37 protein-coding genes (1 of these 37 only partly in view) are annotated in these 45,679 nt (G+C 54.7%); 28 read left to right on the plus strand and 9 right to left on the minus strand.

Annotation, left to right across the window (positions count from 1 at the left end; translation table 11 throughout):
- Together uvrC and uvrB are read right to left on the minus strand one after the other, a co-directional pair.
- Nucleotides 1-1,073, minus strand: partial view of an excinuclease ABC subunit UvrC gene (gene uvrC, locus VFO10_RS21440; RefSeq protein ID WP_325144025.1) — the 5' portion only. Its footprint begins 802 nt before the window's first position; only the first 1,073 of its 1,875 coding nucleotides appear in the window; its start codon is at nucleotides 1,071-1,073; its stop codon lies beyond the left edge, outside the window.
- Nucleotides 1,070-3,103 (minus strand): excinuclease ABC subunit UvrB, encoded by a 2,034-nt coding sequence (gene uvrB, locus VFO10_RS21445; protein ID WP_325144026.1) that lies wholly within the window; start codon nucleotides 3,101-3,103, stop codon nucleotides 1,070-1,072. The genes uvrC and uvrB overlap by 4 nt, the downstream gene beginning before the upstream one ends.
- A gap of 499 nt (nucleotides 3,104-3,602) precedes the next feature.
- Between uvrB and VFO10_RS21450 the strand changes: the two genes are divergently transcribed.
- The 7 genes from VFO10_RS21450 to VFO10_RS21480 all read left to right on the plus strand — a co-directional run bounded on the left by VFO10_RS21450 (nucleotide 3,603) and on the right by VFO10_RS21480 (nucleotide 11,666).
- A complete protein-coding gene (locus VFO10_RS21450; RefSeq protein ID WP_325144027.1) occupies nucleotides 3,603-4,103 on the plus strand; it encodes a cytochrome c3 family protein in 501 nt (166 codons plus the stop codon).
- Nucleotides 4,104-4,164: 61 nt separating this feature from the next.
- A complete protein-coding gene (locus VFO10_RS21455) occupies nucleotides 4,165-7,407 on the plus strand; it encodes a 4Fe-4S dicluster domain-containing protein (RefSeq protein WP_325144028.1) in 3,243 nt (1,080 codons plus the stop codon).
- Nucleotides 7,408-7,439: 32 nt separating this feature from the next.
- Nucleotides 7,440-8,777 (plus strand): NrfD/PsrC family molybdoenzyme membrane anchor subunit, encoded by a 1,338-nt coding sequence (gene nrfD, locus VFO10_RS21460; protein ID WP_325144029.1) that lies wholly within the window; start codon nucleotides 7,440-7,442, stop codon nucleotides 8,775-8,777.
- A gap of 15 nt (nucleotides 8,778-8,792) precedes the next feature.
- Nucleotides 8,793-9,314 carry a DUF3341 domain-containing protein gene (locus tag VFO10_RS21465; protein WP_325144030.1) on the plus strand — a complete coding sequence of 174 codons (522 nt, stop codon included), beginning with the start codon at nucleotides 8,793-8,795 and terminating at the stop codon, nucleotides 9,312-9,314.
- Between the two features lie 13 nt (nucleotides 9,315-9,327).
- Nucleotides 9,328-9,861 carry a c-type cytochrome gene (locus tag VFO10_RS21470; protein ID WP_325144031.1) on the plus strand — a complete coding sequence of 178 codons (534 nt, stop codon included), beginning with the start codon at nucleotides 9,328-9,330 and terminating at the stop codon, nucleotides 9,859-9,861.
- Nucleotides 9,862-9,875: 14 nt separating this feature from the next.
- Nucleotides 9,876-11,135 (plus strand): hypothetical protein, encoded by a 1,260-nt coding sequence (locus VFO10_RS21475; protein ID WP_325144032.1) that lies wholly within the window; start codon nucleotides 9,876-9,878, stop codon nucleotides 11,133-11,135.
- A gap of 288 nt (nucleotides 11,136-11,423) precedes the next feature.
- A complete protein-coding gene (locus VFO10_RS21480) occupies nucleotides 11,424-11,666 on the plus strand; it encodes a hypothetical protein (RefSeq protein WP_141735774.1) in 243 nt (80 codons plus the stop codon).
- A gap of 9 nt (nucleotides 11,667-11,675) precedes the next feature.
- Here VFO10_RS21480 and VFO10_RS21485 read toward each other — a convergent pair whose 3' ends face one another.
- Nucleotides 11,676-12,701 carry an HDOD domain-containing protein gene (locus VFO10_RS21485; protein ID WP_325144033.1) on the minus strand — a complete coding sequence of 342 codons (1,026 nt, stop codon included), beginning with the start codon at nucleotides 12,699-12,701 and terminating at the stop codon, nucleotides 11,676-11,678.
- A gap of 176 nt (nucleotides 12,702-12,877) precedes the next feature.
- Between VFO10_RS21485 and VFO10_RS21490 the strand changes: the two genes are divergently transcribed.
- The 8 genes from VFO10_RS21490 (at nucleotide 12,878) to VFO10_RS21525 (ending at nucleotide 28,540) form a co-directional block, all read left to right on the plus strand.
- Nucleotides 12,878-13,468 (plus strand): tRNA-(ms[2]io[6]A)-hydroxylase, encoded by a 591-nt coding sequence (locus VFO10_RS21490; RefSeq protein ID WP_325144034.1) that lies wholly within the window; start codon nucleotides 12,878-12,880, stop codon nucleotides 13,466-13,468.
- A 17-nt stretch (nucleotides 13,469-13,485) separates the two neighbouring features.
- A complete protein-coding gene (gene pepQ / locus VFO10_RS21495) occupies nucleotides 13,486-14,796 on the plus strand; it encodes a Xaa-Pro dipeptidase (RefSeq protein WP_325144035.1) in 1,311 nt (436 codons plus the stop codon).
- A gap of 570 nt (nucleotides 14,797-15,366) precedes the next feature.
- Nucleotides 15,367-17,667, plus strand: coding sequence for a poly-gamma-glutamate biosynthesis protein PgsC/CapC (locus tag VFO10_RS21500; RefSeq protein ID WP_325144036.1), 2,301 nt, complete (start codon nucleotides 15,367-15,369; stop codon nucleotides 17,665-17,667).
- Nucleotides 17,664-19,928, plus strand: a complete 2,265-nt coding sequence (locus tag VFO10_RS21505; RefSeq protein ID WP_325144037.1) for a hypothetical protein — start codon at nucleotides 17,664-17,666, stop codon at nucleotides 19,926-19,928. The genes VFO10_RS21500 and VFO10_RS21505 overlap by 4 nt, the downstream gene beginning before the upstream one ends.
- Nucleotides 19,925-20,758, plus strand: coding sequence for a hypothetical protein (locus VFO10_RS21510; RefSeq protein ID WP_325144038.1), 834 nt, complete (start codon nucleotides 19,925-19,927; stop codon nucleotides 20,756-20,758). The genes VFO10_RS21505 and VFO10_RS21510 overlap by 4 nt, the downstream gene beginning before the upstream one ends.
- 31 nt (nucleotides 20,759-20,789) lie before the next feature.
- Entirely contained in the window at nucleotides 20,790-25,049 is a 4,260-nt protein-coding gene (locus VFO10_RS21515; protein WP_325144039.1) for a hypothetical protein, read from the plus strand.
- A gap of 12 nt (nucleotides 25,050-25,061) precedes the next feature.
- Nucleotides 25,062-26,666, plus strand: coding sequence for a hypothetical protein (locus VFO10_RS21520; protein ID WP_325144040.1), 1,605 nt, complete (start codon nucleotides 25,062-25,064; stop codon nucleotides 26,664-26,666).
- Nucleotides 26,663-28,540 carry a hypothetical protein gene (locus VFO10_RS21525; RefSeq protein WP_325144041.1) on the plus strand — a complete coding sequence of 626 codons (1,878 nt, stop codon included), beginning with the start codon at nucleotides 26,663-26,665 and terminating at the stop codon, nucleotides 28,538-28,540. The genes VFO10_RS21520 and VFO10_RS21525 overlap by 4 nt, the downstream gene beginning before the upstream one ends.
- A 47-nt stretch (nucleotides 28,541-28,587) precedes the next feature.
- Here VFO10_RS21525 and VFO10_RS21530 read toward each other — a convergent pair whose 3' ends face one another.
- Nucleotides 28,588-29,142: a hypothetical protein gene (locus VFO10_RS21530; protein WP_325144042.1), complete on the minus strand. Its 555-nt coding sequence runs from the start codon at nucleotides 29,140-29,142 to the stop codon at nucleotides 28,588-28,590.
- Nucleotides 29,143-29,463: 321 nt separating this feature from the next.
- On the opposite strand from VFO10_RS21530, the gene VFO10_RS21535 reads away from it, so the two are divergent.
- On the plus strand, nucleotides 29,464-30,192 hold the full coding sequence (locus tag VFO10_RS21535) for a hypothetical protein (protein ID WP_325144043.1): 729 nt from the start codon (nucleotides 29,464-29,466) through the stop codon (nucleotides 30,190-30,192).
- 21 nt (nucleotides 30,193-30,213) lie between these two features.
- Here the strand turns inward: VFO10_RS21535 and VFO10_RS21540 are convergent, their stop codons facing one another.
- Complete coding sequence (locus tag VFO10_RS21540; RefSeq protein ID WP_325144044.1) at nucleotides 30,214-30,972, minus strand: hypothetical protein; 759 nt, start codon at nucleotides 30,970-30,972, stop codon at nucleotides 30,214-30,216.
- 212 nt (nucleotides 30,973-31,184) lie between these two features.
- Here VFO10_RS21540 and VFO10_RS21545 point away from each other — a divergent pair, with 212 nt between their 5' ends.
- From VFO10_RS21545 to VFO10_RS21575, 7 genes are all read left to right on the plus strand, one after another.
- Nucleotides 31,185-31,448 carry a hypothetical protein gene (locus VFO10_RS21545; RefSeq protein ID WP_325144045.1) on the plus strand — a complete coding sequence of 88 codons (264 nt, stop codon included), beginning with the start codon at nucleotides 31,185-31,187 and terminating at the stop codon, nucleotides 31,446-31,448.
- A gap of 14 nt (nucleotides 31,449-31,462) precedes the next feature.
- Nucleotides 31,463-33,550, plus strand: a complete 2,088-nt coding sequence (locus VFO10_RS21550) for a hypothetical protein (RefSeq protein ID WP_325144046.1) — start codon at nucleotides 31,463-31,465, stop codon at nucleotides 33,548-33,550.
- Between the two features lie 122 nt (nucleotides 33,551-33,672).
- Complete coding sequence (locus VFO10_RS21555) at nucleotides 33,673-34,050, plus strand: hypothetical protein (protein ID WP_325144047.1); 378 nt, start codon at nucleotides 33,673-33,675, stop codon at nucleotides 34,048-34,050.
- A 2-nt stretch (nucleotides 34,051-34,052) separates the two neighbouring features.
- Entirely contained in the window at nucleotides 34,053-34,997 is a 945-nt protein-coding gene (locus tag VFO10_RS21560; protein WP_325144048.1) for a sulfite exporter TauE/SafE family protein, read from the plus strand.
- A 90-nt stretch (nucleotides 34,998-35,087) separates the two neighbouring features.
- Nucleotides 35,088-36,314: a hypothetical protein gene (locus VFO10_RS21565; protein WP_325144049.1), complete on the plus strand. Its 1,227-nt coding sequence runs from the start codon at nucleotides 35,088-35,090 to the stop codon at nucleotides 36,312-36,314.
- Nucleotides 36,315-36,317: 3 nt separating this feature from the next.
- The gene (locus VFO10_RS21570; RefSeq protein WP_325144050.1) at nucleotides 36,318-37,097 is read left to right on the plus strand and encodes a hypothetical protein; all 780 of its coding nucleotides are present in this window, start codon (nucleotides 36,318-36,320) and stop codon (nucleotides 37,095-37,097) included.
- A 77-nt stretch (nucleotides 37,098-37,174) separates the two neighbouring features.
- Complete coding sequence (locus tag VFO10_RS21575) at nucleotides 37,175-39,100, plus strand: methionine--tRNA ligase (RefSeq protein ID WP_325144051.1); 1,926 nt, start codon at nucleotides 37,175-37,177, stop codon at nucleotides 39,098-39,100.
- A gap of 13 nt (nucleotides 39,101-39,113) precedes the next feature.
- On the opposite strand, the gene VFO10_RS21580 is transcribed toward VFO10_RS21575, so the two are convergent.
- Nucleotides 39,114-39,653, minus strand: a complete 540-nt coding sequence (locus tag VFO10_RS21580; protein WP_325144052.1) for a hypothetical protein — start codon at nucleotides 39,651-39,653, stop codon at nucleotides 39,114-39,116.
- 145 nt (nucleotides 39,654-39,798) lie between these two features.
- Between VFO10_RS21580 and VFO10_RS21585 the strand changes: the two genes are divergently transcribed.
- The 3 genes from VFO10_RS21585 to VFO10_RS21595 all read left to right on the plus strand — a co-directional run bounded on the left by VFO10_RS21585 (nucleotide 39,799) and on the right by VFO10_RS21595 (nucleotide 41,655).
- On the plus strand, nucleotides 39,799-40,284 hold the full coding sequence (locus VFO10_RS21585) for a GreA/GreB family elongation factor (protein ID WP_325144053.1): 486 nt from the start codon (nucleotides 39,799-39,801) through the stop codon (nucleotides 40,282-40,284).
- 147 nt (nucleotides 40,285-40,431) lie between these two features.
- Entirely contained in the window at nucleotides 40,432-40,857 is a 426-nt protein-coding gene (locus VFO10_RS21590; RefSeq protein ID WP_325144054.1) for a hypothetical protein, read from the plus strand.
- A 9-nt stretch (nucleotides 40,858-40,866) separates the two neighbouring features.
- Nucleotides 40,867-41,655 carry an RES family NAD+ phosphorylase gene (locus VFO10_RS21595; RefSeq protein ID WP_325144055.1) on the plus strand — a complete coding sequence of 263 codons (789 nt, stop codon included), beginning with the start codon at nucleotides 40,867-40,869 and terminating at the stop codon, nucleotides 41,653-41,655.
- Between the two features lie 9 nt (nucleotides 41,656-41,664).
- On the opposite strand, the gene VFO10_RS21600 is transcribed toward VFO10_RS21595, so the two are convergent.
- Together VFO10_RS21600 and VFO10_RS21605 are read right to left on the minus strand one after the other, a co-directional pair.
- A complete protein-coding gene (locus tag VFO10_RS21600) occupies nucleotides 41,665-41,958 on the minus strand; it encodes a DUF1543 domain-containing protein (protein ID WP_325144056.1) in 294 nt (97 codons plus the stop codon).
- 14 nt (nucleotides 41,959-41,972) lie between these two features.
- Complete coding sequence (locus VFO10_RS21605) at nucleotides 41,973-43,136, minus strand: DUF1615 family protein (RefSeq protein ID WP_325144057.1); 1,164 nt, start codon at nucleotides 43,134-43,136, stop codon at nucleotides 41,973-41,975.
- A 183-nt stretch (nucleotides 43,137-43,319) separates the two neighbouring features.
- On the opposite strand from VFO10_RS21605, the gene VFO10_RS21610 reads away from it, so the two are divergent.
- Both VFO10_RS21610 and VFO10_RS21615 read left to right on the plus strand, forming a co-directional pair.
- Nucleotides 43,320-43,997, plus strand: coding sequence for a hypothetical protein (locus VFO10_RS21610; RefSeq protein WP_325144058.1), 678 nt, complete (start codon nucleotides 43,320-43,322; stop codon nucleotides 43,995-43,997).
- Nucleotides 43,998-44,159: 162 nt separating this feature from the next.
- Nucleotides 44,160-45,065: a hypothetical protein gene (locus tag VFO10_RS21615; protein ID WP_325144059.1), complete on the plus strand. Its 906-nt coding sequence runs from the start codon at nucleotides 44,160-44,162 to the stop codon at nucleotides 45,063-45,065.
- A 48-nt stretch (nucleotides 45,066-45,113) separates the two neighbouring features.
- Here VFO10_RS21615 and VFO10_RS21620 read toward each other — a convergent pair.
- The coding region (locus VFO10_RS21620; RefSeq protein ID WP_325144060.1) for a DUF6209 family protein at nucleotides 45,114-45,679 on the minus strand (566 nt) is incomplete at its 5' end.

Raw genomic sequence — 45,679 nt, forward strand, 5'->3', positions numbered from 1 at the left:
TGGCGGGCGTTTTTTTCGGTCAGCTCCAGGATGTCCTTTTCCTCTTTGCTTTTCGCGCGGCGGATCAGGGTTTTCGTTTCCTGGTTCTGGGTCAAAACGCTGGCCAGTTCGTCACTGAATCCATCGACGTCACGCACCAGAATGAGGGGCGGCACCTGACGATTGCTGTAATACTGCAGAATAAAGGATTCCAGGGCTTCCTGAAGACTGCCTGCGGAATCCTTCGTAATAAAGGAATCGCCCCCCAGAAGGGCCCGATTGCGAATCGTGCTGACCTGAAAGGACAGAAAGCCCGGCGCTTCCACGACGCCCACGACATCCGCATCGACCGTCTGATCAAGGATGGCGACCTGGGCCTGGGTGATGGATTCGATGGCTTTGATCTGATCGCGGAACTGGGCGGCCTGCTCATATTTTTCCGACAGGGCGGCCTCTTTCATCCGCTCTTCGAGCTGCTTTTTAAGCTGCTTGACGTTCCCTTCCAGCAGCGAAACCGCGCCCTTCATAATACTAATGTAAAGATCGCGATCCACAGGCCGCGTGCAGGGGCCGAGGCACATCTTCATATGATAGTAATTGCAGGGGCGCGTGGCGGCCTTGAATTCATGCGGCGAGCAGCGGATCAGGGGGAAAATGCGGTAAACCTGCTTCAGCAGCATCCCAAGGCGCGATGAACTGCCGAAGGGCCCGATGTAATGCGCCCCATCCTCCTTGCGCCGACGCACTTTTTCCAGGCGGGGCCAGGGATCATCAAAACAAACGCGCAGATAAGGGTACTCCTTATCATCACGCAAAAGGATATTGTAACGCGGAGCATGGTGCCGGATCAGAGTCCGCTCCAGAAGGAGCGCCTCGACCTCGGTCTTGGTGAGCATCAGATCAAAGTCCGTGATCTCATGCACCAGGGCCCGCGTTTTATGAGTGTGCTGACCGCCGCTTTGAAAGTAACTGGAAACCCGGTTCTTCAGATTCTTGGCTTTGCCCACATAGATGATGGTCCCTTTCTGGTCCTTCATCAGGTAGACACCCGAATCCTGCGGCAGCTGCTTCAGCTTATCTGCCAATAAAGTCATGTATTCAAACTTCCCGCTTCGTCCATGTAAACGAGGAGCGTATCCTTGAGTGCCGCGATGGTGTCGCGAATCTCAGCAGCTTTCTCGAAATCGAGTTCGGCGGCTGCCTTCTGCATCTCTTTTTGTTTCCGCGTGATCAGTTTCTCCAGCTCGCGCACCGACTTCACGTTGTGCTCGCTCAGGAGTTTATCCGCCGAAACCTTCGGCTGATGATGATCATCCGTGCTCAGGCCATAAATTTCACGCAGACTCTGCTGCATTTCCTTCTGAATGGTCTGGGGCGTGATGCCATGGTCCTGGTTATATTGCACCTGGATGCGGCGGCGACGATCGGTTTCATCCATGCACTCGCGCATGGCCTGCGTGATGTGATCAGCAAAGAAGAGCACCCGGCCGTTCGCATTCCGCGCCGCCCGACCCACGGTCTGGATCAGCGACGAACGGGAGCGGAGGAAGCCTTCCTTATCCGCATCCATGATGGCGACCAGCTGCACTTCGGGAAGATCAAGACCCTCGCGCAGAAGGTTGATCCCGATCAGAACATCTATAGTGCCCTTCCGGAGGTCCCGGAGGATTTCACTGCGTTCGAGACTTTCGATATCCGAATGCAGATACTTCACTTTAATACCAAGATCGCGGTAATAGGAGGTCAAGTCCTCGGCCATGCGCTTGGTGAGCGTCGTGATCAGAATGCGGCCACCGACTTGGATCGTCTTTTTGATTTCGGTCAGAAGCTCGTCGACCTGATTGGAGATCGGCCGGATTTCAATCTGAGGATCAATCAGTCCGGTCGGGCGAATGATCTGCTCAGCGTATTTACCGCCGGTCTGCTCCAGCTCGTAACGGCCCGGGGTCGCGGACACGTGGATGATCTTATCGGTGCGTTCCAGGAACTCTTCAAATTTCAAAGGCCGGTTATCCAGCGCTGAAGGCAGGCGGAAACCGTAATTCACAAGGTTTTCCTTGCGAGCCCGATCACCGCGGTACATCGCGCCGATCTGGGGAACGGTGATATGACTTTCGTCGATGATGGTCAGAAACTCTTTCGGGAAATAATCGAGCAGCGTCGGCGGCGGTTGCCCCGGAGCTGCTCCGGTCAGATAGCGTGAATAGTTCTCGATGCCGGGACAGAAGCCCAGCTCTTCGAGCAGCTCCACATCATGCATAGTGCGCTGTTCGAGTCGCTGGTATTCCACCAGCTTGTTCTCCTCCTTCAGCTCCCGCAGGCGCACGCCCAGATCATGAAGGATTTCGCGCACGATGGCGCGCATGTCATCGCGTTCGGTGACGTAGTGCGAATTCGGATAGATGGCGAGCGATTCGTGAGTCTTCACTTTTTTGCCGGTCAGGACATCGAAGACCGAGATGGCTTCGATCTCGTCGCCGAAGAATTCGACGCGAACGCCCTGATCCTTCTGATGCGAAGGAAGAATGTCCACCACGTCGCCCCGCACACGGAAGGTACCCCTCTGCAGGGCCGTGTCATTGCGTGTGTATTGGATATCAATCAGACTTCGCAAAAAAGTATTACGAGCCAGCTCGTCGCCCTTCTTGATATTCACCACGAGGTTGGCATAGCTGGCCGGCGAACCGAGACCATAGATACAGCTGACGCTCGCCACAATAATGACATCCTTGCGTTCAAACAGCGATTGCGTGGCTGCGTGGCGCATTTTGTCGATGTCATCGTTGATCAGAGCATCCTTAGCTATATAAGTATCGCTGCCGGGTATGTAGGCCTCGGGCTGATAATAGTCATAGTAGCTGATGAAGAAGCCTACGGCGTTATTGGGAAAGAGTTCTCGGAATTCCGTGAAAAGCTGAGCCGCCAGAGTTTTGTTCGGCGCCATAACAAGGGTGGGTAACCCCGTTCGGGCAATGATATTGGCCATCGTGAAGGTCTTTCCTGACCCGGTGACGCCGAGCAGGACGTTGTGTTTCTGACCCTGACGAATGGATTCTGTAATGGCGGCGATAGCGGTTGGCTGATCGCCCTTGGGGACGAGGCCCTCGGTCAATTGGAAGTCCATGCGCATCCCTTCTTGTGCCGGAACCGTCTCACGCAAGGTTGCGTGCGGTTTTGGCAGTGGGCCGATTCTCGCAAAACTTCTGCTCAAATAAAACTGTTTCTTGTTGGTAGCAAACGTGGATCTGATTTAAAATCAGGGCTTCTTTTAGACTAGCACGTCGCGACGGCCGAATAGAGGCCGGTTTGAAACAGGTTGTCCGGTCGAAATTTTCAGCGAATTTCCAAGCAGTGCTGAGCGAATAGCGTCCATAAAAGGATTGGCGCTACATGGAAATTATGATAACTAAGGCGGTCATATGACGATCGCCACTTGCGCGCGAGACGCAGCTTTCTCTGTGGGTTTTTCGTGGCAAGAGACTCAGCAAGTTGAGACTGAAGCTATCTTCCTCATTTATTGAGTTTGCATCCGTCGATATTGATTTTTCCCGTTAAGGAGGCTGTCGTTGGCTACTGTGACTAAGACTTTCTCTCGCTTAGCAAGGCTTTGCCTGCTGCTTGCATTGCTGATTCCCAGTGCGTGCGGGCGCGGCAACAAGTTCTGGACCAACTACTGGACGCCCGGTGATACGGTTGACAATGTCGGCTATCATCCCGAGCAGCCGATTGAGTTCCCGCACAACCTGCATGCCGGGACACGTCAGATCCCTTGCGAGTATTGCCACTCCGCGGCACGTCGCTCCGCAACGGCGGGAATCCCTCCCCTCAACACCTGTATGGGTTGCCACCAGTACGTTCGCACCGACAAGGATGCCATCAAGTATCTGAAGTCGAAGTGGGAATCGAAAGAGCCCGTGGTCTGGACCAAGGTTCACGACCTTCCTGACTTTGTCCGCTTCAGCCACCGTCCGCACGTGCAAAAAGGCATCGATTGCGCCGAGTGTCACGGCAACGTCAAGGAAATGGTGACTGTGCAGCAGGCGAAGTCCATGCAGATGGGCTGGTGTGTGGAATGCCACCAGGCTAACCAGGCCCCTATCAACTGTTCGACCTGTCACTACTAAAAAAAGAATAAATAAGACTTTTACCGAGGCAGCGCGTCTCGTCTTGAAAGGGAGTTGTTAGATGAGGAGTATCGATAGGGATCTCCGTGGTCTGGAAGACAAGCCAGAAGTCTTTGCGGCCGAAGATCAGCCATTCGAAAAACCCGCCAAAGAGTTTGTGCCGGGGCCGTTCTACATGAACATCGAAGAGGTTATGCCCGATCTCGGCGAGACTCAGGATCGCGTAGCCCAGGAAGAAGGCAAGAAACTGCCTGTCGACCGCCGTGATTTTATGCGCCTCTTCAGCGCAGGAGCCATGCTGGCAACAGCTGGTTGCGTGTACCGTCCCGTTGAAAAAGCAGTTCCCTACGTTGAGCAGCCCAAGGATTTCATTCCGGGCGTCGCAAACTATTACGCGACGACCATCGACCGCGTCGGCGTTGTGGTGAAAACCCGCGAAGGCCGTCCGGTGTTTATCGAAGGCAATCCTGAGCATCCTCTGAGCCAGGGTGCGACGACGGCTCTTGCCCTGTCCGAGCTGCAGGCTCTTTTTCATCCCGACCGTCCCAACGCTCCCAAGGCGAAACTCGGCGATCAGATGACTGCTGTGACCTGGGACGAGATCTATGACGCTCTGAGCGCCAAGGTGAAGACCGCGAAGAAAGTCGGTATTCTCACCAAAGGCAGCACCGGCCATAGCCAGCAATTCTATAAAGATTTCCTCAGAACGATCGGTCAATCGGAAGACAACCTTTATGTCTACGAGACCAACGCTCTTTATAATGCCGTTTCCGAAGCCCATCGTTTGGCTTTCGGCGTGGACGGCATGCCACGTTCCGACCTGCGTCGATCGAAGCTTTTGATCGGTGTGGGCACCAACTTCCTCGAAGGGAACGGCGGCGTCGCCCCGATCTTCGAAAGCAAGAGCTGGTCGGTGGGTCACACCTTCCGCTCGGGCGCCAAAGGTCGTTTTGTTCAATTCGAGTCGCGCATGACCGTGACCGGCGGCAAGTCGGATGAACGTCATGTGATCGGAGCCGGTGATGAACTGGCTGTGACACTCGCATTGGTTGAAGCTTTGCTGAACCGTCCTGAATCGAAGGGTTCAGCCGGCGACAAAAACAGCATCCGTGCTGTGGTCACAGCTAACAAAGCTTTGATCGACGAAGCCAAGACCCGCCTGAAGCTCGATGAAGTCATCAATAAAGTGGCCGGCGAAGGTTTGAGCAAGAAAGCCGTGCTGCTCGCCGGTGAATCGGGTGCCTTCAGCAAGAACGGAACCCAGGTGCAGTTGGCTGCGATCATGGCCAACGTCCTCCTTGGTGCGTATGCGGATCGCCTTCTTTATTTCGATCAAGGCTGGTTCAAGAACCCAGGCCGTCCCGGAGATGTGGCTCGCTTCGTGAAAGACGCTGCGACCTACGATATGCTCTTCGTCATCGACGTGAACCCTGCGTTCACCCTGCCCGCCTCGACTGGAATCGACGCCGCTTTGAAAGGCATCAAATCCATCGTTTCCATGCAGCCGATGCCGACCGAAACCTGTCAGTACGCAGAATTCCAACTCAACACCCACAATCCTTTGGAAGCCTGGGGTGATGAGGAGCTGGTGGCCGGCTTCTGGTCGATCCAACAGCCTGCGGTCCGTCCTGTGGCGAACAGCCGTCAGCCGGAAGACATCCTCCTTTGGACCGCGAGCAAGTTCGGTAAACCTGTTGGTCCTTACGCCGACTACCGTGCTTACCTGCGTGACAAGTGGACCCGTATTTACAAAGAATCGGGTATCAACAAAGACTTCGATACCTTCTTCAAAGCCATCCAGCGCAAAGGTTTCTTCGTCACTCAACTCAGCAAGCGCGATATGCCTGCGCTGAAGGATGTGAGCGCCGCCGTGAAACCGGCTCCCGTGAGTGCTGGCTTCAAACTCGTGGCTTACCTCGACGGTAAACTGGGTGATGGTTACGGTGCCGACCGTCCTGTTCTGCAGGAAGCCGGCGATTCCATGACCACGATCGCCTGGGACACCTGGGTTGCGATCAATCCGCATAAAGCTCGCGAAATCGGCGTGAAGTACAACGATGTCGTGGTCATCAAAGGTCCGAACGGTTCCTTCGAAGCCACTGTGTATCCGATGCCAGGCCTGCACTACGATACCATCGCAGTGCCCCGCGGTAACGGTCATAAGCTCGCGACCAGCCGGGTTAGTCAGCTCGTAGGTATCGATCCCATGGTCGCCCTCGCCTACGAAACCGATCCTTTGACAGGTGATGTGGTCACTGCGGGTCAAACCGTGGAAATCACGAAAACCGGCCGCTTCTATCAGCTCTGCTCGCAGCAGAAGCACAATGATATTGCCAACCGCTTCGATATCATGCCGATCATTCCCATGGGCCAGGCCGTGGCGAACGTACGCAAAGAAAAAGATCTCGACAGCGTACCGGATCTTTATCCTTCGCATGTGCCCAAGGAAGGCGATCTGCGTGGATCCAGCTGGCTCTTCCCCGAGTGGAAGGCGAGTACCCAGTACCGCTGGGGCATGGCGATCGACCTTGAGCGTTGTACCGGTTGCGGCAACTGTACGGTTGCGTGTGACCTGGAAAACAACGTGCCCCAAGTGGGTCGCGAGCAGGTCCGCATGGGCCGCCGCATGCACTGGATTCGTATCGACCGCTACTTCAGCGGCGCTGTTGATAATCCTGAAGTCAGCTTCCAGCCTGTGACCTGTCAGCACTGTAACCACGCGCCTTGCGAGGCTGTGTGTCCCGTGTTCGCCACGACGCATGAACCGGAAGGCCTGAACGCTCAAACTTATAACCGCTGCGTTGGTACTCGTTATTGCGCGAACGCCTGTCCTTACAAAGTTCGCCGCTTCAACTGGTACACCTACAAGTGGAACGTCATGGGCGACAGCCCCATGGATCGCAACCCACGCGCTCTGAACCCGGATGTGACCGTTCGTACTCGCGGCATCATGGAAAAATGTACGTTCTGCGTGCAGCGTATCCGTGATGCGAAGCACAACGCCAAGCAGCAAAACCGCATGGTGTTCGACGGTGAAATTCGTCCAGCTTGCCAGACGGCTTGCCCAACCGATGCCATCGTCTTCGGCAACCTCCTGGATCCGAATAGCCGCGTAGCGCGCGCTCGCAAAGACAACCGTGCTTTCCTTCTGCTCGGCGGCAATCCCGAGAAGAAAGAGTACGGTCTGAAAACTTTGCCGAACCTGAACTACATGGCGAAAGTGAAGCATGACGGAACAGAAGGCTTTGCAGCCGGCGATGGTCACGACCATGGCGCCGGTGAACCTGGGCAAGGGCATCCTTAAGACAAACGACGACATCTAAGCGGAGCATTTGGATGAGCGAGGAAGTAAAGTGGAACAGGACGATCTCAGACGTCAATGATGGCATTTTAGCCAATCTGGGAAAGCCGCACCCAACCTATTACATAGCTTGGGCCGGCGCGATTATCTTTCTTCTGATCGGTGCGATCACCTGGGGTTTGGAAATCACCTACGGTATGGGGATCACGGGTAAAACCAGTCCCGTCTACTGGGGTGTTCTGATCACCGACTTCGTTTTCTGGGTCGGTATCGGTCACGCCGGTACTTTGATTTCAGCTATTTTGTTCCTGTTCCGCGCGAAGTGGCGTAACACGGTGAACCGAAGCGCTGAAGCTATGACGGTCTTCGCTGTGATCACCGCGGGTCTTTTCCCGCTGATCCACGTCGGTCGTCTGTGGGTTGCGATGTACTGGATTCCACCCCTGCCGAACACCAACAACCTGTGGTCGAACCTTCGTTCACCATTGGCCTGGGACTTGTTCGCGATCTCGACCTATCTGACCATTTCGCTCCTTTTCTGGTACATGGGTCTGGTGCCTGACCTGGCATCCATCCGTGACCGCGTGAAAGGCGTTCGTCGCATCATCTACGGCATCATGTGCTTTGGCTGGCGCGGAACAGCGAAACAGTGGCACCACTATGAAGCCGGTTACGGTTTCCTCGCGGCCCTCGCCACACCCCTCGTACTTTCGGTTCACTCCATCGTTTCGTGGGACTTTGCGATGTCCATCCAACCCGGCTGGCACACCACCATCTTCCCACCCTACTTCGTTGCGGGTGCTATCCTTTCCGGTTGCGCGATGGTTTATACCCTGCTCGTTCCGGTTCGTAAGATGTTCCGCATGGAAGAGTTCATTCGCCCTGAGCATCTTGAAGCTTGCGTGAAGCTGACTCTTCTGACGTCAACCATCGTGTTCTACGCTTATGCCATCGAATTCTTCGTCGCCTGGTACTCGGGCAACCCTTACGAATGGGGTGTCTTCGAGAAGCGCGCGATCGGTCCTTACGCGTTCTACTTCTGGGTGATGGTGTTCTGTAACTGTATCTTCCCCATGATCTGGTGGTCCAAGCGTATGCGTAACAACGTGGCCGTGTCCATGCTTGTGGCGATCCTGGTCAACGTCGGCATGTGGTTCGAACGCTATAACATTATCGTGTCGTCCTTGGTTGAAGATTTCTTACCTGGTTCGTGGGGCCACTTCCAGCCCTCGCTTGGTGATATCTGTCTGTCCCTTGGTAGCTTTGGTTGGTTCATGTTCTGGTTCCTGATCTTCTGCCGATTCTTCCCGATCGTGTCGATGTCGGAATTGAAACTGATCATGCCCAAACCATTAAGCAAGAAGCATCATTGATTAAGGTGGCTACCCATGAGTAAAAGACCAGGTGGAATCTTAGCTGTTTATCAATATCTGGATAACCTCGTCGATGCGATGAAGGCGGTTCAAGCCCGTTCTGATTGCGCCGGACACGAAGTATTCAGTCCGACCTCGTATCACGAGATCGAAGAAGCCTTGGACGCAGGTCCAAGTCCAGTCCGTTGGTTCACCCTTTCCGGCGCTATGACGGGAACTGTGACCGGTTTCGGTTTGGCCCTGTGGCTTGACTATGACTGGCCGCAGGTGGTGGGTGGTAAGCTTGCCGGTCTCTATTCCGTACCTTCGTACGTGGTGGTCGGTTTCGAGCTTACAATTCTCTTCGGTGGTTTGATGACGATTCTCGGCATGCTCGTCATGGGCCGTTTGCCGAACCCCAAGCAACGTATTCTGGACCCTCGCTTTACCGATGACCGTTTCGGCATCTTCGTGCCCAACGCGTCGCTCGACAGTGAGCAGGCCCGGCTTCTGAAGTCGTTCGGCGCTGAAGAAATTCGTATCATTGAGTCGAAGTGAGGAAAGGCAAATCATGAAGCATCTGGCGACCAAGCTCGCGTTGACAGCTCTGACCCTCACCGGCGTCAGTGCCTGCAACCCCCATGGTCGGAATACGACCAAACTGCAATACATGCCTGATATGGCCGACAACCCCACGGCGAAGACTCAGGAGACCTACCTGAATCCTCCCGATGGTGCCGTCACCATCAATGCGATCCTTTATCCGGAAACTCCTGAACTCGCGGAGCAGGAACTGCGCAATCCCTTCGGTGAGGGAGCCCAGGTCAGCCGCGATGTAGTGAACAACGGTAAAAAGATGTTCGACACCTACTGCGCCGTCTGCCACGGTCCGGATGGCAAAGGCAAGAGCCTGATGGGAGATGCCTATCCGCTGGCCCCGCCTGACCTGACGCGTCCCGATCTGGTGGCTCGCAAAGACGGGTTCTTCTTCTTCCGCATCTCGAATGGCGCCAATCTTATGCCAGCTTATGCTCACTCGATTTCCCCGCATGAGCGCTGGCAATTGATTACCTATCTGAGAACCCTGCAAGTGCAGCCGAAATAGGAAGAGGAACCTCGATGAGTATCGCCAAGGATCTTTATAAAGAAAAAGAGTCATTGTTTCTGACAGGCTCATCCACCCTGCGCATGGCTGCGCTGGTGGGAATTGTCATTGGCCTCGTGGCTGCTGGCATAGGCTTCTTCACGCACCAGGGTCCCCGCGTTTGGGGCGCCTTGCTCTTCAACCTGTTCTTCTTCTTCTGTCTTGGTTTCGGCGCCATGGCTTTCGCCGCCATGCAGGACGTGATCGGCGCCACCTGGGGCCGTCCCATCCGCCGGATTCAGGAAGCTTTCGGTGCTTTCGTTCCCGTCGCGTCCGGGCTTTTCGTGGTCTTTATCATCGCCGTGATGTTCGACATCGGCGGCGCTGGCAAAGTCTATCGTTGGATCGCCAACCCTGACATGCTGCATCACTTCTGGGGCAAGCGCTCGTGGCTTCAGCCCAACCTGATGTATGCACGGGTCTTCTTCATTCTGGCCCTTCTCACCTACCTTGTGATCTGGCAGCTCCGTCTGACCCTGAATCGTGACAAGGCCTGGCTTGAAGGTCGTCATGACGATGCCGTTTATCTGGGTGAAGAAGTCCGCGTGAAGACCAAGTACTGGAGCGCACCTATTTTGGTTTGCTACGGCGTGGGTTTCACCTTCCTCTGCTTTGACGTGATGATGTCGCTGTCGCCCACATGGTTCTCGACCCTTTGGGGCGGTTGGCAATTCGCGGTGATGATGCAGACGCTGATGGCTGCCCTTCTGATCACCATGTTCTCTTTGAAATCGCACCGCATCGGTGAGTTCATCAAGCAGCAGCAGTTCCACGATGTGGGCAAGCTGATGCACGGCTTCACGATCTTCTTCGCTTACCTGACCTATGCTCACATCCTGACCTACTGGTACGGTAACGTTCCTGAAGAGACTGAGTATTACATCCACCGTTTGCATGGCCCATGGCTGTACTTCGTCTACGCGATCCCGCTGCTCGGGTTTGTGGTGCCGCTCTACCTCCTGATTCCCAAGTGGGCGAAGTGGTCCAAGACTTGGACCATCACCATGTCGACTGTCATATTGTTTGCGCAGTGGCTGACCTATCAGCTGATCGTTCAGCCTGAAGTGATCAAGCATGAAGACTTCCTGAAAGGGATCGGTCCTTTGCTTGAAGTCGGGATGTTCCTGGGGATTGCGGGTCTGTTCGTGACCACATTCTTCTGGTTCAGCCGTCGCTATCCGATGCTTCCTGTGGCTGACCCGCTTCTGGAAGAGGCTGTCCACGGCCATCACTGATCCCAGTGCATGACTATGAAAAAGCCGGCTTTTTGCCGGCTTTTTTTGTTTTATCCGATGTAAGCTCCATGGAGCCAGAAATAGCAACAGAACAGCACACTGAAATTGACTAACCACCTCATATCCCAGTCCTCCTTGCTTGAAATTCCTTGCATCCAAAGAGCTGGAAGGCGTTTCGGCAAAATCCCATTGGAATCAAGACAAAACACTCATGACTTTTCCGTGAGGAAGTTTTTGCCGGTGATATTCGTGAGATAATCAAGCGAAACCAGTTGGGAGGTCCGTTCCATGGCCGGTGCCTTTGAAGTCGCAACGCGTTCCGCGATCCGTGAGATTATCGTGGACGCCGTGCAGGAATCGAAATTTGGCTATGTGATGTCGCACGAGGCTTTGCAGCAGATCAGCGATCAGCTCTTTGACCTCTTTATTACCAGTCGGAATTTAAAGGCTGCAGGCGATCGCATGATTGCGCAGGGACTGGTGCCGGGTATGAATCCGGCGGCGGGGAAGAAACCGAAGCCGCGGTTCTAGTGGGGCGAGCTAGGCAGCGCTCCGCAGCGCCATCATCTCGTCCACCAGCTTTTCTGCAGCCTGCTCACTTATCTTGAAGCGGGCACAGAAGGCTTTGTAAAGCTTTTCATCCATCTGGTTCGGTTCCAGCTGAATCCAATGCGCGATTTGATTCGCAAGGCCCACCACTTCCGCCAACGTCAAAGGCACAGCATCATTCATAACGGGCATCTTATGATGGAATGCGACCGCTTCGGTCACATGCTCCGGCAGACCCCAAAACATCGCGCCTATTTCACCCAGAACTGTATGCTGAAAGCCGCCGTGACGAGCCTCGGCTGCCGTCCAAGTTCCAAGTTTGGACAGATCATTCAATTCCGCCGCGTAACGATCCGCGATTTCGGGCAGGCACATCGCAAGGACGATCTTGCCGATGTTGCAGACACTGCCTGCTATGTAGATTTCATCAGGCAAAAGATCGAGCTTGAAACGCTGGCCCAGAAATTCCGCGGCGCGACCCACCAGGAAGCTATGCTCCCAGAAATGATCGGCATCGAAAACCTTGCAGTCGAGTTTGAAGGTCTTGAGGGCTGCGACCAGCACGATATCCTTCAGGGCATTGATGCCGATGAAGGAAATCGCATGCGCGAGCGATTCGATTTTGGTGCCGCGACTGGAAACGAGGTTATTGGCGATTTTCAGGACCTGCGAGGCCAGCAGGGGATCCTGTTTAGCCACGGCAGCCAGCCTGGACGCTGAGGTGTTTTCATCCTGAATCAGGGTCTGAATTTCCATCACATAGCTGGGAATGCGCGGCAGATCTTTCATATTCGGGATCTGGTTGAAGACGGACTGCGCGGCGCCGCTCAGCTGCTTGGTGGGATTATACCAATCATACTTGCCCTTGATGATCATATTGGTCGAATTGCAGGTGCAATTGAACCAAAGATGACCCGACTCGCAAACCCGCCAGCGCGAGGTATTGTTCAGAAAATCCTCGGGCGACATAAACTTGCGACCGCAGGTATTGCACGTTTTCAAAGGATTTGCGTTCATCGCGTGGCCTCGGGTTGACTGCCTCTAACCATCCCGTTTTCGGATTTCGGCAGAAAGCATTGAGTATGCGCTGCGGACAGGGGTTTAACATAGCGTATGTATGGGTGTTTTTTAAAAATGGATCTTCGCCCAGCGTCGATGTATAGCTAGAATCGGAGTGCAACCAAGGGATTTCCATGAGCCTTGTTCTGGACAAAATGCCTCTCCGCGAGTCGACCCCGGCTGGCTGGTTTGAGGTTATTATGAGCGATTTTCCACGTTTTATGCAGGATCATGCATCCTGTGAACGCAAAGCCTCGGCCAATGCCATGGCTCTGGTGAAGCAATTTGCCGATTATGAGGCCCTGGTCGAGCCCATGATTTGCCTCGCCAAAGAGGAATTGGCCCATTTTCATGAGGTCTACCGCATTTTGCATAGACGCGGGATCCCCCTGGGAGCCGATGAAAAGGACCCTTATGTCACAGCCCTTCTTAAGTCAGTGAGGCATAGTAAGGACGAATATTTCCTCGATCGTCTTTTGGTCGGATCCCTGATCGAAGCCCGCAGCTGCGAGCGTTTTACGATCGTGGCCGAAGGCTTGCAGGATCCTGAACTAGCCCCATTCTATCAGCGGCTGGCGCGGGAAGAGGCGGGGCATTTCCGGGTCTTTCTGCGGCTGGCTCGACATTATTTTCCCGAGCAAAAAGTCCACGATCGTTTACAGTATCTGCTTGATGCGGAGTCCACAGCGATGCGCGCTGTGCCGGTCCGAGCTGCTGTCCATTAATCAGGAGTATGAGCGCCATGGGTTTACGTGAACTCTTTCAAAACCATCTGCAGACCCTGCAGACAGAAACAGCCAAAACCCTGGCTGAGCTGAATCTGGACGGCCTCGTCCTGAGTGCCGGGGCACCGGGCTGGTATTTTGAAGATGATCAGAATCCACCCTTTCGCAGCAATCATCACTTCCGCCACTGGTGCCCGATGGAAGGCTGCCATCACCTGCTGCTCGTCATGCCCGGGGAAAAGCCTCAGCTGCGGCTCTACCAGCCCGCTGATTTCTGGCATGAAGTGAAGGCTTTCGAGCCTGATTTTTGGGGCGATTCCTTTAAAGTGCAGACCTTCACCGACGAGGACAAGCTTTGGGATCATCTGGGTGAAGGTCGCCGCATCGCCTATCACGGACCCGAGCAGGAGAAAGCGCGCAAGGCTCAACTCCTGACCGATGTTCCCGGACTCCTCGCGCGACTGAACTGGGCGCGGCTCGTGAAAACGCCTTATGAAATCCAGTGTCTTTTGGAAGCCACACGCAAGGCCGCGGCCGGACACAAGGCTGCGGAGCGTTCGTTCCGTCAGGGCGGAAGTGAGCTTGATATTCATTTTGCCTTTATGCAGGCCGCCCGCAGTCAGGAGCAGGATCTGCCCTATGAGAATATCATCGCTTTGAATGAAAAAGCCGCCTACCTGCATTATCAGGCCAAGCGTGATGAGGTGCACAACGGCAAAGTCCTTTTGATCGATGCCGGCGCATCCTCGCGCGGCTATGGATCGGACATCACCCGCACCTATGCGACCGAAGATGCGCCCGAGGAATTTCAGGCTCTGCTCGCTGACATGACCACGCTGCAGGCTGGTCTGGTCGCTGCCATCACACCGAATGTGATGATGGGTGATCTGCATGTGCTCGCCCATCAGAAAATCGCCGAACTTTTGATTCGGCATAAGATCATCTTGGATTGCGATGCGCAGAAGGCCATCGATCTTGGCTTTACCATGGCATTCTTCCCGCATGGCCTCGGCCACATGCTGGGACTCTTCGTGCATGATGTCGCCGGGAAACAGCTCGATCGTGAAGGGGCCATGGCCTCGCCCGATCCGCGCTTTCCGAAACTGCGCACCACCCGTCCCCTGCAGCCTGGAACGCTCGTTACGATCGAGCCCGGCGTCTACTTCATCAAAATGCTGCTCGATCCCATTCGTCAAAGCGCAAATAGCCGCAATTTGAATTGGGCCTTGATCGATCGCCTGATGCCCTGCGGCGGCATCCGCATCGAGGACAACATTCATATCCACGATCAGGGCGTGCGGAACATCACGCGTGAGTTCCTGCCTTGACCCTTTGATCGGCTCCCTTCCGCCCCCATTTCTCGAAGGCTACATGTTGGACGCATGTAGCCTTTAGCCTATGCATCGCAACCAGCGTAGCCAACCCATATTAAAAGTCGCCGGGCGCCAGCCACCTGCCAGAATCCCTGTAGGTTTGTGGATACAGAAGTTTTGTCCCTTTTTTCCTTCACTGATCACACTGCCCTTCATCGAAAATTTTTCTGGCTTTCATTCCATGTTGTTCGCAAAGAATTTTAATCGGAAAGAGTCGCATGTAAACGGCGACAGAACAGAAATCGAAACAGGTGTGGACTCGAAAATTTTTAAAGCGGTGTTTGCCTTGCGATGACAGACGAATCATCTTCGATAAAAGCACTGAACAGCATGGTTTTGCGGGGGTGAAAGACAGCGATTTCAAGGCGTGTTTTTGAAGGCGTTCTTTTGTTCTGAAAGAGTCTTCATGAAAAATGTCATTGATAACTCAAAGCAGAGAACCTTATAAGAAGCGAGTCGAGCGAAATTTCTTCGGAACGGAAGCTTCGATAAAAAAATTCCATTCGAGAGGGTCGTTTAATCTCTATGAGTACTCCACTCTTCTTGGATCCGTCGGCTGTTTACACGCTTACACCCATAATCTGGATTGGAATCTGTGTTCTTTGCTGGCTGAACCTGTCATGGGGAGTCGCTCTCTCGGGCTTGATTGTTCCCGGCTTTCTGGTGCCCTTGATCCTTATCTATCCCGCATCGGGCGCGCTTGTCCTGGTTGAAGCCATCATTACCTGGGGCATAACCCGTGCGCTCTGCCGCATGCTGCCGAAACTCTCGATGGGATCGAGCTTTTTCGGTCGCGACCGCTTCTTCGCGCTGGTGCTCTGCAGCATCTTTGTTCGCATCTTTATCGAAGGTGGTCTGCTCCCATGGATTCCTGGTCTTGAGATCCGGGCGACGGCGTTTGGTTTGATCCTTGTGCCTTTGATTGCCAATCAGCTTTGGAAACCGGGTTTGACAAGAGGTTTGGTGGGACTTGGCGCTGCGGTTGGCTTGACCTTTATGCTGTTCAGTTTCATTTTCGTACCGCTCAGTAATTTCAGTTTGGCAAACCTCGCGCAGCAGATGGATCTGACCACGCAGTATCTCCCCGATTCGCCCCAGAGCTATATCATCCTCCTGACCACCATTTTCCTGGCGTCACGGCTGAATCTCCATTTTGGTTGGGACTTCTCGGGCATTATGTTTCCGGGTTTGATCGCGCTCTCGCTCTTTGATCCCGCGCGCCTTGTCAGCACGATCTTTGAAACCATGGTGCTCGTGATCCTGGCCAAACTCCTGATGCTCTGGCCTCCAATCCGGGCACGGGCCCTGACCGGGGCTTACAGTCTCGCCTTTTTCTTTACGCTCAGCTTTATCTATAAGATCCTTCTGGGAAGCCTGATTCCCCAGATCATGGCATCCGGTCGATCCGAGGACTTCCTGGGCCTTGGCTATATCATGTCGAGCCTCTTCGCGATCAAGATCTGTCGCCTGAAAAATCAAGCCTCCAACCTTGCGTCCACCCTGACTCAGGCTTCCATACTGGGTCTTGTGGTCGGGCTTTTGTGTTCCACCGTTTTGAGCGGAGTCGGCTCTCTCTTTCTCGCGACTCCCGTTCAGGCGGTGAGCATGGAAACGAAAGCGTATGATTCCGGTGACAGTCGTCAGGCTCTCGTTATTCATTCAGATAAGGATCTTGGCAGCGCGATGGCCGAAGCCATGCAGGCAGGACTCTTTGCCGAGGCTTATTCCGAAGCCTATACGCCGCCCGGGAAAAATTTTCTGGATCAGCTGATGCGCGAGCTGGTCAAACCTCTTCTGCAAATCGCCAATCAAAAAAATGTTCTGCTGTCCGAGCAAAGGCCCGGTTTGAGTTCGCAGCTTCAGGCCGAACTTCGTCCTCTGGCATCGGCGGCGAAACGCCTGGGTTTTTCCCTCGAAATCATTCCCGGCGATAAAGTGCAAAAACCCAAAGTGCTGCTAAGAGATCGCGTGGCAGGACGTAACCTTGGTCTTATGATCGTCACGATCAAGCCCGACCAGGCCGTGGGTCTTGCCGTCGGCGATCCTTTCCGCGACAGGAATACTTTGGAATTTGGTCTTTGGAGTCTTGAGCATCAGAATCTTGCGTTTCTGCTGGCCCCGACGGTTCATCCCCGCACGCGTTTTGATGGAGCCGCGGCTCTTACTCATGCTGCGAACCGCATCAACTTTCTGACCGCTGTCCTGAGTCAGCTCGATGAAGCCAGTTTTCCCGGTATGCGCATCGTGGAACTTACGGCAGCACCTGTCGATCAAAAGCGACAGCAGCTTCTGATGAATCCGAGCGTCGCCTCGGATGAGGGGATGGTTTTGCAGAAATGGGTTCATGATCTGGAGCAGTATGGAATGCAGACTGTCAACGGATCCGATGTGGCGCCGACTCTGGTATTTGAATCGACTCTCAGTCTTCTGCGCAAGCAGCTTTATACAGTCCAGATTCCGGCCTGGGTGCAAAGGCGCATGGTTCCCCTTTTGGCCCCTGCGGAATGGGAAGCGCGTTGGCCTTTGATGAATCGCCCCCTGGTTCAGGGCGAAGCTGTACCGCAGTCGACGCTGCTGTCGGATAGCTTATCCAAAGAGGCGCTTCAGGATATCCGCTCCTACCTGGTCGATAATAATCCGTTTAAACTGCTGAATGCCGAGGCCCAGGATCCTTTGCTGCACTTCGACCTCATGAAGGTGGAACGCAACTATTACCTGCTCGTCCAACGGCAGCAGACGACTCATGTCGCCCTCCTGACTGGATTTCCCTTCGGCACGGATAATTCCAGCGGCCTTGCTCTGAGCAAAAGGACGAGCGCACTATGAAGCGACATCTTGCGGCCTTGCTGGTTCTGCTGGGCGTCTCCTGCAAATCCGAGATCGTTACGCATCAAAGACTCTTCACTCCGGGTGACAAGGGCGCCATGACCTTTAAGATACCTTCTGGAGGCCTTAACCTCATCATTCAGCCGACACTGCTGCCGGACGCAGACAGCCGGGCCAAGGCCCAGGCCTATCCCTATGCCTTTGAATATGTGACGCTCGGCGCGGATCAGCAGCCGATCGCGCGGCAAAGAGTGCAGGGCCTTGTACATTGTGATCGTGTTCATGAAGGCGGACAGCAACGCACGCTGCGCTGTCCGGGTTCGCGGGTGCTGATCGATCTGAAATCAGGTCCGAAGGCGCCTCAGTATCTGACCATCCGCAGGGATTCGCAGGCGAAAGCCCGCGATTTGTTTTTTGCTGTGACCATGCGCGCCCCCCAGAGTGAATACCGCGCGAGGCTCCATGGTCTGCGCCTTTCTCCACATGAAAAATCCGCTCTGCTCGATACCGCCTATGCCGGGCAGGAGGAGGATGTGAAACAGCTCGCGGCCCTGAGCACGCTGGCACCAATGGGTCAAGCCGAGCAGGACTATCGGGACCAGGTCATCTATCAGGATGGGGCAGCAGCAACGCCGACCCCGCGATTTCCCAGCTACGCCGTAATCGGTCCCGAGGCCCGCATCGTGGTTCCGGTCTATCAGCGGGATGGGCTGGTTCGTGTGCGAGCCCTTCCTTTGGGCGATCGAAACGATTATACGGTGTGCTGGCAGCCGATGGCCGAGCCTCTGGATGGCCGCTGCTATAAAACGGCCCACAGCGCATCACCGGATACAAGCTTTCCCTTTCCGCGCGGTCGACTGATTTTTTCTGCGCCTCAGCCCCTGGCCTTGGATGTTGAATATTCTTTGACGGAGCAGCAGAAATTCCATCTGGCTGACGCGGTGCAGCAGTATAGCGCTTATCGCCTGCCTTCCGGGCAAACGCTTTCGGTGAATCTGGATCCGTTTCAGACGCAGGAATTCCTTCCTCTGCGCCTGCACGTTTGGGCTGTCCATGGGCAGAAGGGAGAGCAGCAGCCGGCTGTCCTGGAGCTGAAGATCGTGATGCCAGACGGCACTCTGCGTCAGCGCGAGAGATTGACGCTGGATATGCGGCGTTCTCCTTTCGATCGTTCCGCGAGCGAAGCGGAAGTTCTGAGTCGGTTGAATACCTTTCATGTGGCAGCGGGCCACGGCGGTGGGCGTCTGCTGATCCAGGCGAGTCCTTCCATTCTTGTGAATATGACGCTGGGACGCGCCTCCACTCCCCTTTATTCCGAGCTTCAGGCTCATGGAATGATACGCGCCGATCAGGAGAGGGAATTTTGGATTCCCATCACGCCGGAAGAATCAGTGCCCCAGGATATGGTCGCATCCTATGCCTGGAATCCTGACGTTGGCCTTGTCGCAGCGCAGCGAGTTTTCTTTCCCACGCGCGATCTCAGTCCCGGTTCTTTTGCCTTCACTCCGACGCGGCTTGAAGAGATGACCTGGGAAGGTCGCAAAAGATCGGCGCATTATGTTCAGCTGCAGCCGGGCCTCGGCATCGAAGCCTTTTTGGAACGCGGACCCATCCTGCCGATGATGCTCGTCGCAGCGCCGGGATCGCATGCCGCTCTGCGTGTCAACGGACATACACTCTGGGAAGGTCGACTGGATCGGAGCACTCAGATGGGTCAACTCGATGCCTCACGTTTTGCTCCGGGCTCGCGACTTCAACTCGTGGCGGAGGGTGCGGAAATTTTTGTGGGTGGCATTCGTCTTGCACAGAGTATGAGCACCGTTTATGCGAAACGTTTTTACTATAGTCAGAATCGAGGTTCCTTTCTGATTCAAAAAACCAGTCCCCAGCAGACAGTGAGTATTGAGCTTCTTCTGACCGAAGCACCGACGGCCACGGCTCAGGTGCAGGTGAATGTCGAAACTCGTTCGGGTGCCGTGCCTCCTTCACTTTCCCGTGAGTTCACGCATCGGCAGCGGGTCTATACGATCATGCCTCGGACTTTGGTCGCCGATTCCGTCCTGGCCGATGGCAGGAAAGCTGAGCTGGTGACCTTTCCGCTTCCCTTGCGATCGGATCTTCCGTCGGGCGAGTACCAGGTGAACGTCACCACGTCTGGAATGAAGGGAGCGTTCCTGGCTGTCTCCTCGCAGCTGCCCAACTTCGGCATTCGTCTGACGTCGGCTTCGGATCGAGCGCCGATGAACGAGGCTCCTGAATGAAGAGCTTCATGATGCGCGGGGGCGCGGCTTTTTCTTTTCTTCTGCTTTTGGCTGGATGCAAAGGATGCACCGTGATTCCGAAGCCTGACGATACGGCTCCTGGTTCCTATCGGGGATTATTTCTGGATGTCCTGAAAAACAGGACGCTGCCGCGTTCGGTTCATGCTTTCGCTCAGACTGAAGGCTATCGCTATGAAAGTGATGCGCGTGAACTCAAGATCGTGGGTCCACCCGCCTCGCGGCTTGGCACTTACTTTATCAGTCAAAGCAGCCAGAGAAACGGCATCAATCTGCAGGCTCCGCATGGTGACAGTGATCTGAAAACCAAGGAGATTGCGGAGCTCATGTGTCAGGAGCAGAGTTATGACAGCTGCGGCATCAATACGATGCACCGCCGCTCCTTCGACTTCGCGCATGAGTCGGTCTCGCCCTTTCAGGAATTCACGGAAGCGATCGTGACCAACGATCCCCATGCCTTGATCGTGCAGCTGCATGGCTTTGAATCCGCCAAACGAAAAAACGGCCCGGAGCAGCAGGCCCGGATGATACTCAGCACAGGGCAGGACAGTCGCGCTTTGCGTGCGGCGCTGGCTTCGCTGCAACTGGATAAGGATCCCAGCATCCTGGTCTATGGCGTCACGACCCGGGAATTGGGAGCGACGCGCAATGCCCAGGGCGGACTGATAAAACGTATAGGCCGCGGACATTTCCTTCACATCGAAACGTCCCTGGCATTCCGGGAACAGCTGCAGAATGATCGCAAAGAACGTGATTTCCTCGATGGCATTATTAGGGCAGTCAAAAAACAATATGATGAAACCAGAAATTAGATGGTGGCAGCCTGCGCTCTGGACACAGGCTTTGTTCAGCGCTGCCCTTATGGGAAGTTCAAGCGGCTCGCTCCAGGCCGAGGCCTGGCCTTTTTTTCCTTTGTCGCTTGCTGAAAATGCAGACGTGCCGCTGGTTCAGAGAAAAATGAATCTGGATGCTCACGATGTTCGACTTATGGACGGTGCGGAGCGTCACGGCGAACGCTACCACTTGCCCGTAAAAGGTCGTGTTGTCATTCTGCAGAAAGCTCAGGATGAATTGCGGATGGAGGGTCTTTCCGGGAACGATCAGGCCTGGCGTTGGGCCGAGCGCAGTGGACCCTTGGCTATCACGATGGACAATCCGGCTCCGGTGTCCGGCGTGGTCAGGATTCCCGCGGCTGATCGCGACCGATGGATCGAGATCGTGGCGCGCGAACAACTTGATGTCTCGCTCCATGCTCTTCGTTCCGAGGAAGTCGGGGCACGCCTGGAAGACGAGATGCGGGCCCAGAGCCTTGCCGGTGATGATGTGCGGGTGACAAGGCAGGATGGTCGGGAGGATACCTTTTATCGCGTGACGCGTGATGCCTCGCTGGTATTGCGGAGCCCTGCGCTGGTGAAAATTCAGAGCCGGATGGCTCTGCCTCTTTTGAAAGACGATCAGAAGTCACTCTGTGTTGTTCGCTATCAGACAGACGCGGGTGAGCACTTTGTTCAGAATGCATCGGCTCCCTCGCCTTACGAAAGCGGACGGATGGCGGGTAAAAATATAGGCGTCGGCTCCCCATCGGTTTTCTATCTTGTGCTGTCCGAAGCCGCTGAACTCAAACTCGCGAGCAACTGTCTTTTGAATGTGCAGAGTCTTCCCCTGGAACGTGACACCCCTCTTGTGGATGACAGAAATCATCCGCAGCTTTTTGCGGCCTGGGCGAAATCGAAGACGAAGCCACTGGAAACGTTCCTGCAGCTGGCCAGGATTCCACGAGAAACGACTGATTACCGCCTGTTTCAGGCGCTGCAGCGACAGCTCATGGGGAATGCGCTTTATTTTAGGGCTCTTTATCCCGAGGATCTGAAGAGCAGTGAATCTGTGAATCGCATCCGTGCCGCCTTCCGCCGCGATCATCCCGATGCGCGTTTGAATGCAGCCCTGATTCCTGAAGCACAGCAGGCGGATTGTCTTTGCGTGCAAAGCGCCGAGGAACGCCGAACCCTGTCGTTCACCAATCCCAGTGAAGGGCGCGAGACTCTGGCCCGTATCGTGGTGCCGGAACAACAGAAATTTCAGGACCTCGACTTTCAAATGGTCTTCATGGATCCCAATGGAAAGATCATCAAACGCCAGGATGCTCGCATGGAAAGCATTTCAGGTGATGGTGCCCAGCTCGCCGCCGTGACTGTTTCCGTCCCGGCCAAAACCCGAACGATTGCGATCACGCGCAGAGCGCAAGGGCCAAGTTTTCCGCGGCTGGGACTGGAAATTTTGCTGGAGAAAGAAGCCGGGGTCGATCAGGCGGCGTTGATGCAGCAGCTGCGTGATCCCAAGAAGGGTTTGCTGGCTTTTGTCATGGAGGGCAAGAGCGACAGCTTAAGCCTGGAGGATCAGTTGAGGCTGATGCCTATGCGGCAAAGCCTTCAAAGGCAGTCGGAGTATCTGAAGAATCTGACCACAACCCCGATGAAGCTGGATGCCGCGGCCCTGCATCAGGCCAGGCGCGCGATGATTGCAGAAGGCAGCTTTCATGCGCTTCGCAATATCTGCCTGGGCAGCATCAATGGTCAGGGAACTCTTGCGAAAGAGGCCTTTTACTGCCTCCGGGAAACCCTGCGCGGCATGCAGGATTATCGAAGCCTCGCCGTGATCCTTGGCTGGCAGTATAAGAAAACGCCGAGTGATACAATTCCTGCCGATTACATCGACGCTCTGAATAAGGCGGGATATCCGGCTGAAGCCCTGATGCTGGCCGCTGAGTATGCGCGGACGTCCAAAGCGGGCCAACCCCTGTTGCAGGACCTTCAGTCCAGTCTTCCGCATGCTGATATCCTCTTGCAATCAGATTCCCTGCCTCGTGTCCAGCGTTTTGCCAAATCGGTCTTCCTGCTCGACCGCGTTGCCGCGGAGAAGCGCCAGGCCTTTACGCTCGAAGATAAGCAGCGGATTCAGCTGGAGTCAGATTCCCCGGAATGGGAAACATTCGAATTGGAATGGAGGGCCCGGGCGAGCCACGAGGATACCTCGCCTCTTCATTGGGTGCAGGTCGCGCGTGCGCAGACTTCGCGGATGGTTCCGCTTCTTTTGGAGGGGACAAGCAATGAATGGATCGACGAGGAAAAGGCCGAGCTTTCCTACCCTGCCCGCTTTCTGATTCAGATCAAAAAAGGTGCGCCGGTTAAAATTACGGGTCGCGGCGAGCTGCTTTATCTTCGTATGAAGCGTGTTCCGAATTCCATGATCACGCATGATCGTGATGAACTGGTTCATGTCTTCCCCGAGGATCCGAAGGATGATGATTACCTTGCCGCTTTTTCCCGCATAGGCCAGTGGGAGGAGTCGCGACGCATGAACGAGGCCATGACTTTGCGTGCGGCTCTGATTGCCGATCTGCGCAAAGCAAAACCTTTGACATGGCCTCATGTGCAAAGACTCAGGATTCTGGAAAACGGGATGCGTTGGATGCCGCTGCCCACCGAGGTGCAGGCGGCCCAGCTCATGCGCGAGGAGTTCACCGCCTATGCCCCCGATCATCCGGTGATGGCAGCGCAGAAGGCGCTTTTGCCCCGGATGGATGCTGATGTGATCACCATAGTGGGATCCGAGGAAGAGGATGTCACGGAACTGGAACTTTCTCAGAATGCGTCGCTTCGCATGCAGATCCGCTTTCTGGCCCTGGATGAATCCGGGCGTCTGCCGCAGGATATCGAGATGAAGGTGGACGAGGGGCCCTGGCAAAGTCTCACGCTTCACAAAAAGGACAGTACGCATCCTTTGGAACTGACGGCCGGTGTGCATCGGATTGGCCTTCGATTCAAGGAGAAAGGTGGACCCCGTTATCTGGCCATGAAGTTGGCAGCACCGACGGGTGCGGGCTGGACTCAGCTTCAGTTGAAAAAAGTCAAATACTGGGCTGTGCCGACACCTGCTCAGCCGCTGGTTTTAAAAACGGCAGGACTGTATCGAATTCATCGACTGAAAAATAAGCGCGTGGACATTCAATACCGCGCCGTGAAGAAGGGGGAAAGCTTCACAGTGCCCGAAGGGGATGCCGCCTATCGCTTTTATACCCTGACGGCTGATGACGATAAAAGGCCCCGGCGTGAGCGTTTCATTCGTCTCGCGAGCCTTGTGGATGAGCCTGTGTCCCCTGACTTTGCCATGCCCGAGGCCACGCGGCCCGTCTATAGCGTGAGTGATGCCCCGGCCTTGTCTTTGGCTCTGGGAACGCGCAGTAACTGCCGTGAAGAGGACAACGACAAGCCAGGCTTCTGTGACGATGTCTGGCATCCCAAGCTTGCTCTGACTCTGAGTCAAAGACGGGAGGACAGTCAAACCTTCGGCCGGGTTTCCGTATTTCCAGGAGCTCTGCCTTTGGGTCAGCTCACTCTCGGCTGGGATAAACTTTCGCCCTCACGCGCGCTGAGTTATGAAATCGAGGGTCATGCGTTCTTTGCTGATAATGCTGGTGAATCCCTGCAAGGGGGCGGCGGGAGCCTCGGCGTTTTCTATAAGACGGCCTGGGGCAGTCTGGATGCTCAGTCCGGTTTGCGGCTGAATGCATGGGAGGCGAATCGCCGTCGCATTCATCCTGATCTGCCGCAGGAAGTGGCCAGTCAGTGGAAATCCGATCATCGTCGAACGCTTGGGATCAGTCAGTCTCTTGAACAAAAATCGGGACTCTCGGATAGCTTTCGTTTGAATCTTGCCGCCACGACCAATCCGCCCGGTGCGGATCAGGACAAGGTTTGGGATCAGGCTTCGGTGGTGGCGTCCTGGCTGCGAGCGTGGACTCCTGTGATTTCAACAGGCCTTGGTTACGAAGCCCGCTATTATTTTCGTGATGAACGCCGCGCGGATTATCTTCTGCGTTATAGCCCTCGCTTCAGCCTTGTGGCTTTGAATTATGACGCCCTGCAATGGCCGATACTGACGCGAATTCAGGTGGGGCTGGAGTCGGATTCTCCGCGCACTGTTTTCAGTCTGACAATCGAAACTCCGCTGGGCAAGGAGCTGAATCCTGATGCCGCCAGTCTTCGGAATTTTCCCTTCAGTGATCAGGGTCGCGGCGAAATATTTAAACGGCATGTTCAATAGGAAGGAAATACCGTGGCATCTGGCAGCGCACAGGTCATAAGAATCGGCGAGCGACATCCGCCTCGGTCCGCTCTTGAGCTGGATCAGTGGAATGATGAGATCGAGGCCATGCGGTCCAAGGCCAGCCTGGGGCCTGATGAAAAAAAGAAGGCCTTGTCCCTGGCGCTTTCTGTGCTGGATGGAACGCAGGAAAGCATACTTCGGCAGAAAGCCCTGCTCCTTTGCGCGGAACTGTTTTCCCGCAACACCGATCTTTTGCCGAGGGATGCCCTGAGGGATCACATTCGGGCGATCCTGGGGGATGCCCGGGCGAATATCTGGGAACAGGTCGCCGCTCTTTTGATCTGCTGGCGTTTGGAAAGACCGATGCAAGCCGCAGCGCAGCTGGCTGCCCTGCTTGAGATGAGTCATGCGCGCGAGGATGGATTTTTTCTGAGAGCAAACCTGATGGAGCATGCAAAGCATGATCATGGGTTTTTCGAGTTTCTCAGACCTCAGTTCCAGAGGCTTATCTTCGATACCTCAGCTTATGTCCGCATCCGTGCTCTGGAACTTTTGACCCTTCATCAGGAATCCATGCTGCTTCTGGAACGCTGCGAGGAAGGCGAAACCGATCCTCAGGTGCAGCCCGCGCTTCTCTATTGCTTTGCGGAGCTGCTTTTTGGCTGTGAAACGGGTCAGATCAAGCGCGTGGAGCAGGCATTTCAGCGCTTTTACGGGCAGTTCAGCATCGAGGCTCGCAGCGCTTTTCTGATGCGACTCAATGAGCATCTTATGACAGTTCTTCATGAGGGGCAGGGTCTGGCTGAAGCTCGGCGGGAAAGCCTTGCTCATGTCCTGGAGATCGTGCGCAGGGATGAGCAGGACGTTTTGCTCCGGCACTCATCCCTGACCCGGCGCTGTCTTCAGATCCTGGATCATACCGAGCAGCGGGCTTTGTTTGTCAAACTCGCCAAGGCTCTGGCGGCTGAAAAAAATTCCGAGACGTTTGTTTGGACTCATAGTGCATCGCTGCAGGACATCGGGCCCGTGCTCACTGTTCTGGCCTATTTTGGTTTGGGCTATGAAATCAGGGAAAAAACTGGAGAGATGGAAATCAGGCCGGCCTATGGCTTCTCCTTGAGCGTCTGGCGTTTTATCCATGAACTCAAAACACCATCCGGCAACAAAAGGCAGGGAGCGGCTCATTGGAAGAGTCGGCATCTTCAGGGTGAGATACGGATTCCATCAAGCCTGACCTGTGAGCTTGTGGCCACCACGGTTCCCGGCGAACCGCTTTATATCCCGGAAGCAGGGGGCTGGCGTCCCTGGCTGCCTTTGCTCTGCGATGTTTATCGGATGATCTTCCGCTTTCCGGTCCTCAGGATATTGACGGCCGATGGCGTGACGACTGTCGAGCGACCCGGCTCCTGGATGCAGCGCGCGAAGGCCTGGCTCCTTCTGGTTTTTGGTTATGAACGCGTGAGCCGCCTGAGAAACTGGACCGCCCGTCATGGAGCGGATCCTGCAGCCTATATCAAGCGCCTTCATGAACTCGGTTTTTCGACCAGGTTCGTGCCGGCGCACGCGGATGATAACGACAGTACGATCATGAAATTTTTCGGACGGGAATCATGATGGAAAAACTCCTGGAGCTGCAGAGTTTTATCGCCAATCGCTACGCGAATTCCATTGCCGAGCTTTTGGTTTTTTGCTGCCTTCTGGCCGGACTTTTTCTTTATCTGCATGGCCGCCGGCATCGGCAGGGCCGCCGCGATCGAGGTGCTATTCCGCTTGTGATCGGCGGCTGGGGTTCACGCGGCAAGTCCGGGACGGAGCGTTTGAAAGCAGCTCTTTTCAATGCGATGGGGCGCTCGTTGCTCTGTAAAACCACGGGCTGTGAGCCTGTCCTTCTTTATGGAAGACGCTTCGGACCTTTGGAGGAAATTCCGCTGCATAGGCCCTATGACAAGGCCACGATCTGGGAGCAGCTCGATGTTCTGCATATCGCCGCCGAGGCCAAAGTGGATGTTTTTCTTTGGGAATGCATGGGACTGAATCCTGAGTACGTGCGGCTGATGCAGGATGATTGGATGCAGGATGATATTGCCACGATCACCAACACTTATCCCGACCACGAAGATATTCAGGGTCCATCGGGCATGGATGTCGCGGAATCCATAGCCAGCTTCATTCCCCAAAAGGGGCAGCTGCTGACCAGCGAGCAGCTGATGTATCCCCTTTTGGAAAAACGGTCCCGGGAAAAAGGAACAGCCATCGGTCGGCCCAACGCCTTTGATATGTTTTCGATCACCGACGAGGTGCTGAAACGTTTTCCCTATAATGAGCATCCGCATAATATCGCTCTGATCCTGGCCCTTGCTCGCAAACTCGGCGTGTCTCAGGATTATGCCCTGAAAGAGATGGCTGATCGCATCAAACCGGACATCGGCGTTTTGCGGGTCTATCCGCGAGTCAGTCTGCGGGGACGCACCCTGGAATTTTCCAACGGTTTTTCGGCCAACGAAAAATTCGGCTGTGTGAGCAACTGGCAAAGGCTTGGCCTGGATAAGTTGACTCTGGCCGACGCGCCCAAAGTCTGGCTGACGGCTCTTGTGAATAATCGCGAGGATCGGGTGACCCGAAGCCAGGTCTTCGCCCAGGTTTTGGTTCAGGATCTTGATCTGGATCAGATGTTTGTTGTGGGCACCAACATTGAAGGATTTGAAAGTTTCTTCGAAGACGCAGTGAGCAGCCAGATGAAAGAGCTGGATCTTTCCACGCGTGAAGCCGCTCATCAGACTCTGATGGAATATGGACGACGCCTTCGCATTCCGGAAACTCAGGCCATCCTTGATAAACGCGTCATGGGTCTTCCCGCCACGAATGCGATCACGCAGAGTTTTCTCGAATGGCAGAGCCTGCGCGAGGAGCTGGTGAATTCTTCGTATACAGCGGCCCTGGGTGACAAGATTCGGAACTTCCTGCGGCAGAGCTTTCGCAAAAAGCTGGTCACAGTTCCGTCTCACACCGATGCCGTCACGCTTTTGAATCTGATCGTCGAGGCCACGCCTCACGGTTTTGACAATCAGATGCATGGCATGCAGAACATCAAAGGCATCGGCCTTTTGTGGCTGGAGCTTTGGGAGCAGATGGTCCAGCTGGAAAAGCAGCGTCGGCTCACAGGCGCGTCTTCTGCCGAATTGCGTGATTTCGCAAGTCGCATGAAGATGCTCGATAATCCACTTTGCGCCGCGTTGCTGCAGGAGGAGCAGACGGCTTCGAGCCCTGCCGCGGATCAGCAGAAGGTGCTCATGCCCCAGGAAAGCGCCGGTAAAAATTCTCAGCTGCGTTTGGCATCAACGGCCCGGCAGAAGATCAGGCATCTGGTCAGGCCGAATCACGAGATGCTGCGGTCACGGCGGATCAAGGCTGTGTATCGGAATCTGGCGCGTGGACGCTGTTCGGCTGCGGAAGCCACGGCAGCGATTCGGCAGGCGCAGGGGAATTGAAAAGGAGGCCCGAAATCCAGGCCTCCTCGTTAGGAATGCCTGTTTTTTTAGAGAGAGGAGCCAGCGTCAGGGATGCTCGAAATCAGCTCGGTCTTGACGACTTTGGCGTCGAAGTACCAGCAGCTCGAAGCGCCCTCAAGCTTTTCCACTTCATCGTTCTTCACGACCTTGGCGAGTTCGACGACGGCGCCTTCACGGCTCAGTATCGTGACTTCACGATCGACGACATTGGTTTGCAGACGGCGCACTTGAGTATCGGTGCGGATCGCGATGTTCGACAGAGATTCGTCCTGGGTGGTATCACACTTCAGGGTGTACTTCACGGTGACGAGAGTGGGCGAACCACTTTCTTCAGAGATCAGTTGTGTGGCGGGATTATACGAGCAAATCAGCGAGGTTGATGTCAGCTTCTTGCAGTCCATCATGTTATCTTCCTGAGCGGCTTCTTCCTGCTGAGCAGGGCTGGCGAAGATAGCCTGGGGAGCGGGAGCTGCACTGACGTTCGCGTCCTTGGCCGCATCCTGATCTTTCGATGATTGCGAGCCACAGGCAGCGGTCAAAGCGAGAGCCAGGAACCCAGTCATCACAGATGCTTTTTTCATGAGTTTTCCTTTTTATGATTGTGTGAGCGTGAAACGTTTCAAAGTTACATTTGCATAACGCAGTTCATAAAAAAAGAGGATTTGAGCTTGAAAAAATAAAAACAAAATTTGCTGCCATGGAGGATTTGAGCGACATCTCTTTTGATGAAATATTTTTGACCAAGCCTTTGGAAAATTTTGCGTGAAGATTGCGGGGTAAGATAACCAGGCGGAAAATGCCGGCCCTAAATGCGTGTGATTCTGGCCTTTGGCCTCAAGATCGCCGCCCATTCGTCGATGAATACCAACACATTTTGCTCAAATTGCAGATGGGAGTTGGACATGCGACGATTGTTGAAAGGGTTTCTCCCGCTTTTCGGGATCATGCCTTTTTCCAGTTGGGCTTTGGCGCAGAATTCTTTTGTCTTCGAGAAAGAAGCCTATTTTTTGGAGAATGCCGCACAGGCTTCGGGATTGCCTTTTGAATTGCAGGGAGAATTCTATTATAGGCCTGGCAGCGGTATCGTTATCACGGCTCCCCATGGTGACTTTGATATAGGCACCTATGAAATCGTGCGGCAGCTCTGCGATCGTCATCCCAAGTGGAGCTGCATCCTGGCCATGCAGTTTCGCGGCCGAGGGAATGCAGCGCAACCCTTCAATGTGAATCGGCCCACGCTTTTGGATGATGATGATTGCGAAAGGCCCAACCCCCTGGCTAAGCGCGTCTTCACAGCCTGGATGGAAAAAGTCAAACGCGTCCGTCCACGCTTCTATGTTGAAATCCATGGCAATGTTCGCGAGGACAGCGCTGCGCATATCGAAGTGGCCCATAAAGGATTCAATCCCGAGACCCTGAAAGGCCTTTTGAGAAATCCCATCTTTGCCGTGGAAGGTGTGGATGATGTCTGGTTCCGCGCCTCGCAGAACAAAGCCTGCGGTTCCATGCAGACGGTGGACAAGGCCCTGCATTTTGAATTGCCGGCGTCCCTGCGGCTCACAGCGGAAGGTCGGGAGTCGGCCTTCGGGATTCTGGAAACTGCGCTTGTGAATGTGCTGCCCCTGGAATGAGGGGCAGGTTTTGGATTCTTGTCAGAACGGTTTTTGAATGGAAAGACCCACGGTCGGACCGCTGCCCTTGGGCGTTGGAGCTACGAAAACGCCTATTTTACTGCGCTCTTCCTCTCGTAATTCCTGAGCAAGCGCCGAGGCGTCTTCACGCGGGGTTTCGGTCTTCGGGCTTTCGCTGAAATCCATCTCGCGCTCTTTCTTTTTCTTCTTGCTGCCGCCTTTGCCGGATCCCAGTGTGCTGAAGGGATCGAAGACGGCTTCCACGACACCGGCCGTATAAAGCGCGAAAAAACCCAGCAAAGCCATGCTCGCCTGCTGCTGCGCCTGCAGCGTGAATTTTTCGTTCTGATCCAGGAAAGCCACGATCGCGGGATCGCTTCCGGCGGTGGCGGTGTTCACGCCGCGCATCACGTCGGCGGCATCGGCATTGGAGGTGCGCACGGCGTTGCTGCGTTCATAGTACATCAAAAGAAAGCCGGCCTGGGCTGTAGCCAGAGTGGTTCCCAGAATTGTCTTGTCGCGTTCGAACTGGCCGACGCCAAACGGCAGAAGATAGGAATAGGAGAAGTTTTTGGCTTTTTTCTTCTCGCCGCTGAAACCTTCGCTTCTTCCGGTTTTCGAGGGACGACGATCCACGCGGGCGAGATCGCTTTGTTTCACCACGGGTATCGGGGTTTTAACAGGGGTTTTGACGGGAGTTTGCGCGATGACGGGACAGGCCAGCGCCCAGGTCATCAGAGCGAAGAGTGCAGCCATCCGCCGCATTCTATGAAACATCATGTATTCCTCCTCAACTGAACAGAGTGAATTTCCATCGGGCAGCTGAGTGCATACTTAAGCGGCAGAGTGCAGCGTGGTTTTGGGAAAGCGCAATTTGTCGAGGGACCAAGCTGAATAAGCCATGAATTTCCCAGGGTTCGTGTGGAAAATTTAAAGGTTTTCCCCAGGGCTCCGACAACCTTTATGGACGTCCGGTATAGAGGAACAAGGAAATGAAATTACGGCACGGCTTAACTTATTTCCTGTTAGTAATAATTTCCTGCGCCTGCGGTTCGCCCTTCAATCCCTCGCAAACCCATGAAAAAAGAAAGAACACCGAGACCCCGCGGAAGGTGGTGCGGCTGGAATATGCAGCATCGCTGGAGCCTTCGGTGGATAAAAGCGGAGTTCTGATCATTCCCGGGCAGCGGCTGGAACGCTGGTCGGGTCGGACGTTTGTGGGCAGCAGTGGTTTTGATGTCGTGCCCGTCGATTGAGAAGGTGGAGTGCTGTGAGATTTCTTGGGTTCATCCTGATCGCTCTTGTCGCCTGCGGCCGTCCTTACGAAAGGAAGGCCGGGCCCGAGACGCCGTTGGAAGAACTCATGGACCGGGGTCGATTTCATCGCTTTATGCCGCGGCAGCCTTTGGAGAGTTTATCCCTGCTTGGGAATACTGCGGAAATCCATGCCGTCCAGCAGCTTGGGGACAGCCCTTATGCGTCGTGGATCCAGTTTGATACGCGGATGATGCCCGATCTTCAGATGATGGAATTGGAAGAGCAGCTGCCGGTGGTGGCGGAACGTTATGGTTCGATGCTGAGTGACTTGAAGGCGGGAGAATGGGAACACGCGGTGCGCTTCGTTCGACAGGATGAAGGACGCGTGTTTTTGAATTATGAACGGAAGGTTCAGGGTCTCACGGTGCGGGATAATGTTCTGCAGCTGGTTTTTGTGCGGCAGGCAGATGGCGCTTATCGGATGAGTGAGATTCAAAGCAATATCACCGGTCCCGCTCCGCGGGATGACGGTCGGCGCGGGGATGACGGTCGGCGCGGGGATGACGGAACGACCGGCGGAAAGCAAGGCGCCGCTGGACGGGATGAAGCCATCGCCTGGCTCGAAGACCTCACAGGTCGCAGCGATCTGGTGGTGGAACGCATCGAACAGGAATGGATCCCCTTTTTAGAGGAAGGCCGTTTCCATTGGCAGAAGGCTACGGTGTATGAGTGGAGCATGGACGGCGAACATTATCAGGCGACGCTCCTGCCTGAAGAAGCCGTCTGGCTCGACGCCTGGGCGCTTTCGGTGCATGCGAAACCTATTTTAACCCGCGCTTTGAAACGATCCTATGCCGAAGACGGCCCGCGCGACTATCCTTTATCCTTCAGTGCCGCGAATGGAGCCGAAGGCAATTTTATCCTGGGCGCAGAAGCCTGGATGCCCGCAGGCGTGAAACCGACGAGCGTGGGACTCACCGGCCCAAGGGCCATGATTTTCGATAACCTTGCGGCCGAGACCCTAACGCTGGCCGGACTTCAGGAAACGACCGACAGTTTTTTCCTTCCCGATGACAGCTCGCGACTTGCCGCCGTGAATGCCTTCGTGTCGGTACAACGAATCAACCGCTACGCGCGGCAGTTTTTAACCGATCAGGATGTTCCCTTCCTCGGCCAGGCGCTGGTCGTGAACGTGAACCTCGCCGATCAATCCTGCAATGCCTTCTATTCGCCGAAGCAGAGAAAAATGCTTTTGTATAAGGAGGGCAAAGGTTGTGCGAATATGGCCCTTTTGAATGATGTCATCTATCACGAATGGGGTCACGCCCTGGATGATCATGTCGGTCGCAATCCCGGCATCCGCGATCCCGCCTTTTCCGAAGGCCTTGCTGATGTGGTATCCGCTTACTTCAATAGCGATCCCGCTATAGCCCCGTATTTTGTCTTCGATGATCCGACGCCCATTCGCGATCTCACCGAGACGCGCAATTACCCGGATGACATCGGTCCTATGCATTATGAAGGCGGGATCATCTCCAGCACCTTCTGGGAATTGCGCCAGGCCCTGATCGAACGTTACGGAGCCACGCGCGGCGCCCATGATGCCGGTCGCCTTTTCTTCCGCCATCTTTTGGCCGTGGATTCCTATCTGGAAAGTTACGCGGCTGTTCTGCGCATTGATGACAATGACAGCAATCCGGCCACGCCGGGTCCCAATCATTGTCTTATTAATACGGTCTTTGCCCGCCATGGCCTGACCACCGCCGAACCTTGCGAGGACAGCGTGGCAACCCTGCCGCCTGCGGCGACCACCCTGAATCTCGCCCTTCTGGATGCAGGCCCCGAGGAAAACGCCGTGCACGTCCTGGCCTCGGCACCCAGTGCAGAAGCCATGGCCCTTTGCCTCGGCGCACGAGCGGTCTGCGACGCGAACAAAGCCTCCTGGATTCCCCTGCAGGCGATCGGTCGTCATCCCGATCGCGCCTTCTTTATGAGCACAACACCTCTCCTCCTTCCCTCACTCACTCAGGTCACGCTGATGCGACTCAGCAGCACCGGCGAACGGGTTGACAGCCGCGAGTTGAAAATTTTTGCCAAGTAGTTGAGCATCCCTTCTGGTCATCTGTAAATTCGTATGGTAAAAAACCGAGGACTGGTATTTTCCGCGTTTTGATATAAAGTACGTGGGCCTTGAAGAATTTGTTGTAAGGGAGTCATTAAATTATGACGGAAGTAGCTCAGGAAAAGGAAACTGGAAAAAAAGGCAAAGCCGCCGCTGCCGCCGCTGCCGCACAGGACGATGCCGCTGAGTCTGCGGATACCCGCGCGGGCGCGCAGGCCGCTGGCAAGAAAATCCGCCTGACTCTGGCTGAAGATGATAATGCTGCTCTGGCCCAATTCCAGACCGCTCTGAAAGATCGCGGCGTCAAGGGCGTGGAACTCAGTGACATCGTCACCGAAGCTCTGGCCACAGTTCCCCAGGAATGGTGGGATGCCAAGATTGAAGAGCTGACTCCGTTTGAATATAAACTGCATGCAGCCCTCGGCAATCCTGAAATGCGCGCCAAGCTGATGTCTTTGCTTGATGGCAAGAAAGCCTGAGATTGAGCGATTGGATTGCGGCATTACCCATTGCACCGACCTGGCTGGTCCTGCTCGGACTGGCTATTGGTGTATTGAGCGGACTTTTAGGTGTGGGCGGCGGCATACTCATGACGCCCGCTCTGCATATTCTGGGTCTGTCGATGCCCATGGCTGTGGCCACAACTCTGACGCAAATGGTCGGCGCTTCCCTCTCGGGTTCCTTCAAACATCTTCGCAATAAAAATGTCTCGCTGCCTTTGGCTTTGATCTTCGGCATTCCCGGTATGGTCGGCATGCATGTGGGACGCGTAATCATGAGTGCCTGGGCGAAACAGGTGCATGCCGACGAAGGTCTCAGCTGGCTCTATATGGGACTGATGGCCTATCTGGGTGTGTCCATGCTGCGGAAATTGCGGAAGGGGCAATCCGGTGAATCCAAGGCCCCCATGCAGGGTTGGTGGACGCGCGGCCCGTCGGTGACCATGCGCGGTCATCCTCATGCGATTCCGCTCCTGGCTCCGGCCGTGGTCGGTTTTTTGGTGGGTATACTTTCCGCGCTGACAGGCCTGGGTGGTGGGTTTTTCTATATCCCGGCCTTTGTCTTCCTCGGCGGCTGCAGTATCAAGGAAGCGGTTGGCACCAGCCTTGCGACCGTGTTTCTGTCGAGCGCCTATGGAGCGCTCGCCTATGGTGCCGCCGGTCTATCGAATGTCCCCATCGCCCTTCTTTTGATGATCGGCGCGATCGGTGGAGCCCAGCTCGGCGCGTCGTTGGCTCATCGTTCACGCAATGAGAGCCTGCAGCTCCTCTTTGTCCTTTTGATCTTTGCCGCTCTCGGCTCCATGCTGCTCAAGCGCTTGCATTATGATCTGACCGCGCACATCCTGCTTTTCGGCAGCGGCCTTCTATTGATTGTGATCGCCCTCTTCAAGGTTTTGAAACCCCGGCGTAAACCAACATCCTGATTATTTTTGGACTGCAAAACCTGCCCATCCTGGCCTTTCCAGGCCCATGCTAGACTGAAAGCAAAGACATATTCCTGTCGCGAGGTAGGCATGTTCGAAAACTTGGAAACGCCGTGGAAGTATGTGGCGATGGCCCTGGTCTTCCCGCTCTTTTTTCAAACTGATGTGTTTCAGTTCGTCTGGGGCGCGCAGGATCCCTTGAGTATAGCGCTCGCGAAACGTATCCTGCTGCTCTTCCCGGCCGCGGCGATCATCTTCTGCTGCTGGGTTTCGGTGCCGAACGTGCTGTCCATCATCGTGAGGCAGAACAGGCGGGAGTTCATCTCGGCCTTCTTCCTGACCTGGTGGGACCTCGGTCGCGCGATCTTTCACTTCTGGGGCGGCATCGTCCGCTTCATAATAAACCTTGGGGGCTGGGCTTACGGTTTCGTACGCCTCGTCGTTCTGGGTTTTCTTCTGATGGCCAAGGACCTTCTGCTCTTTCCCATGCGGGCCTTCGGCGAGGTTTCCAATACCAGCTTTCAACGCGGGATTCCCTGGCCGGCGATCATGATGATGATCGTCTGGACCTTTGTGGAGGCGGCAATTTTTACCTTCGTCATGCATGACCTTGTGGTCAACGTGATGGAAAGCTTCAGCGACGGCGAATTTCAAGGTGGAACCATCCTGAAAATCGGCCTCTTCGTGGTCTTCACCTTCTTCGTCCTGGGGTCGTATGCGGTGATCCACACCCTGGGCCAGGCGGTGAAGGAAAAAAGATGGGGTGCGGTGGTCGCCTATGCTCTGATTGAAATCATCGTGGCCGCAGTGGAAACCGTGCTCTTCTACCGTGAATTCGTGGATGCCCTGGTGCCCTGGTTCGCCCAGCACGCCGGTGATAACTTTGAACTCGGCATCGTCGGAACGCTCAGCATTGCCTTCGCGGTCTGGTTCGGTATCCGCTGTATGACCTGGTTCCTCTTCGGAGCCTCGGCGATCCCCATGCTCCTGGCCATGATTCAAAGAACCGGGATCAGCATGGAAGGCAGCACGCGCTCGGCAGTCAGCAGCGGCAAAAGCCAGAATCCCATGCTGGTCTATATTCACAGCGCCATGACTGAATTCCGCGAAGAGATGGACTGGGTGCAGAACAAGGGTGATTACATCCTCAGTTCCTTCCTCGTGCCGCCCCTGCAGATCCTCGCGGTCTGCATCAACTTCTGTACGCTTTTGATCGGTGGCAATCACCTGTTCCAGCTGCCGTTCCGTAGTTTCCAGGACATCCTGGATACCAAGGATCTGATTGAAAAAGCCCGTAAATCCGTGCGAAAGGATTGAACCATGACTGTTTCCAAACTGCTGCTCCACATCTGGCTCCTCTCGCTGATCTTCGGCGCGCGTCCGGCACTGGCTGATGACGACAAGGACGAACCCAAGGGCAACATGGTGATGTTCGTCGGAATGGATATCAGTGGTTCGTTCAAGAACCGCAAGTATTTCGACGACTCCATAAAATTCGCGGCGCATTATCTTTATGCGCATTTGCATGGGATTGGCGGACTGAAGGTTCCTGGTTCTCTTTTTGTGGGACCTATCGGCGGCGCGACGGTGGATGAGGCGAAGACCTTTTTCCCGATTCAGACCTTTCAGTACAAGAAAATCGAAGAGATCGAAGCGGAACTCAGGAAGATTTTCCCCATGAAGATCACCAACAAGTTCACCGACTTCAATGCCTACTTCGATCAGGTGGCGACCTTCATTAAGAACAGAAAGCTCATGATGAAACCCACCGAGATCATTCTTTTCTCGGATGGCATTCCTGATGCGCCGACGCCGAACGGCAAGACCAACTACAAGATGCTGAATCTGAAGCCCTTGGAAAACCTGAGTCGGAAGATGACGGTCCGCGTTCTTTATACGTCCGCGGTCACCGGCGCCGCCTGGCAGGAGGAAGTGCCGCGCAAGCGCGTGCGCGTCTGGACCCAGGATGATCAGGTCATGGCTCAGTGGCACGCTTCGGACATCTTTTTGAAGGATCAGCCCTTCGAAAAGCAGGAGCGTCTTTTCAAGTGGATCAAGGACAATGTGGACTTTCCGGTCCGCGAAAAAAGGGTGAATTGAACGCCTGTCCTGGGCTATCTTGTGCGGACAGCTCGCAGGGCTGATACGCCGGAAGTCCCAGGAAAGGATAAGTCACTTTGAATACATCTCATCAGGAAGCGCGGGGCCCCCTTGATATCGAAGGGCTTAAGGCTCAGGTGGAACGCCCCAGTCGCGCGGTAGTTACTGCAGGTATGCCCTACGCCAATGGTCCTTTGCATCTCGGTCATCTGGCCGGCGCGCAAATTCCCGCGGATGTCTATGCCCGCTGGCTGCGCATGCTGATCGGCGCTGAGAACGTGCTTTATGTCTGCGGCACCGATGACCACGGCTCCACCAGTGAACTCGCCGCCATGCAGGCCGGCAAAACCATCCAGGAATTCATCGGCAGCATTCGCGAAAAGCAGCGGGATACCCTGCAACGCTACAGTATTGCCATGGATATCTATACGGGGACTTCGCACCCCGATTGCTTTCCCATTCACAAGGAAACGGCGCAGGATTTTCTCCGGCGTCTGGATAAGAACGGGATGCTGAATAAAAAGGTCAGCCGCCAGTGGTTCGATACCAAGCTCGATCGCTTTCTGCAGGATCGCTTCGTGCGCGGCCAGTGTCCGAATCCCAAGTGCGATAACAAGGACGCGTACAGTGACGAATGCGATCGCTGCGGCGCGCATTATGATCCGACCGAACTGCAGAATCCACGCAGCGCATTGAGTGATGCGACCCCGGAACTCAGGGACACGCTTCACTGGTGGCTTGATATGTGGCGCGTTTCCGAGCAGCTGCGCATCTGGGTGCAGGGCAAGGAAAAGAAATGGCGTAAAGCCGTCTTCACCGAAGTGATCGAGACGGTTCTGCCCTCGCTGCGTTTTGATAATACCTTCGAAGCCCAATACAAGGAAATCAAAGCCACGCTGCCGAAGCATAAAAGCAAATATGCGGCCGGTAAAAAAGTGGCTCTGACCTTTGAAAACAAGCAGGATCTGGCCACGGGCCAGGCCGAGCTGAACAGGAATAAAATCCCGAGCGAACTCATCGACGGCTGGGCGCATCGGTCGATTACGCGCGATGTGACCTGGGGCATTCCTTTGCCGCCGGAGATGGGTGCGGAAACCAAAGGCAAGACCCTTTACGTGTGGCCGGATTCCTTGATCGCGCCTATTTCCTTTTCCAAGGTCGCGTTGAAAGCCAAAGGCAAGGATCCCGAGCTTTACAAAGAGTTCTGGCGTGATCCCAAGGCCCGCGTCTATCAGTTCCTGGGCCAGGACAATGTCTTCTTTTATACGATCATGCAGGGCGCCCTGTGGCTCGGCACCCAGGATAATCCTGAGCGTCTTCCCAAGGAAGGCGACTATCAGCTCACCGAGATTTTCAGCGTCTATCACCTGATGATCGACGGGGAAAAGATGAGCAAGTCGCGCGGCAATTTTTATTCCGGCGATCAGCTGCTGGATGAAAAAGGTTTCCACCCCGATCAGGTGCGGTATTTCCTGGCGCTTTTGAGTCTGCCCGAGAAAAGCTCGAACTTTGATTTCGAAACCTTCAAGGATCGCAATCGCTTCCTGGCCGGTCCTATGAATGCCGCCTTTGAAAAACCGATCGCGGCCGCCCATTCCAAATTCGATGGCAAGGTGCCCGATGGCCAGCTGATGGAAAAGGTTCAGCAGGAAACCACGCAGATCATCAAGCGCTACCTGCGGTCGATGGAACGCGCGGAATATTCCACGCTACTTTTTGCGATCGAAAACTATGCCCGGCAGATCAACAGCCTTTTCACGCAGTTCAAGCCGCATGATGACCGTCAGCCCGAGGACAGCCGCCGCGATGCGCTTTTCTCGTGCTTCTATGTGCTGAAGAACATCATGATCATGCTCTATCCTTTTGTGCCGGATACCATGAACAAGGTGCGTGAGTCGCTGCGTTTGAGCCCGGATGCGTTTACGATTGAAGAGCTGGGCCGGCCGATACCAGCCGGTCATGCGATCGGTGAGAAGCAGCAGTTTTTCCCTGCTGCTGAATAAGGAAAATCCAGACCTATTGGATGCTGGTCTTGTCCGCATCCTCGGGTTTGGTCTGGGCTTTGGCAATGGCCTGCAGAACGACTTCACGGATCTGCTGGCGTTGCTGAGCCTCGACCTTGTACTGCCCCTCGCAAATCTGCAGCATCGCATCCAGGTCCTTCGGATTTTCAATACCCTGATTTTCGCGGAACTGCGATTCGATGCATTCACTCAGACCCTGGGCGTAACCGCGTCGCGCCATTTCCTGGGTCAAATTCATAAAGACGCTTTCGAGATTGCTTTCCGGTTCCTCCTCGACCTCTTCCGCCGCCACGCTGGTATTCACATCCCCATCGAGCGCCTGCTCGCTGGCGTTGCGCTCATTGGCAATGGCTTCGGTCTCCTGAGGTTTGGTCCGACTGGCTGGCTCGGGCTGCTCCAGCGGCTGCTCTTCGATCAGTCCCACGGTTTCCGCGGGTTCGGGTTCGCTCCGACCCCTGAAAAAGAGGGATGAGGCGGCAAGCACGACGGCCAGGAGCAATATGAAGCCCAGACCAAATTTAACATTGTTCACGCGTCTGTCCTCCTGCACTTTCCCTATGTTTACCGCAATTTTGCAAGGGATGCTAGCGGCGAGCTTGATTCGGCTTCAGCCAAAGTGATCCCGTGGACAGAACTGCGGTGATGCTGTAAAAAGCATGAACACCTGGGGAGGCATCATGTCGGATCGAAAAAGCCAGCTCGTCATGCAACTCGTGCCTTTGATCGAAGACGAGATGCGTGTCCTGCAAAAATCCTTGGACAGCGCCTCCGAAGCCGCCACGCATCCCGAGGCCAAACCGGAAAACAAGTACGACACGCGCGGCCTGGAAGCCTCGTACCTTGCGGGAGCCCAGCGCGAACGTCTGCAGGAACTCAAATCCATGCTGCTTCTTCTGCAGAACATGGCCATGCGGGATTTTGCGGAGGACGACAAAATTGGACCCACGGCCCTCGTGGAACTGGAGCAGGATGGGCGGTCTTCCCTCTATTTTATCCTGCCGCTAGGGGCAGGTTTTGGACTCCAGTGGGAAGGGCAGCCGGTGCTGGTCGTCACGCCGCAGGCGCCTTTAGGCCAGGCGCTGATGAATAAGATGGTCGGAGATGTGGTGAAGGTGAAAGCCGGTGGCGTGATCAAGGAGTACGACGTTGTCCGGGTATTGTGAGACGTGATTCAAGGCCCGTCGACCCACGCGAGCTCACCTTAACGGTTAAAAACAAACATAATTAGTTCAATATTATCAATTGGATATATGAGTCTCTTTACTTTTGGTTTAAAATAACCGATAGTTTGGTGAAGGAGGCCAGGTTCCATGCCGACCCAAACAGCACGAAGTTACAGCCCTGAACAAATCCGCCGGGTTTTGGGGAAAGCCTTTTGGGGCATTGCTCGTTTCTACGAATTCCGTCGTGAAGATCAGGCTATTTTACTCGGTCTTTCCAAGAACAATCGTGCTCCTCTTGGCAAGCTCGAAGAGAACGCATCCATTCCCGACGCAGAGTCTGCCGAGATTGTTGTTGGACAGCTCGTGGGAATCCATAAAAGCCTTGGCATACTTTATCCGCGTGCTGATGAGCTCGAAGGAAATCACAGGCTCAAAGTTTCTTTTTTCAGACGGCCGATGAAAGAGCTCAGCGACAAGACTCCGATGGAATTTATTCTGGAGGACGAACGTCGGCCCATTTCGAGGTTGACTGCGCTCAGACGGATTCTTGATATCAAGCGCACTGCGGGATGAGGTTAAGTTTTGGAGCCTAAGGAACTTCTTGAGAAAACCAAGGATTCGAGGTTTTCGGGCCCGGTGTTTCGAGCTATTTTTACTTCCTTTCCGACTAAAAACTTATTTGCAGATATCGGCTTTCGAGAAGGAGATCCAGATCTGGAAATCCTTAAAGACCTGGCTAACAGAGATTCCGGGATCGATTTTTCAAAACCCCAGCAGGAGCAGCCTTTTCAATATGGTGACCTGGAAATTTTTTTAAAGGGGTATATCTCGGAGGTGATTGACAGAGATGAGCTGCTCTATCCTTTGAAATACGCGCAGTATGGTCGATTTTCAGATGGCCGCTATCCCGTCTTTTATGCTGCTCTGCAAGAAGAAACGGCCCTTGCTGAAGTAGCGTTTCATTTTTTGAAAGACTGCGAATATGAACAGAATACGACTCCGAGCTTTATTGATAAAGTGGTGGATAAAAGAGTCGTAAGACTTGATCTTGATGTGCCAGGTGTGAGGGACTTTCGGCCTTTTGCGTCAGAGGCAGCAGGTCTTACCGCTGACTCTTACGACTTTTGCCAGGCTCTTGGAAGCCTCGTCCATGATCAGGGTATTCCCATGGTTCTGTCAACTTCGGCTCGAGCCACAGGAGGTACAACAGCGCCTATTTTCAAGCCGAATGCTCTCCCTGGGCAAAATGCAAAAACCCTCAGGTTCTATCATTTTCACTATAGCAAGAAAACAGGCCTGAACATCAAAAAGTCAGATTATCACCAAACCCTGTACGAACCACCATTGTCATGGACGTTCCATCTGCATTGAGGGCAAGGCTCAATACTCATGCATCTTCGGAGTCCGCGACCCATACTTCAAACTCCGAGTGCGGGTGACTCCGGCCAGTTTTTTATCCTCCTGCAGGATAACCCGATGACCGGATACGGTTTCAATCTCCATAAGACCATCAATATGCATTTTCAGGCGTTTGAACTCGGCGTTTTCCCGCGCCTGAGCCCGGGCGTCTTCAAAGTCCTCAGCACACACAAAAAAGTTGGTATGGTTTTCGAAAAGGCCCTGACCCACGCTCGGATCATAGTATCCGCAGTGCACCATATAGAGACGCTTCATGCTGACTCCCATTTTTAAGTCTTGTCACGGGTGCGGCAGGTGAGATAACGCTGCTTGACCCGATTGGCAAACCAGGATGTGGAAAGCGGCCGCATTAATTTTGGCGACACGAGCTCCACTTCGGGAACACGGGCATAGGCTGGCTTGCGACCCTTGCGCGTCTGCCAGACCTCGCGCACCCTTTCCCAGGAGTCAGTGCCTTCGAACTCCTCGCTTTTTTCTTTTTTCAAATCACGACGAATGGTCCAGGCGGAAAGATCATTTTTCTCACCGAACGCCAGAAGAGCTTTCATCGTTTCCGTTTCAATGGCCTTCGCTTCCCCGTCCTCATCATAAGCAAGAAGATCACCATCCAGCGCCAGGGCCCGGCCGGTGAGGTCCTTCAGCATAGCCTGAAATGCAGCATTCCGTGAGGCATACATACCGACGTTGAAATCCGCGAAGCGATAAATGAGATCATCATAGGACGCCGGATAATTGATAAGCCGCGCCGTACCCACCCGGATACCGCCCATCCGCGTATAAAGATATTCCCGCAGCTGCTCCTCGCTCATCGACTTCAGCTCATCAATCTCCCGTGCATAGGCGATCTTCACCTGCATGCTTCCGGCGGTGGTCACCGGATTCAAATTCTGCAGCGAACCCTTGCCGAGAATCAGGGAAATCGCCGACGCGATCGCATAGGTTCCCGGCAGGCTTTGCTTATAGGTCGCCGAGATATCGCGGAAGAAGCGGTCCAGATCGCGCTCCGTCCTTAATCTATTGATCCTTTGATTGAAGGTTTCATTGCTCCCCGGCGCCTTGCCGGACAGAAGAGTATCCAACGCGGGCTGAGCCAGGGGACCGAGGCGTGCGAATTTTTTCTTCAAACCCTCGCGCACGATCTGAGGAAGATTGGGCACCACGGGATCAGTCTGATAGCCGGATTCCTGTTCAATCACAGCGATGACGGCGCAGACGCGTTCGGCCGTAATTTCCTTATCGAGGGAACGCAGAGCAAAGGCAATATCATCGGCCCAGCCTTCGCGATCGGGCACATGAGGCGGTATGTGTTGAACGATATCAACTGTTGCAAGCTGCGGCGCGGCGCCCTCGCCAAGGCCATCAGCACCCGGCGTCACACAGCTAACAAGATTGACGGACAAAGCCAGGCCCAGGAATACAGCAGAGATGCGCATAGTTCTCTTTCTCTCGCGAAAAAAATCCCTCCCCATCTGACCTGAGGCGGGCTCTGGAGACAATGGGTTTTATTCTTTATCCCCGAATTCAAACACCGTCAAAATATGCAGGATGCTCGACAAAGCCCTTCGTGCGCGGGATACTCGCTCGTGAGAATTCAGGATTTAATCAAGGAGTAGCTCATGAAAAAACTATGCCTCGCCAGTCTTTTTCTTGCTCTTCCTGCTTACGCTCATGTTCCCTATGTCGAAGGACTTGATTATAAGGACGATGCCGCGTTCACAGCTCAACCGCCGATCGAAAAATCCCTGGCTCTTTACTCCAGCTTCAGCAACGCGACCGATCAGGATCGGGTGGTTTTCACGCTGACGGAAGCGGATTTCAAAGATGCCAAGGCCGTGGTGGATGCCGCCGGTCGTCCAGGTCGCAAGGTTACTTTCAATACCATCGTTCCCGCCTGTGCACCTTATGCCTCTGTGCTGCCCAGCGTAGCGTTGATCGGTCCGCAGCAGGACGGTTTACCACAGGAAGCGGCTGATGCGCAGCTGCCGTTCACCGTGGCTGCGGATCAGGGCGTTTATGCTCTCAGCAATACAGAGCAGGGACCTGTGATTGAAGAAGGCATCACAGGCACGCGATACTTTGAACAGAAAACCGGCTCGCTCATTGTCACAGTTCCAGGCCCCTATGAAATTGTCGTGTGGGAACCCGCAGGCCGCATAGCTGACTATGTGTTGGTCGTCGGCGACGAAGAGATTTTTGGCGCCGCTGACATCATGCAATCACTCAAACGCATCACTTATCTGCGTGCGGGCCGTGAAATCAAGGACCAGACCTGTCGGCAGGAATTAAAACCCTGATCAGAGGTTTCAAACTTTTTAGTAAGTTCAAAGAAAGAACTTTCCTCGACAGCTGAAATACTTCACAACTTCTTTTTTCCTGCGGAATCGCGCCAGAAATGTGTCGGTGATTCCGTACAGGCAAAAAAGAAGTTTTTTGTTTCAACCTGTTTTGAGGATGCCATGTCTTTGAATGCATTACCCATGCTGCTGCGGAGTCTGCCTTTGAGTTTTCTCCTCATGTCGTGCGCCCCTTCCTCTTTGAAAGCGGAAGAAGCCACGCGCGGACAAAAGAGTTGGGCCAAGGGTTCCATCATCAACACAACATTCAACACCTGGTGGAAAGATGGACGCTGGGAATCCGATATGGGACCGCTGACAACGTTTGAAGGCGGCCTTGCCTGTGATCACAAGGCTCGCGATGAGGGCTTCGCCCGCAAATACCGTGAAGGTGATTACGCGGTCTGGTTTGTGGCGCCGAGTGATCTGATGGATAAGCTCGGCCTTCAGCGCTGCGGACCCAATGCCCACGGCGGAGAGCCTTCCTGCTATGAAAACTGGGATCTATGCGGCCGCAAGCTGCGTTTGACCTGTAAATCAGGGCATCCGGGTTGCGCGGAACCCGGCAGTCCTTCGCTTCTGGCGGAAATGAACAAAGGCCGTGTGCCGCAGAACAATTATATCCCGGAAATTTTTCGGCAGAAGGCCCAGGAGCGGGTGGGACATGAACCCAGCACTCCGCATTCCATCGTTCTCTACATCACGGATTTCTGTCCCCAGGCTCATAGCCAGAACATCCCATCCGGTCACTGCCAGGGACCACAGGTGGATATTTCCGCCTCCGCATTTTTGCTGCTCGCCAAACAAAACGCGCAGGGATTCATAGATGGCAATCTGGAATATGATGTGGAGCTGCTCGATGCCCATGATCCCACGCCTGCAGGACCTGAGTGGACCCCTGCCCCTCGCTATCCCTACTGCCAGTCGAATCAGGGCCAGGGCTACGGCGATCAGTGGGTTGCGGACGGTCTGACTTTGGCCAAGGATCAGCCTGATTACAGCGACAATTCCATCTGCATCGTTCACTGATTGCAAAAGGTCCGTTCAGGACGGCGGGACCGTCCTGAGCATTCTTCTTCAATTCAGCATGAAGTGAAAATTACGCCCATAATCCGAGTCATAGGAACGGCAGCTGGTGCCGGTGTAATACTCGAAACTTTCATTTTCAAACCAGAGCGTCAACTCCCGACCTTCGGGCACCCTGAAGATGATGTCCTGCTGACCCCGAAGATTCCAGGTCATGCCGTAAGTCAAGGCGGGAAGCTCAAAAGCTTTTCCATCCACGACGGCATGGGGATGAACATTCCATGAGGCCGTTCCCAGGTAACCGAAAGCCCGGCAGCTGGTGGCGCGATTCAGATCATAATGCAGCCGCAGAGGTTCTCCAGACCGGATGACTCCCTCCTGGGTCACTGTCCAGTCTCCGTGGAAGGCGAGCAGCGGGATATCCGGGAGCGCGGTAATCGGGAAATTATAATTCCGTCCATAATTCGAGTCCCATTCCACGCAACCCGTGGCATCTGATCCCTTGAACCAAAGGGCCAGCTCTTTGCCTTTGGGAACGACGAAGTTCGTTCTTTGCGCGAAAAGATACGGCGTGCCCTGTCCGCCCATCAGGTCGAACGCTATCGCTGGCGCTCCAT

The organism is Oligoflexus sp., from assembly GCF_035712445.1.
In the GTDB taxonomy this organism is placed as follows: domain Bacteria; phylum Bdellovibrionota_B; class Oligoflexia; order Oligoflexales; family Oligoflexaceae; genus Oligoflexus.

Bases quoted from the DNA above. Each gene is read 5' to 3' on its own strand.
- VFO10_RS21530 (WP_325144042.1), bottom strand. From the start codon at position 29,142: ATGAAAAAAGCATCTGTGATGACTGGGTTCCTGGCTCTCGCTTTGACC.
- VFO10_RS21615 (WP_325144059.1), top strand. From the start codon at position 44,160: ATGTCTTTGAATGCATTACCCATGCTGCTGCGGAGTCTGCCTTTGAGT.
- VFO10_RS21500 (WP_325144036.1), top strand. From the start codon at position 15,367: ATGAGTACTCCACTCTTCTTGGATCCGTCGGCTGTTTACACGCTTACA.
- VFO10_RS21470 (WP_325144031.1), top strand. From the start codon at position 9,328: ATGAAGCATCTGGCGACCAAGCTCGCGTTGACAGCTCTGACCCTCACC.
- VFO10_RS21505 (WP_325144037.1), top strand. From the start codon at position 17,664: ATGAAGCGACATCTTGCGGCCTTGCTGGTTCTGCTGGGCGTCTCCTGC.
- uvrB (WP_325144026.1), bottom strand. From the start codon at position 3,103: ATGGACTTCCAATTGACCGAGGGCCTCGTCCCCAAGGGCGATCAGCCA.
- VFO10_RS21480 (WP_141735774.1), top strand. From the start codon at position 11,424: ATGGCCGGTGCCTTTGAAGTCGCAACGCGTTCCGCGATCCGTGAGATT.
- nrfD (WP_325144029.1), top strand. From the start codon at position 7,440: ATGAGCGAGGAAGTAAAGTGGAACAGGACGATCTCAGACGTCAATGAT.
- VFO10_RS21555 (WP_325144047.1), top strand. From the start codon at position 33,673: ATGACGGAAGTAGCTCAGGAAAAGGAAACTGGAAAAAAAGGCAAAGCC.
- VFO10_RS21510 (WP_325144038.1), top strand. From the start codon at position 19,925: ATGAAGAGCTTCATGATGCGCGGGGGCGCGGCTTTTTCTTTTCTTCTG.
- VFO10_RS21455 (WP_325144028.1), top strand. From the start codon at position 4,165: ATGAGGAGTATCGATAGGGATCTCCGTGGTCTGGAAGACAAGCCAGAA.
- VFO10_RS21570 (WP_325144050.1), top strand. From the start codon at position 36,318: ATGACTGTTTCCAAACTGCTGCTCCACATCTGGCTCCTCTCGCTGATC.
- VFO10_RS21610 (WP_325144058.1), top strand. From the start codon at position 43,320: ATGAAAAAACTATGCCTCGCCAGTCTTTTTCTTGCTCTTCCTGCTTAC.
- VFO10_RS21605 (WP_325144057.1), bottom strand. From the start codon at position 43,136: ATGCGCATCTCTGCTGTATTCCTGGGCCTGGCTTTGTCCGTCAATCTT.
- VFO10_RS21585 (WP_325144053.1), top strand. From the start codon at position 39,799: ATGTCGGATCGAAAAAGCCAGCTCGTCATGCAACTCGTGCCTTTGATC.
- VFO10_RS21565 (WP_325144049.1), top strand. From the start codon at position 35,088: ATGTTCGAAAACTTGGAAACGCCGTGGAAGTATGTGGCGATGGCCCTG.
- VFO10_RS21485 (WP_325144033.1), bottom strand. From the start codon at position 12,701: ATGAACGCAAATCCTTTGAAAACGTGCAATACCTGCGGTCGCAAGTTT.
- VFO10_RS21545 (WP_325144045.1), top strand. From the start codon at position 31,185: ATGAAATTACGGCACGGCTTAACTTATTTCCTGTTAGTAATAATTTCC.
- VFO10_RS21600 (WP_325144056.1), bottom strand. From the start codon at position 41,958: ATGAAGCGTCTCTATATGGTGCACTGCGGATACTATGATCCGAGCGTG.
- pepQ (WP_325144035.1), top strand. From the start codon at position 13,486: ATGGGTTTACGTGAACTCTTTCAAAACCATCTGCAGACCCTGCAGACA.
- VFO10_RS21490 (WP_325144034.1), top strand. From the start codon at position 12,878: ATGAGCCTTGTTCTGGACAAAATGCCTCTCCGCGAGTCGACCCCGGCT.
- VFO10_RS21525 (WP_325144041.1), top strand. From the start codon at position 26,663: ATGATGGAAAAACTCCTGGAGCTGCAGAGTTTTATCGCCAATCGCTAC.
- VFO10_RS21535 (WP_325144043.1), top strand. From the start codon at position 29,464: ATGCGACGATTGTTGAAAGGGTTTCTCCCGCTTTTCGGGATCATGCCT.
- VFO10_RS21590 (WP_325144054.1), top strand. From the start codon at position 40,432: ATGCCGACCCAAACAGCACGAAGTTACAGCCCTGAACAAATCCGCCGG.
- VFO10_RS21540 (WP_325144044.1), bottom strand. From the start codon at position 30,972: ATGATGTTTCATAGAATGCGGCGGATGGCTGCACTCTTCGCTCTGATG.
- VFO10_RS21475 (WP_325144032.1), top strand. From the start codon at position 9,876: ATGAGTATCGCCAAGGATCTTTATAAAGAAAAAGAGTCATTGTTTCTG.
- VFO10_RS21465 (WP_325144030.1), top strand. From the start codon at position 8,793: ATGAGTAAAAGACCAGGTGGAATCTTAGCTGTTTATCAATATCTGGAT.